At 71.8% G+C, this 56582-nt stretch carries 50 protein-coding genes and 8 pseudogenes; 29 read left to right on the top strand and 29 right to left on the bottom strand.

Going from position 1 to position 56582, the window contains the following annotated elements:
• Positions 1-14 precede the first annotated feature (14 nt).
• A complete protein-coding gene (locus AV521_RS42350; protein WP_076096903.1) occupies positions 15-314 on the bottom strand; it encodes a DUF5133 domain-containing protein in 300 nt (99 codons plus the stop codon).
• 340 nt (positions 315-654) lie between these two features.
• Here AV521_RS42350 and AV521_RS42345 point away from each other — a divergent pair.
• Positions 655-1146, top strand: a pseudogene (locus AV521_RS42345) (pep a2); the annotation flags it as partial.
• Between the two features lie 242 nt (positions 1147-1388).
• On the top strand, positions 1389-3506 hold the full coding sequence (gene glgX / locus AV521_RS42340) for a glycogen debranching protein GlgX (RefSeq protein ID WP_076096922.1): 2118 nt from the start codon (positions 1389-1391) through the stop codon (positions 3504-3506).
• A 185-nt stretch (positions 3507-3691) separates the two neighbouring features.
• Here the strand turns inward: glgX and AV521_RS42335 are convergent, their stop codons facing one another.
• Positions 3692-4501, bottom strand: coding sequence for a VOC family protein (locus tag AV521_RS42335; protein ID WP_076096901.1), 810 nt, complete (start codon positions 4499-4501; stop codon positions 3692-3694).
• Positions 4502-4629: 128 nt separating this feature from the next.
• Here AV521_RS42335 and AV521_RS42330 point away from each other — a divergent pair, with 128 nt between their 5' ends.
• Positions 4630-4944 carry an ANTAR domain-containing protein gene (locus tag AV521_RS42330; protein ID WP_076096899.1) on the top strand — a complete coding sequence of 105 codons (315 nt, stop codon included), beginning with the start codon at positions 4630-4632 and terminating at the stop codon, positions 4942-4944.
• A gap of 71 nt (positions 4945-5015) precedes the next feature.
• Here the strand turns inward: AV521_RS42330 and AV521_RS42325 are convergent, their stop codons facing one another.
• Positions 5016-5807, bottom strand: a complete 792-nt coding sequence (locus tag AV521_RS42325) for an RNA polymerase sigma factor SigF (protein WP_076096920.1) — start codon at positions 5805-5807, stop codon at positions 5016-5018.
• A 245-nt stretch (positions 5808-6052) separates the two neighbouring features.
• On the opposite strand from AV521_RS42325, the gene AV521_RS42320 reads away from it, so the two are divergent.
• The 4 genes from AV521_RS42320 (at position 6053) to AV521_RS42305 (ending at position 9284) form a co-directional block, all read left to right on the top strand.
• Complete coding sequence (locus AV521_RS42320) at positions 6053-6508, top strand: MarR family winged helix-turn-helix transcriptional regulator (protein ID WP_076096897.1); 456 nt, start codon at positions 6053-6055, stop codon at positions 6506-6508.
• 354 nt (positions 6509-6862) lie between these two features.
• A complete protein-coding gene (locus AV521_RS42315) occupies positions 6863-7750 on the top strand; it encodes an ABC transporter ATP-binding protein (protein ID WP_076096895.1) in 888 nt (295 codons plus the stop codon).
• Complete coding sequence (locus tag AV521_RS42310) at positions 7710-8570, top strand: ABC transporter permease (RefSeq protein WP_076096893.1); 861 nt, start codon at positions 7710-7712, stop codon at positions 8568-8570. Before AV521_RS42315 ends, AV521_RS42310 begins: the two co-directional genes overlap by 41 nt.
• Before the next feature lie 189 nt (positions 8571-8759).
• Positions 8760-9284, top strand: a complete 525-nt coding sequence (locus AV521_RS42305) for a hypothetical protein (protein ID WP_076096891.1) — start codon at positions 8760-8762, stop codon at positions 9282-9284.
• Between the two features lie 74 nt (positions 9285-9358).
• Here AV521_RS42305 and hemC read toward each other — a convergent pair whose 3' ends face one another.
• From hemC to AV521_RS42290, 3 genes and pseudogenes are all read right to left on the bottom strand, one after another.
• Complete coding sequence (gene hemC / locus AV521_RS42300; RefSeq protein ID WP_179023810.1) at positions 9359-10300, bottom strand: hydroxymethylbilane synthase; 942 nt, start codon at positions 10298-10300, stop codon at positions 9359-9361.
• A 42-nt stretch (positions 10301-10342) separates the two neighbouring features.
• Positions 10343-11299, bottom strand: a complete 957-nt coding sequence (locus AV521_RS42295) for an ATP-dependent DNA ligase (protein WP_076096918.1) — start codon at positions 11297-11299, stop codon at positions 10343-10345.
• Positions 11300-12090: 791 nt separating this feature from the next.
• Positions 12091-13562 (bottom strand): annotated as a pseudogene (locus AV521_RS42290) (MFS transporter).
• Between the two features lie 221 nt (positions 13563-13783).
• Between AV521_RS42290 and AV521_RS42285 the strand changes: the two are divergent.
• Positions 13784-14434, top strand: a complete 651-nt coding sequence (locus AV521_RS42285) for a TetR/AcrR family transcriptional regulator (protein WP_076096887.1) — start codon at positions 13784-13786, stop codon at positions 14432-14434.
• A 344-nt stretch (positions 14435-14778) separates the two neighbouring features.
• Positions 14779-14937, top strand: coding sequence for a glycoside hydrolase family 30 beta sandwich domain-containing protein (locus AV521_RS48330; protein WP_256725942.1), 159 nt, complete (start codon positions 14779-14781; stop codon positions 14935-14937).
• A gap of 7 nt (positions 14938-14944) precedes the next feature.
• Here the strand turns inward: AV521_RS48330 and AV521_RS42280 are convergent, their stop codons facing one another.
• Positions 14945-15757: a DMT family transporter gene (locus AV521_RS42280; RefSeq protein WP_076096916.1), complete on the bottom strand. Its 813-nt coding sequence runs from the start codon at positions 15755-15757 to the stop codon at positions 14945-14947.
• A 146-nt stretch (positions 15758-15903) separates the two neighbouring features.
• On the opposite strand from AV521_RS42280, the gene AV521_RS42275 reads away from it, so the two are divergent.
• The 5 genes and pseudogenes from AV521_RS42275 to AV521_RS42255 all read left to right on the top strand — a co-directional run.
• Positions 15904-16761, top strand: coding sequence for a LysR family transcriptional regulator (locus tag AV521_RS42275; RefSeq protein WP_076096885.1), 858 nt, complete (start codon positions 15904-15906; stop codon positions 16759-16761).
• A 100-nt stretch (positions 16762-16861) separates the two neighbouring features.
• Positions 16862-17533, top strand: coding sequence for a GntR family transcriptional regulator (locus AV521_RS42270; RefSeq protein WP_076096883.1), 672 nt, complete (start codon positions 16862-16864; stop codon positions 17531-17533).
• A 94-nt stretch (positions 17534-17627) separates the two neighbouring features.
• Positions 17628-18380: a PIG-L deacetylase family protein gene (locus AV521_RS42265; protein WP_076096880.1), complete on the top strand. Its 753-nt coding sequence runs from the start codon at positions 17628-17630 to the stop codon at positions 18378-18380.
• On the top strand, positions 18377-19111 hold the full coding sequence (locus AV521_RS42260) for a 4-carboxy-4-hydroxy-2-oxoadipate aldolase/oxaloacetate decarboxylase (RefSeq protein ID WP_076096878.1): 735 nt from the start codon (positions 18377-18379) through the stop codon (positions 19109-19111). Before AV521_RS42265 ends, AV521_RS42260 begins: the two co-directional genes overlap by 4 nt.
• Positions 19108-19437 (top strand): annotated as a pseudogene (locus tag AV521_RS42255) (PrpF domain-containing protein); the annotation flags it as partial. The gene AV521_RS42260 and the pseudogene AV521_RS42255, both read left to right, overlap by 4 nt.
• 10 nt (positions 19438-19447) lie before the next feature.
• On the opposite strand, the gene AV521_RS42250 reads toward AV521_RS42255, so the two are convergent.
• The 3 genes from AV521_RS42250 to AV521_RS42240 form a co-directional block, all read right to left on the bottom strand.
• On the bottom strand, positions 19448-20233 hold the full coding sequence (locus tag AV521_RS42250) for an XRE family transcriptional regulator (RefSeq protein WP_079249681.1): 786 nt from the start codon (positions 20231-20233) through the stop codon (positions 19448-19450).
• 189 nt (positions 20234-20422) lie between these two features.
• Positions 20423-20989 carry an SH3 domain-containing protein gene (locus tag AV521_RS51865; RefSeq protein ID WP_076096874.1) on the bottom strand — a complete coding sequence of 189 codons (567 nt, stop codon included), beginning with the start codon at positions 20987-20989 and terminating at the stop codon, positions 20423-20425.
• A 208-nt stretch (positions 20990-21197) separates the two neighbouring features.
• Positions 21198-21485 carry a putative quinol monooxygenase gene (locus AV521_RS42240; protein ID WP_076096872.1) on the bottom strand — a complete coding sequence of 96 codons (288 nt, stop codon included), beginning with the start codon at positions 21483-21485 and terminating at the stop codon, positions 21198-21200.
• A 338-nt stretch (positions 21486-21823) separates the two neighbouring features.
• On the opposite strand from AV521_RS42240, the gene AV521_RS42235 reads away from it, so the two are divergent.
• Together AV521_RS42235 and AV521_RS42230 are read left to right on the top strand one after the other, a co-directional pair.
• Positions 21824-22291 (top strand): peroxiredoxin, encoded by a 468-nt coding sequence (locus AV521_RS42235; protein WP_076096870.1) that lies wholly within the window; start codon positions 21824-21826, stop codon positions 22289-22291.
• Positions 22292-22370: 79 nt separating this feature from the next.
• A complete protein-coding gene (locus AV521_RS42230) occupies positions 22371-24698 on the top strand; it encodes a SpoIIE family protein phosphatase (protein ID WP_076096869.1) in 2328 nt (775 codons plus the stop codon).
• A gap of 206 nt (positions 24699-24904) precedes the next feature.
• On the opposite strand, the gene AV521_RS42225 is transcribed toward AV521_RS42230, so the two are convergent.
• Both AV521_RS42225 and AV521_RS42220 read right to left on the bottom strand, forming a co-directional pair.
• On the bottom strand, positions 24905-25510 hold the full coding sequence (locus AV521_RS42225) for a DNA polymerase ligase N-terminal domain-containing protein (protein WP_076096867.1): 606 nt from the start codon (positions 25508-25510) through the stop codon (positions 24905-24907).
• 57 nt (positions 25511-25567) lie between these two features.
• On the bottom strand, positions 25568-26431 hold the full coding sequence (locus AV521_RS42220) for an oxidoreductase (protein WP_076096865.1): 864 nt from the start codon (positions 26429-26431) through the stop codon (positions 25568-25570).
• A 307-nt stretch (positions 26432-26738) separates the two neighbouring features.
• Between AV521_RS42220 and AV521_RS51855 the strand changes: the two genes are divergently transcribed.
• Both AV521_RS51855 and AV521_RS51850 read left to right on the top strand, forming a co-directional pair.
• Positions 26739-26984, top strand: a complete 246-nt coding sequence (locus tag AV521_RS51855) for a hypothetical protein (protein ID WP_076096863.1) — start codon at positions 26739-26741, stop codon at positions 26982-26984.
• Positions 26985-27006: 22 nt separating this feature from the next.
• Positions 27007-27399, top strand: a pseudogene (locus tag AV521_RS51850) (hypothetical protein); the annotation flags it as partial.
• A gap of 106 nt (positions 27400-27505) precedes the next feature.
• On the opposite strand, the gene AV521_RS42205 reads toward AV521_RS51850, so the two are convergent.
• Complete coding sequence (locus AV521_RS42205; RefSeq protein ID WP_076096859.1) at positions 27506-28336, bottom strand: aldo/keto reductase; 831 nt, start codon at positions 28334-28336, stop codon at positions 27506-27508.
• A 93-nt stretch (positions 28337-28429) separates the two neighbouring features.
• Between AV521_RS42205 and AV521_RS42200 the strand changes: the two are divergent.
• The 3 pseudogenes from AV521_RS42200 to AV521_RS42190 form a co-directional block, all read left to right on the top strand.
• Positions 28430-29083 (top strand): annotated as a pseudogene (locus AV521_RS42200) (LacI family DNA-binding transcriptional regulator); the annotation flags it as partial.
• A 1-nt stretch (position 29084) separates the two neighbouring features.
• Positions 29085-29345 (top strand): annotated as a pseudogene (locus AV521_RS42195) (GH32 C-terminal domain-containing protein); the annotation flags it as partial.
• A gap of 55 nt (positions 29346-29400) precedes the next feature.
• Positions 29401-30071 (top strand): annotated as a pseudogene (locus tag AV521_RS42190) (TauD/TfdA dioxygenase family protein).
• A gap of 1 nt (position 30072) precedes the next feature.
• Here the strand turns inward: AV521_RS42190 and AV521_RS42185 are convergent.
• Positions 30073-31101, bottom strand: coding sequence for an LLM class flavin-dependent oxidoreductase (locus AV521_RS42185; protein ID WP_076096857.1), 1029 nt, complete (start codon positions 31099-31101; stop codon positions 30073-30075).
• A gap of 116 nt (positions 31102-31217) precedes the next feature.
• Entirely contained in the window at positions 31218-32720 is a 1503-nt protein-coding gene (locus AV521_RS42180; protein ID WP_107481165.1) for a metallophosphoesterase, read from the bottom strand.
• A gap of 183 nt (positions 32721-32903) precedes the next feature.
• Here AV521_RS42180 and AV521_RS42175 point away from each other — a divergent pair, with 183 nt between their 5' ends.
• Positions 32904-33191, top strand: a complete 288-nt coding sequence (locus tag AV521_RS42175; RefSeq protein ID WP_076096853.1) for a DUF1905 domain-containing protein — start codon at positions 32904-32906, stop codon at positions 33189-33191.
• A 510-nt stretch (positions 33192-33701) separates the two neighbouring features.
• On the opposite strand, the gene AV521_RS42170 is transcribed toward AV521_RS42175, so the two are convergent.
• Positions 33702-34232: a GNAT family N-acetyltransferase gene (locus tag AV521_RS42170; protein ID WP_076096851.1), complete on the bottom strand. Its 531-nt coding sequence runs from the start codon at positions 34230-34232 to the stop codon at positions 33702-33704.
• A 321-nt stretch (positions 34233-34553) separates the two neighbouring features.
• On the opposite strand from AV521_RS42170, the gene AV521_RS42165 reads away from it, so the two are divergent.
• Together AV521_RS42165 and AV521_RS42160 are read left to right on the top strand one after the other, a co-directional pair.
• The gene (locus tag AV521_RS42165) at positions 34554-35078 is read left to right on the top strand and encodes a dihydrofolate reductase family protein (protein ID WP_256725941.1); all 525 of its coding nucleotides are present in this window, start codon (positions 34554-34556) and stop codon (positions 35076-35078) included.
• A 308-nt stretch (positions 35079-35386) separates the two neighbouring features.
• A complete protein-coding gene (locus AV521_RS42160) occupies positions 35387-37783 on the top strand; it encodes a M4 family metallopeptidase (RefSeq protein ID WP_076096849.1) in 2397 nt (798 codons plus the stop codon).
• A 49-nt stretch (positions 37784-37832) separates the two neighbouring features.
• Here the strand turns inward: AV521_RS42160 and AV521_RS42155 are convergent, their stop codons facing one another.
• The 3 genes from AV521_RS42155 to AV521_RS42145 form a co-directional block, all read right to left on the bottom strand.
• Positions 37833-39032 carry a glycoside hydrolase family 64 protein gene (locus tag AV521_RS42155; protein ID WP_076096847.1) on the bottom strand — a complete coding sequence of 400 codons (1200 nt, stop codon included), beginning with the start codon at positions 39030-39032 and terminating at the stop codon, positions 37833-37835.
• Between the two features lie 174 nt (positions 39033-39206).
• Positions 39207-39962: a dienelactone hydrolase family protein gene (locus AV521_RS42150; protein WP_076096912.1), complete on the bottom strand. Its 756-nt coding sequence runs from the start codon at positions 39960-39962 to the stop codon at positions 39207-39209.
• Between the two features lie 132 nt (positions 39963-40094).
• Complete coding sequence (locus AV521_RS42145; protein ID WP_076096845.1) at positions 40095-40715, bottom strand: L-threonylcarbamoyladenylate synthase; 621 nt, start codon at positions 40713-40715, stop codon at positions 40095-40097.
• Positions 40716-41325: 610 nt separating this feature from the next.
• Here AV521_RS42145 and AV521_RS42140 point away from each other — a divergent pair.
• Positions 41326-42890, top strand: a pseudogene (locus AV521_RS42140) (helix-turn-helix domain-containing protein).
• 183 nt (positions 42891-43073) lie between these two features.
• On the opposite strand, the gene AV521_RS42135 reads toward AV521_RS42140, so the two are convergent.
• Complete coding sequence (locus AV521_RS42135) at positions 43074-44324, bottom strand: serine hydrolase (protein ID WP_076096843.1); 1251 nt, start codon at positions 44322-44324, stop codon at positions 43074-43076.
• A gap of 251 nt (positions 44325-44575) precedes the next feature.
• Between AV521_RS42135 and AV521_RS42130 the strand changes: the two genes are divergently transcribed.
• Complete coding sequence (locus AV521_RS42130; protein WP_256725940.1) at positions 44576-44860, top strand: hypothetical protein; 285 nt, start codon at positions 44576-44578, stop codon at positions 44858-44860.
• 4 nt (positions 44861-44864) lie between these two features.
• Here the strand turns inward: AV521_RS42130 and AV521_RS42125 are convergent, their stop codons facing one another.
• Positions 44865-45332 carry a hypothetical protein gene (locus AV521_RS42125; RefSeq protein WP_076096841.1) on the bottom strand — a complete coding sequence of 156 codons (468 nt, stop codon included), beginning with the start codon at positions 45330-45332 and terminating at the stop codon, positions 44865-44867.
• Positions 45333-45627: 295 nt separating this feature from the next.
• On the bottom strand, positions 45628-46734 hold the full coding sequence (locus AV521_RS42120) for a PP2C family protein-serine/threonine phosphatase (RefSeq protein ID WP_076096839.1): 1107 nt from the start codon (positions 46732-46734) through the stop codon (positions 45628-45630).
• A 498-nt stretch (positions 46735-47232) separates the two neighbouring features.
• Between AV521_RS42120 and AV521_RS42115 the strand changes: the two genes are divergently transcribed.
• Positions 47233-48141 carry an N-acetyltransferase gene (locus AV521_RS42115; RefSeq protein WP_076096837.1) on the top strand — a complete coding sequence of 303 codons (909 nt, stop codon included), beginning with the start codon at positions 47233-47235 and terminating at the stop codon, positions 48139-48141.
• An 830-nt stretch (positions 48142-48971) separates the two neighbouring features.
• On the opposite strand, the gene AV521_RS42110 is transcribed toward AV521_RS42115, so the two are convergent.
• The 4 genes from AV521_RS42110 to AV521_RS42095 all read right to left on the bottom strand — a co-directional run bounded on the left by AV521_RS42110 (position 48972) and on the right by AV521_RS42095 (position 52180).
• On the bottom strand, positions 48972-49859 hold the full coding sequence (locus tag AV521_RS42110; protein ID WP_076096835.1) for a Gfo/Idh/MocA family protein: 888 nt from the start codon (positions 49857-49859) through the stop codon (positions 48972-48974).
• Positions 49860-49894: 35 nt separating this feature from the next.
• Complete coding sequence (tgmB, locus tag AV521_RS42105; RefSeq protein WP_076096833.1) at positions 49895-50878, bottom strand: ATP-grasp ribosomal peptide maturase; 984 nt, start codon at positions 50876-50878, stop codon at positions 49895-49897.
• A 17-nt stretch (positions 50879-50895) separates the two neighbouring features.
• On the bottom strand, positions 50896-51087 hold the full coding sequence (gene tgmA / locus AV521_RS42100) for a putative ATP-grasp-modified RiPP (RefSeq protein WP_020938095.1): 192 nt from the start codon (positions 51085-51087) through the stop codon (positions 50896-50898).
• A gap of 256 nt (positions 51088-51343) precedes the next feature.
• Complete coding sequence (locus AV521_RS42095) at positions 51344-52180, bottom strand: fructosamine kinase family protein (RefSeq protein WP_076096908.1); 837 nt, start codon at positions 52178-52180, stop codon at positions 51344-51346.
• A gap of 227 nt (positions 52181-52407) precedes the next feature.
• On the opposite strand from AV521_RS42095, the gene AV521_RS42090 reads away from it, so the two are divergent.
• A complete protein-coding gene (locus AV521_RS42090) occupies positions 52408-53118 on the top strand; it encodes a tRNA-dependent cyclodipeptide synthase (protein ID WP_256725939.1) in 711 nt (236 codons plus the stop codon).
• The gene (locus AV521_RS42085; protein WP_076096831.1) at positions 53115-54326 is read left to right on the top strand and encodes a cytochrome P450; all 1212 of its coding nucleotides are present in this window, start codon (positions 53115-53117) and stop codon (positions 54324-54326) included. The genes AV521_RS42090 and AV521_RS42085 overlap by 4 nt, the downstream gene beginning before the upstream one ends.
• A gap of 115 nt (positions 54327-54441) precedes the next feature.
• On the opposite strand, the gene AV521_RS42080 is transcribed toward AV521_RS42085, so the two are convergent.
• The 3 genes from AV521_RS42080 to AV521_RS49855 all read right to left on the bottom strand — a co-directional run.
• On the bottom strand, positions 54442-55320 hold the full coding sequence (locus tag AV521_RS42080) for a hypothetical protein (RefSeq protein ID WP_076096829.1): 879 nt from the start codon (positions 55318-55320) through the stop codon (positions 54442-54444).
• 85 nt (positions 55321-55405) lie between these two features.
• A complete protein-coding gene (locus AV521_RS42075) occupies positions 55406-55669 on the bottom strand; it encodes a hypothetical protein (protein WP_143658744.1) in 264 nt (87 codons plus the stop codon).
• A gap of 230 nt (positions 55670-55899) precedes the next feature.
• On the bottom strand, positions 55900-56582 hold a 683-nt coding region (locus tag AV521_RS49855), incomplete at its 5' end, for a hypothetical protein (RefSeq protein WP_218639414.1).

Genomic DNA, 56582 nt, shown 5'->3' with positions numbered 1-56582 from the left:
TGTACGGTGCCAGCTCAGGGGCTTGGCGCCGTGGAACGCCGCTCCGACGGCGGCGCTCTTCTGGCCGACCGGCGTGACCGCGGCCGTCCGTCCTGCTCACGCAGGTAGCTGACCAGAGTGGTGCGCAGATAGCGTTCGGCGGCGTCCGCAGCCTCGCGGGCGCAGCGTTTGCCCATCAGCACGCACAGCGTGTAACCCGAGTCCTCGAAGGTGACCCGGACCGTGCGGTCGTGGGGCGAGGCGAGCATCACGCGCTCCCATGCCCGGTAACGCCGCAACGCCCGGGCCACTTCGGCCTTGGCGGGTAGCAGCATTGCCCTCTTCACCTTCCACGCTCTCGACTGGGCGCGTTCCCGACGGTCGGGTGGTGTCCGCGCGCGGGAGGGCGCGGCACCGTTACGGCGATCGAGGCTTTCACTTATGGTGCACGGACGACGACGCAGCGTCTTGTTGGATCTTCAACGACGAATGGTGGCGTCGGGTGGTGTCAGCGGCTCGTGTTGCACGAATGGCGTAGTGGCCGCACCGTAGAGGTGACTCAGACGCGATCAGCGCTCACGCTAAGTGTCCGGGATGTCTTCCGGACAGGCCTCCGGGATCCCTCCCGGACGGGCGAGGGGAGCGAGAGCTTCGCCGGGTGAGGAGCAAGCGACGATGAAGACCGCAGTGCCCTGCTACTTCCACATCGACGTGGAAGTCAGCCCGGAACGGGTGGGACAGGTCAGCCGCATCCTGGCCGCCCACCTCCGCTACTGGGACCTCGAGAACCTCGCGGTCCCCGTCTGCCGCGGCGCCGAACTGCTGCTGCGGGCGATCGACCAGCACGCCACCGACAAAAACACGTCGATCGAGCTGTGGTGGAACGGCCAGCACCTCATCACCGCCTTCGGGGACGACGACCCGGACCTGCGCCCCGACCAGGAGCTGCGTGCCTGTCTCGCCGACATCGCCGCCATGAGCGACGGCTGGGGCTGCTGCGCCTCGGACGGCGGCAGCAAGATCATCTGGTTCTCGCAGCGCGCCCGCGCCGGTGAGCGCGTCCCGCTGGTGCCGACCGCCCCCGCGCCCACGCTGCGGCAGGGCCTGAAGGTGCCGCGCGAGCTGCCGGTGGCGGTGCTGACCGCTCCGGCGGCAGCGGTGGACGAGGCGTTTGCCGCGGCGGCCGCCTTTCCGGACGAGGTGTTTGCCGCACCGGCTGCGGTTCTGGACGAGATGTCCGCCGCGGAGGCCTCGGTTCTGGATGAGGCGTTTGCCGCGGAGGTCGCGGTTCTGGAAGAGGAGTTCGCCGCGCCTGCCACGGTTTTGGACCGGGCGCTCGCCGCGTCGGAGGCTGTTCTGGGCGGTGCCCTGGAAGGCAGCCGGTGACCGCCCGTTCCCCTCAAAAAGGGCTGCCCGTGTGGAGCGGGCAGCCCTACCCTTTGGGCGCCGCGTTCGACGGACAGGGCACGAACTTCGCCCTGTTCAGCGAGGTGGCCGAACGGGTCGACCTGATCCTCGTCGACAACGCGGGCACCGAGACGCCCGTCCGGCTGCACGAGGTCGACGGATTCGTCTGGCACGCCTGTCTGCCCGGCATCGCGCCGGGCCAGCGCTACGGCTACCGGGTCTACGGCCCCTGGCAGCCCTCGCTCGGCCACCGGTGCAATCCGGCGAAGCTGCTGCTCGACCCGTACGCCCGGGCCGTGGACGGCCAGATCGACAACCATCCCTCGCTGTACGAGCGCGCCCCGGACGGCCCCGCCCCTGCCGACAGCGCCGGGCACTCCATGCTGGGCGTGGTCACCGACCCGTACTTCGACTGGGGCGACGACCGCCCGCCCAGAACGCCGTACTCGGACTCGGTGATCTACGAGGCCCACGTACGCGGCCTGACCCGCACCCACCCCGACGTCCCCGAGCGGCTGCGCGGCACCTACGCCGGCCTCGCGCACCCCGCGGTCATCGAGCATCTGACCTCGCTCGGAGTGACCGCGGTGGAGCTGATGCCGGTGCACCAGTTCGTGCAGGACGGGGTGCTCCAGGACCGGGGCCTGTCCAACCACTGGGGCTACAACACCATCGGCTTCTTCGCCCCGCACAACGCCTACGCCGCCTTCGGCACCCTCGGTCAGCAGGTCAACGAGTTCAAGGCGATGGTGAAGGCGCTGCACGCGGCCGGCCTTGAGGTGATCCTCGACGTGGTCTACAACCACACCGCCGAGGGCAACGAGCGGGGCCCGACCCTGTCCTTCCGGGGCATCGACAACGCCTCCTACTACCGGCTGGTGGACGGCGACTGGGCGCACTACTACGACACCACGGGCACCGGCAACAGCCTGCTGATGCGGCATCCGTACGTGCTCCAGCTCATCATGGACTCGCTGCGCTACTGGGTCACCGAGATGCACGTCGACGGCTTCCGTTTCGACCTCGCGGCCACGCTGGCCCGGCAGTTCCACGAGGTGGACCGGCTGTCGGCGTTCTTCGACCTGATCCAGCAGGACCCGGTGATCAGCCGCGTCAAGCTCATCGCCGAACCCTGGGACGTGGGGGAGGGCGGCTACCAGGTGGGCAACTTCCCGCCGCTGTGGTCGGAGTGGAACGGCAAGTACCGGGACGCCGTACGGGACTTCTGGCGGGCCGAGCCGGGCTCGCTGGGGGAGTTCGCCTCGCGGCTGACCGGCTCCTCCGACCTGTACCAGCACAGCCGGCGCCGGCCGCGCGCGAGCGTCAACTTCGTCACCGCGCACGACGGGTTCACGCTGCGCGACCTGGTGTCGTACAACGACAAGCACAACGCGGCCAACGGCGAGGACAACCGGGACGGCGAGAGCCACAACCGGTCCTGGAACTGCGGGACGGAGGGCGACACCAAGGACCCCGCCGTCCTCGAACTGCGCGCCCGCCAGCAGCGCAATCTGCTCGCCACGCTGCTGCTGTCCCAGGGCATCCCGATGCTCTGTCACGGCGACGAACTCGGCCGCACCCAGCGGGGCAACAACAACGCCTACTGCCAGGACAACGCGATCTCCTGGGTCGACTGGGAACTGACGGACGAGCAGCGGTCGTTGAAGGATTTCGCCCGGCACGTGATCGCACTGCGCTCCGCGCACCCGGTGCTGCGCCGGCGCCGCTTCTTCCGCGGCGAGACAGCGACCAACGCCGCACAGCCGCTGCCCGACCTGATGTGGCTCAGGCCCGACGCCCGCGAGATGACCGACCGGGACTGGCAGCGCGGTGACGCGCACTCGGTGGGTGTGTTCCTCAACGGCGACGCCATCGCCGAACGCGACGCCTATGGACGCCGGATGACCGACGACTCCTTCCTCCTCCTCGTCAACGGCTACTGGGAGCCGGTCGAATTCCGCCTCCCCGAAGCCTCCTTCGGCGAGCGCTGGACGACCCTGATCGACACCGCCGATCCGTACGGCGTCCCCGACGAACGCGAACGCAAGGCCGGCACGAGAGTTCGTGCGGAGGCCCGCAGTCTCATCCTGCTGTCGCGTCCGTCGAGGGCGGCGAGCTGAGCATGTATCGAGCTGAGCATGTATCTACGTACCTACATATCTGCGGGTGCGTTGTGGCTGGTCGCGCCCACGCGGCGGGCCGCATATCGATACAGTCGCGCGCCCCCTGGGGGTTGCGGTGCCGTCGGCCTCAGCGGCACCTCCGCACGCGCAGGAGGGCGCCCCTCGGCCGGTCTGCGCCGCCCTCAACGCTCCCGGCGTGATGTCACCGTGAACTGCGCCCCGTCCGGATCCCGCAGGATCGCCTCGTCCTCCTCCTCGCTCAGCACGCTGCCACCATGTTTCTCCGCGGTGCGGGCGCAGTCCAGGACGTCGGCGACGGCGAAGTGGATCTGCCAGTGCGGCCGCACGGAGGGGTCCGGCGCCCCGTCCAGGGCGCCCGAGTCGATGCGCGCCACGATGTCGCCCTGGCTGCGCAGCACCACCTCGCCGCCCTCGTACTCCACCTCGCAGCAGCCCGGCATCCCGGACGCCCAGTCGAGGATCTCGCCGTAGAACAACGCGGCGTCGAAGGCGTCGCGGGTGTGCAGGCGGATGAAGGTCGGCGACGCCCGCCGCCAGGCTTCCCAGTTGCCGACCAGCTCCCCCTGCCAGATCCCGAAGGTGGCTCCGTCCCGGTCGGCGAGCAGCGCGGCCCGGCCCGGCGGGAAGGACAGGGGCCCGACGGCCGCCGTACCGCCGCGCTCGCGGGCCCGGGCCACCGCCACATCGGCGTCCGGCACGGCGAAGTACGGCGTCCACGCCACCGCCATCTGCCACATGGCGGCGACGGCGGCGATCCCCGCCACCGGCACCCCGTCCGCCAGCGCGATGCGGAAGTGCTCGCCGAGCTTGACGCCGCGCCAGCGCCAGCCGAGCACGGCCGTGTAGAACTCCTGGGTGGCCTGAAGGTCACGGCTGGTCAGGCTCACCCAGCACGGGGCGCCGAAGACGGAGTGCGTGGAGACGACGTCTCGCTTGCGCGGTTCACCGCCGGCGGAGGCGTTGTGGTTCATATGAGTCGCGTCCTGCTCTCGGGGCCGGGCGGCCACCGGTCTGGCACCAGTGTCCAACCGGAAGGGGGTCGGATGCCTGTCGAGGACCACCAGTGGCATCGGTGCGGGCCGCCGAGGACGATGGGGGCATGGGAGCGAGCGAGCCCGACCGGATCTCCGAGCTGCAGGCGCAAGTCGACCAGTTGAAGGAGGCCGTGGCCTCTCACGCTGTCGTCGACCAGGCGATCGGGATGATGGTGGCCCTGGGCCGAGTGACCCCGGACGAGGGCTGGGAGGTGCTGAAGGAGGTCTCCCAGCACACCAACATCAAGTTGCGCAACATCGCTGAGCTGATCCTCATCTGGGGCCGCCGCGGCGACATCCCGCCCGAGGTCAGCGCCGCCCTGGAGGACGCCCTGGACCGGTACGGCCCCACACAGGTGCCCGGCGCCCCGGAAGCGTGAGTCGCGGCCGCGGAGCCTGGCGGAGCCGATCGCGCTGCTGGGTCCGGCCGGGGCGCAGGGGGCCGGAAGATTCAGCGGACCTCGGCGAGCAGTTCGTCGCGCAGCCGGTCGAAGCAACCGGTGAGCAGCCGGGAGACGTGCATCTGCGATATGCCGAGTTGCTGGGCGATCCTGCTCTGCGTCATCCCGCCGAAGAACCGCAGATAGAGGATGGTGCGCTCGCGTTCCGGCAGCGCCGCGAGACACGGCCTGACGGCGGCCCGGTCGACCACCAGGTCGTAACCGGGGTCGGAGTCGCCGAGCGAGTCCCCGAGGGCGTAGCCGTCGCTGCCGGCCACCTCGGCGTCCAGGGACAGCGCGGAGAAGCATTCCAGCGCCTCCATGCCGGTGCGCACCTCGTCCTCGCTGAGCCGCGTGTGGGCGGCGATCTCCGCCACGGTGGGTGGGCGCCCCGGGGTGCTCTGGGCCAGTTCCTTCGCGGCGGAGCGGACCCGGTTGCGCAGGTCCTGCACCCGGCGGGGCACGTGCAGGGTCCACATGTGGTCGCGGAAGTGGCGCTTGATCTCACCGGTGACGGTGGGCACGGCGTACGCCTCGAAGGCGCGGCCGCGCTCCGGGTCGTAGTGGTCGACGGCCTTGACCAGACCGAGGGCGGCCACCTGGTACAGGTCCTCCAGTGCCTCCCCGCGGCCGCGGAACCGCACGGCGATCCGCTCGGCCATGGGCAGCCACAGCCGGACCAGTTCGTCCCGCAGTGCCCGCCGCTTTGGGCCGTCGGGCAGCCGTGCGAGCAGCTCGAAGGACTTTTCGGTGTCGGGGGCGTCGTCGTGCGGGTGGGGTTTTGTGCTGCCGGTGACACGCATGGTGCGCACCTCTCTCAACAGGTGCTGGATGAACAGACACCGTGGGAGGTGCGCTCGGACCAGGTACGGGCTTTGGGACGGCCGACGGGGCCGGCTCCCACGGGCGTGCCTCCGGTCCGAAGCACTGCTGTGCGTTTTCCCGCTAACGGACATCACCAAACAAACAGGCGAAATCGGGAAGTGTGCGGCCGCTCTTGACCTGCGCTTGGCGGGCATTACCTCTGTAGCAGAAGTAATCTTCTTGTGTGGAACCCGAGACCCTCTCGGAAGAGCTGGCGGACACGCTGGTACGCATCCAGCGGCTGATCCGGCGGCGGCTGCGCGGCGGGACGACGATGCCCCGCCTGCGCGGTGCCGAGGTCGAGCTGCTGCGGCTGGTCGAGTCCCGGCCCGGCATCGGCATCTCGGACGCGGCGAGGGCGCTGCACCTGGCGAGCAACTCCGTGTCGACCCTGGTCAACCAGCTCGTCCGGGACGGGTTCCTGCTCCGCGAGACCAACCCCGCCGACCGGCGCGCCGCGCGGCTGCGGCTGACCGAGGCCGCCGAGAAGCGGCTCGGCGACTGGCGGCGACGCCGGGCCGAACTGGTCGTCCGGCATGTGTCCCGGCTCGACGAGGCCGACCAGGAGGCCCTGCGCGCGGCCCTGCCGGCCCTGCGCGCGCTGGCCGCCGGCCTGCACGAGGAGGCCGGGGACGGATGACGGAGGCCGACGATCATGCGGAGGTCCACACACCGTGACGGAGGTCCAGACATCATGACGAGGGACACCGCCGACACCCCGGGCGACACCGCCGACCCCACCGACAGGCCCGGCGCACCGCCAGACACCACCGCGACTCCCGACACATCCACCGAGGCCGCGGGCACCGCCTCGACTGTCGATGCATCCGCCGAGCGTGCGGGTACTGTCTCGGCTCCTGATGCATCTGCCGAGCCTGCGGGTACCTTCTCGACTGTCGATGCATCCGCCGAGCGTGCAGGCGCTGTCTCGGCTCCCGGCGCATCCGCCGAGCCCGCAGGTACCGCCTCGCCCCCCGGCGCACCTGCCGAAGTCGTGCGTACGGCCGACACCGTCGGCGTCTCCGTCGCATCCCCTGGCACCACCGATGAGGTCGGAGCCTTCGCCGAGGCCGTCAGCTGTGCCCGGCTTGTCTACGCCTTCGGGGACACTAACGCCGTCGACGGCCTCGACCTCGATGTCCGCGAGGGTGAGGTGTTCGGGCTGCTCGGGCCGAACGGGGCCGGCAAGACCACCGCCATCCGCTGCATCACCACCCTGTTGCCCGTCCCCACCGGCACGGTCCGCGTCTTCGGGCACGACGCCGCCAGGGAACGCATGGCGGTGCGCCGGCTGCTCGGTTACGTCCCGCAGCAGCTGTCCGCCGACAGCGGGCTCACCGGCCGGGAGAACGTCGCCCTGTTCGCTCGCGTCTTCGATGTGCCCCGCCGCGAGCGCGCCGCACGGGTTGCCCAGGCGCTGGCCGCCGTCGATCTCGCCCATGCCGCCGACCGGCTCGCCGGCACCTACTCGGGCGGTATGGTCCGCCGCCTCGAACTCGCCCAGGCCCTGGTCAGCGCCCCCCGGCTGCTGATCCTGGACGAGCCCACCATCGGCCTGGACCCGATCGCCCGCACCGGCGTCTGGGAGCACATCAACGCCATCCGTGCGGCCACCGGCATGACCGTCCTCTTCACCACCCACTACATGGACGAGGCCGACCAGTACTGCGACCGCATCGGCCTGATGCACCGCGGCCGTATCCGCGCCCTCGGCACCCCCGTCGAGCTGCGCCGGAGCCTGGCCGAACGCCAGGGCGCCGACGCCCTGCCCACGCTGGAGGACGTCTTCCGCGACGTCGCCGGCAGCGGCCTCGACGACAACTCCGCAGGAGGTTTCCGCGATGTCCGCAGCACCCGCCGCACCGCGCGCCGCGTCGGCTGACCACACCCCCGGCAGCGGTATCGACCTGCTGCTCAGCCCGCCCGTCCCACGCGCAGGCTGGCGGCTGCTGCCCGCCCGGGTCGTCGCCATGTGCGCCGTGGAACTGCAGAAGCTGCGGCACGACCGGACCGAGCTGTACACCCGCGCGGTCCAGCCCGCCCTGTGGCTGCTGATCTTCGGCCAGACGTTCACCCGGATCCGGGCGATACCCACCGGCGGTGTCCCGTACATCGACTTCATGGCGCCCGGCATCATCGCCCAGTCGGCGATGTTCATCGCGATCTTCTACGGCATCCAGATCATCTGGGAACGCGACGCGGGCATCCTGAACAAGCTCCTCGTCACCCCGACCCCGCGCTCCGCACTGATCACCGGCAAGGCGTTCGCCGCCGGAGTGAAGTCGCTGATCCAGGCGATCGTCGTCATCGTCATCGCCGCCGTCCTCGGCGTGGCCCTCACCTGGAACCCGCTGAAGCTGCTCGGCGTCGCCGTCGCCGTGGTCCTCGCCTCCGTCTTCTTCTCCTGTCTGTCGATGACCACCGCGGGCATCGTCCTCAGCCGCGACCGGCTGATGGGCTTCGGGCAGGCGATCACCATGCCGCTGTTCTTCGGCTCCAACGCCCTGTACCCCGTCTCGGTGATGCCGGGCTGGCTGCAGGCCGTCAGCAAGGTCAACCCGCTGAGCTATCAAGTCGACGCGCTGCGCGGCCTGCTGCTCGGCACGCCCGCGCATCTCGGCACCGACTTCGCCGTCCTGCTGGTGGCCGCCGCGCTCGGCATCACCGCGGCCTCCTCACTGCTCGGCCGCCTGGCCCGCTGATCTTGCCCCGGACGTGATGTGCGGCACGCGCGCGTACCGCGCGCGAAGCGCCGTGCACGCATCCTTCCTGGGCAGCGCTTGATCAGCGATCAAAGCGGGCGAACCCCCTGGCCATAGCGCATTCTGCTCATTTGACAGTGCGCTCGGCGCACAGATAGACAGCAGCTCTCGAAGGTCGAGAGGGGCACTGTGTACGAGCCGAACGTGGTCGGGGACTGGCACGAGTACGACGAGCATGCCGGTCTGCGGGTCCGCGTCCACCGCCTGGAGGCCGCCGAGCCGCCGCGCGGACGCGATGACGCCGCCGTCGGCCTGACGTACTTCAGTGTCCGCGTGACCGTCGAGAACCGCGGCGCGCGGCACTACGGCATCCACCTGGAGGACGGCCAGATCGACGTCCGTGTCGGCCCGGACGGCGAGGGCGCGTTCATCGACTGGCGCAACTCCCAGTTCATCGAGGGCTTCGACGTCTACCCGCTGCGCCGGGCCACCGCCGTGGTCTACGCCGCCGCCCCCGAGGCCGCCCTGAGCCACGTGGATGTGCAGGTGCAGCTGCGGGTGGAGGAGGAGTGGGCCGACCGCCGGCTGTGGACCGGCGGCATCGGCGTCCTGGAGGCGACCCCGGCGGCGGCCCCCACGGCCGCCGGGCAGGGCAGCCTCGCCCACCAGGTCAGCGCCTTCCTGCGGGACCAGACGGAGCCCGGCTCCGCCTGACGCGGTCGTACGGCGCACGCGTCGCGGCTGCGCGCCGTACAACCGGTGCCGGGGCGCCGTACGCGGCCGGCGGGTCAGTGCGGGATGCCGTCGATGATCTCCCGGGCTCCCTGCCGCAGCAGCGCCACCGCGACCGACGTGCCGAGAGTGGCGGGATCGAGCCGGCCCGCCCACTCGTGGGCGTTCAGCCGGGTCTTGCCGTCCGGGGTGAACACACAGGCCCGCAGGGACAGTTCCCCGCCGCGGTCCACGCGCGCGTAGCCGGCGATGGGGCTGTTGCAGTGCCCCTGCAGCACGTGCAGGAACATCCGCTCGGCCATCGCCTCGCGATGGGTGTCCGGGTGGCCGAGCCCGCTGACGGTGTCGATCAGCTCGGTGTCGTCCTCACGGCACTGCAGCGCGAGGATGCCCGCGCCGATCGGCGGCATCATCGTCTCCGTCGACAGCACCTCGCTGATCACGTCCGTCCGGCCGATCCGCTCCAGACCCGACACAGCCAGCAGCAGCGCGTCCGCCTCGCCCTCGGCCAGCTTCTGCAGCCGGCGGTTGGCGTTGCCACGGAACGGCACGCAGTCCAGGTGCGGGTGCGTGGCCGCCAGTTGGGCCACCCGGCGTACCGAGGAGGTGCCGATCCGGGTGCCGGCCGGCAGTTCGTCCAGGGTGAGGCCGTCCGGGTGAATCAGGGCGTCACGGATGTCGTCCCGCTTCAGGAACGCTGCGAACACCGTCCCGGCGGGCAGCGGCCGGTCGGCGGGCACGTCCTTGACGCAGTGCACCGCGAGATCGGCCTCCCCGGCCAGCAGGGCCGCGTCCACCTCCTTGGTGAACGCCCCCTTGCCCTCGACCTTGGACAGATCGCCGAGCCACTTGTCGCCGGTGGTCTTCACCGGAACCACCTCGGTGCGCACCCCCGGGTGCAGTACGGCCAACTCGGCGCGGACCCGCTCGACTTGGGCCAGGGCCATGGGGGAGTCGCGGGAGACGATACGGATCAGTTCGGGAACCGGCATGCGCACACGATAGACCCCGTCACCGGAGCCGGGCTCGACGGCCCGGTCTCACCCGAGGCCCTCGGGCAGGTCGGCCGCCGACTCCTCCGGTGCCAGATCCGGGCGCAGTCGCAGCCAGGACGGCTGGCGCAGCAGTCCGGCCCGGGTACGGGTGCTGTAGCTGACCTCTCCCACCAGCCGGGGCAGCACCCAGCGGGCGTCCGGGATCCGGGGCGCCGGGTCGAAGGGGCACCGGTCGCTCGCGGCGGCCGCCAGCAGCCGGGCCAGTTCGGCCCGCTCCGCCTCGCTCCAGCCGGTGCCCACCCCGCCGACGTACCGCAGCCGGCCACGGGCGTCGCGCTGACCGACCAGGAGAGCGCCGGGCAGCCCGCTCAGCCGTCCCCTGCCCGGCAGCCAGCCGCCGACGACCACGTCCTCGGCACGCATGTTCCGGATCTTGATCCAGGCGCGGGAGCGCACGCCGGGCTCGTACACCGAGTCCAGCCGTTTGCACACCAGGCCCTCCAGTCCGTGCTCCCTGGTCGCGGCGAGCGCCTCGGCGCCGTGCCCGGTCACGGCACCCGGTGTCGACCAGTACGGCCCGGCCAGGCCCAGCTTCGTCAGCAGGGCCCGCCGCCGTACGTACGGCAGCCGTAGCAGGGACTCCTTCAGGTAGGGCACGTCGAACAGCACCAGGTGCACCGGCACCCGGGTGGCCCGGCGCGCCGCCCGTGCGGGGGCGTGCGCGAGGCCCATACGGCTCTGCAGCAACTGGAAGTCGGCCCGGCCCTGTTCGTCCAGAGCCAGCACCTCGCCGTCCAGCACGGCGGGTGTGGTGCCCAGCGCGCCCGCGAGCGGCGCCAGTTCGGGATAGGCCGCGGTGATGTCCTCGCCCGAGCGGGCACGCAGCAGCACGCTGCCGTCGCCCGGCAGATAGACCATCACCCGCTGGCCGTCCTGCTTGGTCTCGTACGCCCACCGCTCGTCCTGGGCGGCGGGCGGCAAGGTGCCGGGAGTGGCGAGCATCGGCGCGATGAGCGGCAGGGGTACGGCGGTCACGGCTGAAGATCTCGACCACACCCGGCACCCTCACGCACCATCGGCCACGGGTTCCCCTGAACGGGCCCGCGCCGCCGCTGCCGGGCGCGGACGGGCGCGCACGGCGGCCGGCTTCGCACACCGAGCGGCGCGCACGGGCTTCCGTCGCGGGGGCGGCGGCGTCCGAACGTCCGGGACCGTGATGAGGGGGTGGCGGATCAAGGCCGTCGTAGCGGCGAGGGTGCCGCTTGGAGCGGGCCAGTGCCGTTGCCCCGGCGGGCGCGCCGCCCGGAGCGGGTCACTGGCGGCCAGGGCGGCCCACGTCGGCCGGCAGCCGGGACGGGGGAGGCCGAGCGGTGCCAGGGCGGTGGTGCGGCGCCCGGGAGCCGCCCGGCCCGGGGCCGCCGCCAGGCAGGGACTGGGCGCCGCGCGACGGGAACCGTGGCCGCCGGGCGCCAGTGCCCCAACAGGCGACGTTCGCCCCGTCGCGACGCCCGGCACGTCCTCTCGCCGCACTAGCCGGAAGCCCACGTACGTCCAGCCCATCGGGTACGGCTTCCGGTCGGCGCAAGGGGAGCACGCACCGGACGCTGCTCCTTGATGGGTACACGTCGTCTGCCGGGGCACTGGCAATCGGAACTGTGGCCGGGGCGTGGCCGCGCGAGCCTTCCCGTGGCAGAGGCGGCGCGCGGAAGCCCGCTTCCCGGACGCCTCCGCCCGGCTTTCCGGAAGCCCGCCTCTCCGGACGGTTCCTCCCGTTCGGCCCCGTCCCGCCCGCTTCAGCCGACCGTCTCCGCCGAAGGCTCTGTGGACGCCGGTGCCGGCGCCGGTGCGGCCGGGCGGGCCCGGGGCAGGAACGAGGCGAGGACGAAGGCCAGAATCGCCGCGCTCGCGCCGATCGCCATGACGACCTTGAAGCCGTTCTCGGACGGCAGCGGGTGCCCGCCGAGGCTGATCGTCATCTGCGCGAGGATCACCCCGGTGACCGCGCTTGCCACCGACGTCCCGATGGACCGCATCAGCGTGTTGAGGCTGTTCGCGGCGGCCGTCTCCGAGGGCGGGACCGCCCCCATGATCAGCGCCGGCATGGCGCCGTAGGCGAAGCCGACGCCCGCGCCGATGACACAGGACACCAGAACCAGCTGCCAGACCTCGCTCATGAGCACGATGTCGAGGCCGTAGCCGGCGGCGACGATCACCGCTCCGGTCATCAGTGTGATCTTCGGGCCCCGGGACTTGGTGATCATGGCGGACACCGGCGCCACGGCCATCATCACCAGACCCTGCGGGGCCATGACCAGCCCCACGGTGAGCATGGACCTGCCGAGGCCGTAGCCCGTCTGGGTGGGCAGCTGGAGCAACTGCGGCAGGACCAGCGACATCGCGAACATCGAGAAGCCGAACGCGATGGACGCCAGGTTGGTGAAGAGCACCTGGCGGCGAATCGTGGTGCGCAGGTCCACCAGCGGTGCCGTCGTGCGCAGTTCGAAGAAGCCCCAGGCCACGAGGGTGACGACGGCGAGCGCGAACAGCCCCAGGGTGGTGCCGCTGCCCCAGCCCCAGTCGGCGCCCTTGGAGACGGCGAGCAGCAGCGAGACGAGTCCGACCGCCATGCCGAGTGCCCCGACGAGGTCGAAGCGGCCACCGGTGCGGACTCCGGACTCCGGTACCAGGGCCAGGACGAGGGCGAAGGCCACGACGCCGAGGGAGGCGGAGGTCCAGAACAGCACGTGCCAGTCGTAGTGGTCCGCGAGGAACGCGGCCGCGGGCAGGCCGAGCGCACCGCCGACACCGAGTGAGGCGCTCATCAGCGCGTCGAGCCGGCCAGCCGCTCCGGCGGAAGCTCGTCGCGCATGATGCTGATGCCGAGCGGCACCACGGCCGCGGCGAGACCCTGCAGAGCACGGCCGACGATCATCGGGACCAGCGCGTCACTCAGCGCGCACACCACCGAGCCGGCCACCAGTAGCACCAGGCTGACCAGCAGCAGGCGGCGTTTGCCGAACATGTCGCCGAGCCTGCCCGCCACCGGAGTGGCGACAGCGGCGGCCAGCAGGGTGGCCGTGACCGCCCAGGCGGCGTCGGATGCCGAGGCGTGCAGATAGGAGGGCAGCTCCGGGACGATCGGGATCACCAGGGTCTGCATCAGCGACACGGTGATTCCGGCCAGGGCCAGTACCGCGACCACGGCACCCGGCCGCGACGGAACGGATCTGCCGGCCTCGGTGGGCCGGGCGGAGGCAACGGACATGAGTGGGGGACCTTTCGGGGAGCGTCTGCCGGATGAGTTTAAGTCAACTGATTGACTTACTTTAGCGGGCTGAACCGGCACGGCACGCGGGGCCTGTCCCCGCCGGGGTGGGCGCGCACCGTAGGCTTCTTCGGTTGGACCTCGCCGCCCCGGTCGAGGGCCCGGGCGGTTGCGGGACGGGCCGTCGCGGGGTGGTGCACAGTCCCGGAGCGGTGGTGAGCATGGCGCGCAGGACGGCGCGGGCCGAGCAGGTGAGCGCGACGCGGGAGGCGATCCTGACCGCGGCGGAGCGGCTGTTCGCCGAACACGGCGTGTACGCCGTCTCCAACCGCCAGGTCAGTGAGGCCGCCGGCCAGGGCAACAACGCGGCGGTCGGCTACCACTTCGGCACCAAGGCCGACCTGGTCCGTGCGGTGGCGCGCCGGCACGCCCAGCGCATCGAGGTGCTCAGGGAACGGGCTCTGGTCGCGGCCGGCGACTCCACCGACGTACGCGACTGGGTCGACTGCCTGGTCCGCCCGGTGACCGAGCATCTCGCCGGGCTCGGCAGCCCCACCTGGTACGCCCGGTTCTGCGCCCAGGTCATGACCGACCCGGTGCTGCACGAGATCATGGTCGAGGAGTCCATGACCTCGCCCGCGCTGCGGCAGGCCGTCGAGGGGCTGAACCGCACTCTCCCGGAGCTGTCGCCCGAGGTCCGCGCCGAACGCGGCCAGATGGTCCGCCTGTTGATCCTGCACACCTGCGCCGAGCGGGAACGGGCCCTCGCCGAGGGCACCCCGACCGCGCGTGCCACCTGGGCGGAGGCGGCCGACGGCCTCGCGGACGCGGTCCTGGGCCTGTGGCTGGCCCCGGTCGGTCCGGCTCGCTAGTGTCCCAACAGGCGACGTTCGCCCCGTCGCGACGTCCGGCACGCCCTCTCGCCGCACCGGCCGAAAGCCCGTGTACACCCAGCCCATCGGGTACGGCCTCCGGCCGGCACTCCCCCAGCCTTCGGCCGGGGGGACTCCCGGAGCACGCACGGGGCGCCGCTCCTTGACGGGCAAAGGTTGCCTGCCGGGGCACTAGTCGCCCGTGCCGGGCGCGTCAGCGGTTCTCCGGTGGTCCTGTCGAGGGGCGGGAGGGGCGGGAGGGGCGGGAGGGGCGGTTCGCCAAGAACCTGTCTCCCGGCGATGCGCGCCTTGAGTCCAGCGGTGCGGAGAACGGCGTCAGCAACGTGGTCCACCGCTCCGCCGACGGCACGTTCGTCGCCGTCCTCGGCAACGGCGCCGGCACCGATCGCACGGTCCGTGTCACCGGCGCCGGGCAGTCGTTCGTCGTGACCGTGCCGGCGGGCTCCTTCCTCGTGAACCTGCGCCGCACGACCGTGGTGTGACTGGGAATCAGGTGCGGGTCGTCGCGATGCTGACCGCGTTCGCGGCGACCACCGCCCCGATCCCCGCCCACTCCGGCACGCCCAGACCCTGTCCGAGGACCACCCAGCCGACCACGGCCGCCAGCACCGGGTTGACGCTCATGAACAGACCGAAGGTCTGGGCCGGCACCGTACGCAGGGTGAGCAGATCGGCCAGGTACGGCACGGCCGACGACAGTACGCCCGCCACCACCGCGCACAGTACGGCCCCGGTCGTCGGTGGATGCCGTACGGCGACGAGGATCCCGATCGGCAGGAAAGTCACCGCGGAGGCACACGCGGCCGCTGCCGAACCCTGCACGCCCGGGACGCGCCGCCCGACGACCCGGTTGAGCAGGATGTACGAGGCCCAGCAGCAGGCGGCCACCAGGCCCAGCACCATCCCCAGGTAGTCCGTGGACGGCTGGGGGCGCATCAGTACCACGACTCCCGCCGCCGCCAGCACGGCGCACCCGGCGTCCAGCCGGCGCCGCGAGCCGGCCAGCGCGATGCTCAGCGGGCCCAGGAACTCCAGGGTCACCGCCAGCCCCAGGCCGATCCGGTCTATCGCGCAGTACAGGGTCAGGTTCATGGTGCCGAAGACCCCGGCGAGCAGCAGCACCGGCCACCACTGCCGCCAGGTGAAGTCGCGCAGGCGCGGCCGGCCGACGGCCACGAGGACCAGCGCGGCGACGTACTGGCGTATCGCCACCACCCCGAGCGGACCGAGGACCGGGAAGGCCAGCGAGCCGATCGCCGCGCCGGTCTGGTTGGAGAGACCGCTGCCGAACATGGTCGCCACGCCGGCCAGCCGCCCCGGTGCGGGGGTACGGACCGCCGGGGACACCGTCACGTCGGGAGAGGGGAGAGTGCGCCGCATGGCAGGAGCGTCCGCTCGCCCGCCGTTTGCGCAAAATGCATGCAATCCACGATCTATACGCTGGACGTATGGATGAGGTCGAACTGCGGCAGCTGCGCTGTCTCGTCGCCATCGTCGACGAGGGCACCTTCACCGACGCGGCGATCGCCCTGGGGGTGTCCCAGGCGGCCGTGTCCCGTACCCTGGCCGGACTCGAACGGGCCCTGGGTGTACGGCTGTTGCGGCGGACCTCGCGAGAGGTGACCCCGACGGCGACCGGGCTGCGGGTGGTGGCGCAGGCCCGGCGGGTACTGGCGGACGTCGCCGCCCTGGTCCAGGAGGCCGCCTCGGGGCACACCCGGCTGCGGATCGGCTACGCATGGTCGGCGGTCGGCCGCCACACCGTCGCCTTCCAGCGGCGCTGGACCGCCGCGCACCCCGGGATCGATCTGCATCTCGTCCGCGTCAACACGGCGTCCGCCGGTCTCGGCGAAGGCGCCTGCGATCTCGCGGTGGTGCGCCGGCCGCTGGAGGACCGGCGCTTCGATACGGCCATCGTGGGTCTGGAGCGGCGCCTGTGCGCGCTGGCCGCCGACGATCCGCTGGCCCGGCGCCGCTCCGTACGGCTCGCCGATCTCACCGGCCGGATCCTCCTGGTCGACCGGCGCACCGGCACCACCACCCCCGAGCTGTGGCCGGCGGAGACCCGCCCCGCTGTCGAGGAGACGCGCGACGTCGACGACTGGCTCACTGTCATCGCCGCCGGACGTGGCATCGGAGTCACCGCCGAGTCGACCGCCAACCAGTACCCGCGGCCCGGCATCGTCTACCGGCCGGTGCGCGACGCCGAACCCGTCGCCGTACGGCTCGCCTGGTGGCGCGACGACCCGCACCCCACCCTCCAGGCCGTCCTCGAACTGCTCAGCGAGCTGTACCGCACGGGCTGACGAGCCCCGGGGTCCGATGGGCCAAAAACGAAAACAAAATTGTTGACAATCTTGTCTGGCCAGATTCACGTTCGCCAGGCACTCACTCAGGGAGGGCACGATGCCGAAGGAAGCCCGGCCGAGCACCAAGGAAGCCCGGCCGAGCACCGGAGAGCAGGCCAAGCAGCATGCGCTCGCGCAGCTGCGGCAGGCGATCCTGCGCGGCGAGACGGCACCGGCTCAGCGGCTGGTGGAGAACGAACTCGCCGAGCAGTTCGGTGTGACGCGGGCCAGCATCCGTGCGGCACTGATCGATCTGGAGGCACAGGGACTGGTCGAGCGGATCCGCAACCGCGGCTCGCGGGTGCGGGTGGTCACCGTGGAGGAAGCGGTCGCGATCACGGAGTGCCGCATGGTTCTGGAAGGGCTGTGCGCGGCCAAGGCCGCCGTCGTCGCCGACGACGAGCAGCTGACCGAACTGGCCGATCTCGGCGCGGCGATGGAGAAGGCCGTCGCCGACGGCGAGCCGGTCACCTATTCCGACCTCAACCACCGACTCCACGACCGCATCCGGGAGATGTCCGGCCAGCGGACCGCGGTCGAGCTGCTGGAGCGGCTCAACGCCCAACTGGTCCGCCACCGCTTCCAGTTGGCGCTCCGGCCGGGGCGCCCCCAGCAATCCCTGACCGAGCACCTGGCGATGATCGAGGCGATCAGGGCCAGGGCCCCGCAGGCGGCCGAAGCGGCCGTCCGCGCCCATCTCACCAGTGTGATCGACGCGCTCAGCGACTGACGATCCGGCGCGCCCCCGGGGCGCGCCCGTGTGCCTGCGCCGTGTGTCCGATCGCTGGGGTGAGTGGGCGTCCACTGTCCAGCAAGGAGATGCCATGACGCGGCCGAACGCGTCGTCCGGCCCGCCCCGGTCGACCCTCGTCGTCACCGCGCACGCCGGGGACTTCGTGTGGCGGGCGGGTGGAGCGATCGCCCTGGCCGCCTCCCGGGGCGAGAAGGTCGCGATCGCCTGCCTGACCTTCGGCGAGCGCGGCGAGTCCGCCAAGGCGAGGCGCGAGGGGAAGACCCTTGAGGAGATCAAGGCGATACGCCGAGGCGAGGCGGAGCAGGCGGCCGCCACGCTCGGCGCCGAGCTCCGCTTCTTCGACGCCGGCGACCACCCCCTCGTCGGTACTCCCGAACTGACCGACCAACTCGTCTCGGTCTACCGCGAGATCCAGCCCGACGTGGTCCTCACCCATCCGGTCGACGACCCGTACAACGGCGACCATCCGGCCGCCAACCGCATGGCGCTCCAGGCCCGCATCCTCGCCCAGGCGATCGGCCATCCCGGCCCCGGCGAGATCATCGGCGCCCCGCCGGTCTTCTACTTCGAGCCGCACCAGCCCGAGATGAGCGGCTTCAAGCCCGAGGTGCTGCTCGACATCACCGCGGTGTGGGACACCAAGCGCAAGGCGATGGAGTGCCTCGCCGCCCAGCAGCACCTGTGGGCCTACTACACCGACCTCGCCGTGCGCCGCGGCGTCCAGCTCAAGCGCAACACCGGCTCCAACCTGGGCCTGGCGCACAACACCATGGCCGAGGCGTACATGCGGCCGTTCCCGCAGATCGCGAAGGAGCTGGCATGAGCGGCGTGATCGTCACCGGCCCGCCGAAGGCCGAGGCGAAGGACGTCGACGCCCTCGCCGGGTACGGCGTCGCCATCGTGCACGAGGCCATGGGCCGCACCGGACTGCTTCCGGCCCGGCTGCGCCCCGTCCAGCAGGGCGTCCGGGTCGCCGGTACGGCGGTCACCGTGCTGTCCTGGCCCGGCGACAACCTCATGATCCACGCGGCCGTGGAGCAGTGCGGCGCGGGCGACATCCTGGTCGTCACCACCACCTCCCCGTCCACCGACGGCATGTTCGGCGAGCTGTTCGCCACCGCGCTGCAGCGGCGCGGGGTGCGCGGCCTGGTCATCGACGCGGGTGTCCGCGACACCCGGGAACTGCGTGAACTCGGCTTCCCCGCCTGGTCGGCGGCCGTCAGCGCGCAAGGCACCGCGAAGGCGACCGGCGGCTCGGTCAACGTCCCTGTCGCCCTCGGCGGCCGGGTCGTCCGCCCCGGCGATGTGATCCTCGCCGACGACGACGGTGTCGTGGTCGTCCCCCGCGAGCGGGCTCGCGCGGCCGTCGAGGCCTCCGAGGTCCACGAGGCCAAGGAAGCCGCCACCCGCGCCGCCTTCCAGGACGGCCAACTCGGCCTGGACCGCTACGGATTGCGGGAGAAACTGACCCGGCTGGGTGTCACATACGTCTCGTACGAGGATCACGTCCGGGGAGAGACCCACAGTCAGGACGGGGCCGGAGCCGGGGCATGACCGCGCCGACGGAGGTGCGCTGCATGCTGATGCGCGGCGGCACCTCCAAGGGCGCGTATCTCCTGGCCGAGGACCTGCCCGCCGACCCGGCCGCCCGGGACGACCTGCTCCTGCGCATCATGGGCAGCCCCGACCCGCGCCATGTCGACGGCCTCGGTGGCGCCCACCCGCTCACCAGCAAGGTGGCGGTGGTCTCCGCCTCCGCCGACCCGGACGCCGACATCGCCTATCTCTTCCTCCAAGTCGCAGTAGACCGAGCTGAAGTGAGTGAGCGTCAGAACTGCGGCAACATCCTCGCCGGAGTCGGCCCGTTCGCCGTCGAACGCCTTCTGTCTCTCACCGCTGCGCGTCCGGCTCCACGTCCAGGCCCGTGCAGGCCAGTTCCCCGTCCACCTCGGCACAGGCCTCCACACCCCGTGGCGAGGGCACCGAGAGCATGGGGCTGCTGTCCCCGTCGGAGTCGGCCGCCGGATAACCCGCCGAGAGCACGTCCTGCCCGGCCCGCACCGACACCTCACGCACCTTGGCCGAGCGCAGCCGCACCTCGGACCAGGCGGTCCCGCAGGCGGGCGAGTAGCGCAGCCGCACGGTGTAGGCGGGGTCGGTGACCTCGCTCACGGTCCGCGCGTCCTTGGCGCACATCGAGGCATCGGGCAACTCGCCCTGGCAGGACCGGCCGTGACAGCGGGGTACCGCCGACACGGGCTGCTCGGCGGGCGCGTTGCCCGGCCGTGTGTACAGGGCGACGGCGGCGGTCACCGCCGTCGCCGCGCCGAACAGCGCGAGCGCGGAAAGCGGCAGCCAGGGCGCCCGCCAGGACGCGATCCGCCGGAACCGCCGCATCCGGCCGGGTTTTTCCGTCCCGGCCGTGGCCGCGGAGGCGTCGGCCGCCTCCCACAGCGCCAGTACGGCCTCGGGGTCGGCGCCCGCGAGCCGGCACAGCGCCTCCACGGCGGCCCTCGGCGGTGGCGTGGCGCCGGACAGATAGCGGTGCCACGCGGACTTGCTGTACGGGGTGCGCGCGGCCAGCGCCGCGAGGCTCAGGCCCGTACGGTCCTTCAGTTCGCGCAGTCCCACCACCAGTGGGTCGTCCGGTGTGGTCGATCCTTGGGGGTGCCGCATCGTGCGTCCTCGACTCCGTTTCCGCTATGGGCGGTTTAGCCCCTGTTGTCGGAATGGCTTCCCAGCAGCGCGGCGACTGCAACGCCCGGTGAGGTATGAGGAGGGTGAGGCACGCGGGCGTGCCGAAGGCCCGTTCGGGGATCGTCGAACGGGCCTTCGGCAGCTAGGTGGTACGGCGGTGTCGTGCCGTCAGCACCAGGGAAGGGCGCGATTGGCGCGGACGTAGTGGGCCGAGACATAGCCCGCGTGGTGCCGCAGCCGGTACCAGACGCGGTTCCCGTGCACCCAGGAGCCGTGCGTCTGGCAGACGAGCGCCAGCTGCCGGCCCGACTGCCGGTGGCCGATCACCCGGTAGCCGGTGCCCGGCCCGGAGCGGACGTTCAGCCATGCGTGACGCGTGGCGACCCGGCCGGTGACGGGCAGGACGCGACGGTGCGACACCGGCCGCGCGATGAGGCGGTGGTCCAGGCGGTACAGGGCCATGTGCGAGGTGAGCCGGTAGGGCATCGCCCGCTCGACGGAGTGGTACACCGCTCCCTGGGTCGTGTAGCGGTGGCCGCGGTACACGCGGTGTGCGTGGTGCCTGCGGAGGTGGTGGCGGTGGTGGGCGCGGTGGTGGGTGCCGTACTGGGCGACGGCGCTGGGTACCGGGTGCTGGGCGGCGGCGCCCGCCGCGGTGGCCCCGGCCGCCGTGGGCAGGAGTGCGAGCACCGTGACCGTGGCCAGCAGACCGCCCTTGAGAGTCCGTGGGATCATGGAAACCTCCGGCTGTCGTTCTCGTGACCACGAGCGGTGATCACGACAGCAAGCGTTTCCGTGACGGGTCATCAGGATGCCGTCCCGCTGTCCCCGGGGACGGCCGGGACGTCCCGTGGGACGTGTGCCGCCCGGTGCGGGCCGTCCGGCCCGCGGCGCAGGAGTGTTCCGCCGTCCCGTCCGTCCCGGCGGACGACCGGGTGACGTGTCAGAGCGTCTCGGCCATGGTGATGGTCCGCTCCTCGAGCAGGGGGAACACCGTGCCCCGGATCAGCTCCGCGAAATGGCCCGTCTCCTTGTGCGCCTCGAAGCCGGCCCGGTCGGTGTAGCGCTCGTACAGTACGAACGCCCCCGGCCGGTCGACGACCTCGTGCGCCTCGTAGGCGAGGTTCGCGGGTTCCGACGGGACGAGTTCGCGCATCTTCCGCAGCGCGTCGCGCACGGTGTCCGCGTCGGCGGGGGCGCACTGGTACTGGGCGACGACGGCGAAGGCCATGGAGTTCCTCCGGGTGTCAGGAAGAGCAGTGGACCCGCTGATTCCAGCACGCTCAAGGCGACGGGCGGCCTGTGCGACACGCAGGGGATACGGGCATGCCCACGGAATCGCCGTCCGACGGCAGATCGCCGACTCCCATCCGCTGCGGCCGGGGAAACCGCGCGGCGCCTGGGCGTGGAGGCCTCGCGTATGACGCGGAGAGTGCAGCACCTGCGGCAAGACGAACGCCCTCGCGCCTACCGTCCAGTAATATCCGGCGCGGCGCCCGCCCGCGCGGCGCGGGGAGTCGCCCGGAACGAGTCGGGCCCGCGAAGGGGCCCGAGCGAGGAGGGACGGTCATGACGGAACGTATCGAGGTCGGGGACAAGGCCGAGGACTTCGCCCTGTCCGACGAGACCGGCGCCACCCGCCGGCTCAGCGAACTGCTGTCCGACGGGCCGGTGGTGCTCTTCTTCTACCCGGCCGCTCTCTCTCCGGGCTGCACCGCCGAGGCCTGCCACTTCCGCGACCTCGCCGCCGAGTTCGCCGCCGTCGGCGCCCGGCCCGTCGGCATCAGCGGCGACGACGTCGACAAGCAGCAGGAGTTCGCCGGCCGGCACGACCTCGGCATGCCGCTGCTCTCCGACCCCGACGGCACGGTCCGTGAGCGGTTCGGCGTCAAGCGCGGTTTCTCCCTCGTCCCCACCAAACGCGTCACTTTCGTGATCGCCCAGGACCGCACGGTCCTGGAGATCGTCCGCAGCGAGCTGCGTATGAACACCCACGCCGACCGGGCTCTGGCCGCCCTGCGCGCCCACAAGGGCTGAACGGCTCCCGCTCCGCGCCGGACGCTTAGGCGCGCACGCGCGCTTGATGTGCCGCGTCAATCGGAACATCCTGGGGCATATGAAGCATGGCGCCGCCGTGGCGGTCATTGACGCCCTGGGCACGGTGACCGGGTGGAGCGAGGGAGCGCGGCGGCTCACCGGCCGTCCGGCCGCGGACGTCGTGGGCCGGCCCGCTGCCGAACTGCTCGCCGAGGACATCCCGGACGACACGCTCGCCGCGCGCGCCGGCAGCGTCGCGCTGCGTCACCGTGACGGCCACCGCGTCGACCTGGCCGTCACCGCCTGCCCCGTCGCCGGGGCCGACGGGCAGTCCACCGGCTTCGTCGTCACGGCCGACCCGCCCGACGCCACTCTGCCGGCCGACGCCTTCGAACAGGCCTCCATGTCCATGTCGGTCTTCGACCTCCAGCAGCGCTATCTCCGGGTCAACGACACCGCCTGCAAGGTGATGGGCGTCCCCGAGTCCGCGCTGACCGGCCGATTCTTCCCGGAGACCGTGGAGGAGACCGCATACAACCAGGGCTTCCTGCGCCACCTCCGAGAGGTCGCCGAGACCGGCCGGCCCGTCCGCTACGAGAGCTTCGCCGGCGCCCCCGCACTGAACCGGGAGCACCTCTGGAGCATCGAGATGTGGCCGTTGCGCGCCGCCTCCGGCGAGCTGGCCGGGGTCGCCATGGCCGCCTTCGACAACACCGAGCAGTACTGGGCCCGCCGTCGCCTCGCCCTGCTCAACGAGGCCACCACCGCCGTCGGCACCACCCTGGACGTGGTGCGCACCGCCGAGGAACTGATCGACATCCTCGTCCCGCGCTATGCCGACTTCGCCAGTGTCGACCTGCTCGACTGGGTGCTGGGCGCGGACGAGCCGCCGATGATGCCGGACGGTGTCGCACTGCACCGCATCGCCCACGGCTCGACCCACGAGGGCAATCCCGGCGCGGCCGTCCGCATCGGCGAGACCGACCTCTATCCGCCGGGCTCACCGCCCGCCCGCGCTCTGCGCGAGGGCCACGCGATGCTCAGCCAGGCCGGCGAGCCGGAGTTCGTCGAATGGCTGGAGGACCGCAACGCGCGCTCGCCGCAGGGCCGCCCCCATCGGCTGGACGCCCACTCCCTGATCGCGGTGCCCCTGCGGGCCCGCGGCACCACGCTGGGCGTCGCGGTCTGCGTCCGCTCGGCCCACCCCGACGCCTACGCCTGCGACGACGCCGTCTTCGCCGAGGAACTCGGCAGCCGCGCCGCCGTCTCCATCGACAACGCCCGCCGCTTCGCCCGGGAGCGCACCACCGCCCTCGCCCTCCAGCACAGCCTGCTGCCCAGGGGCCTGCCCGGACAGGCCGCGGTCGAGGTGGCCCACCGCTATCTGCCGTGCGGATCGCTGGCCGGCATCGGCGGCGACTGGTTCGACGTCATCCCGCTCTCCGGCGGCCGGGTCGGCCTCGTCGTGGGCGACGTCGTCGGCCATGGCATCCAGTCCTCGGCCACCATGGGCCGGCTGCGCACGGCCGTACGCACCCTCGCCGATGTGGACCTGCCGCCCGACGAACTGCTCACGCACCTGGACGACCTGGTCACCCACCTCGCCGCCGAGGACAGCGGCGAGGAGGTGGCCGAACTCGGTGCCACCTGCCTGTACGCCGTCTACGACCCCGTCTCGCGCCGCCTCAACCTGGCCGCCGCCGGCCACCCGGCCCCGGCCGTCGTCCTGCCGGGCGGCACCGCCGAGTCCATCCCCATGAGCGCCGGACCACCCCTCGGTGTCGGCGGGCTGCCGTTCGAGGCGACGGAACTGGAACTCCCCGCGGGCTCCGTTGTCGCTCTCTACACCGACGGCCTGATCGAGGACCGCGACCGGGACCTCGACGGCGCCGCCGACGAACTGCGCAGAGCCCTCAGCGCGCCCGCTTCCTCGCTCGAGGCCCTGTGCGACAGCGTCCTGAAGGCCGTCCTGCCCGACCAGCACAGTGACGACGTCGCCCTGCTGCTCGTACGTACCCGCGCCCTGGGCGCCGACCGGGTCGCCACCTGGGACGTTCCGCCCGACCCCGCCGAGGTCGCCGCCTTCCGGCAGGCGGTCGGCGAGCAACTGGCCACCTGGGGGCTGGACGAGGCCGCCTTCGTCACCGAACTCGTCGTCAGCGAACTCGTCACCAACGCCATCCGCTACGGCGAACCGCCCATCCAGCTCCGGCTGATCCGCGACCGGGCGCTCATCTGCGAGGTCTCCGACGCCAGTTCCACCTCACCGCATCTGCGCCGGGCGCACGCCTACGACGAGGGCGGCCGCGGACTGCTGCTGGTCGCCCAGCTCACCCAGCGCTGGGGCAGCAGACAGACCGGCCGGGGCAAGACGATCTGGGCCGAGCAGGCGCTGCCCGACATCTGACCGGCCCGATCAGTGGACCGGGCAGCCCGGGTTCGGGGCGTCCTCCAAGGGCGGGGAGCCGTGCGGCAGCTCGGACAGCACACCGAGCACGAGCGGGGTGTCGCGGTGAACATGGAGCCGGCGTTGCCTGCCGGGGCACTAGTTGGGGCCGGAACCCGGCGATCCGGATCCGCTCCCGAGCCTGAAACACCTCCCGGCACCGCCGCTCACTCGCCGTCGGCCGCGACCTGGGCGAGGGTGCGACCGGTGCGCACCGAGCGGGCCCGGCGGGGATCGGGGGTGCCGTGGCCGTCCGACCGCGCCGGCCCCTTGCGCACCAGCAGCCAGGCCTCCTCCTCGTCCGCACCGGTGCGGAACCGGGTCAGCGCGTACTCGCCGTGCAGCTTCGTCCCGTGCAGCCGGAACGTGGCGTGCCCGCGTTCCAGGGACTCCGCGAACCCCACCGGACGGCCCCCGCGGTCGTGGCTGAGCGGCTCATAGGTGCCGCGGTCCCACACGATCACCGTGCCGCCGCCGTACTCGTCCTTCGGGATCACGCCCTCGAAATCCTCGTACTCCAGCGGATGGTCCTCCGTCGGCACGGCCAGCCGCTTGTCCCCGGGGTCGGTGGACGGGCCCTTCGGGACCGACCAGGACTTCAGGACGTCGTCGATCTGGAGCCGGAAGTCGAAGTGCATCCGCCGCGCGTCGTGGATCTGCACCACGAAATGAGGCTCCTCGTCCCCCGACCCGCGCGGCTGCCCCGACGGTTCACGGGTCCGCTCGAAGTCGCGCTTGCCGCGGTACGTCCGCAGCCGGTCCTCCGCTGCCACGTGCGGCTCCTTCCGTGCGGCCGCCTCACGGGCCCCGAGTACCCCGGGCTGGGCCGGTCAGCCCGCGATGCGGTCCAGCTCGGCGACCGTGTCGTCCGGCAGCACCAGGCTCGCGGCGGCGATGTTCTCCCGCAAGTGCTCCGGCGAGGACGTGCCGGGGATGAGCGCGATGTTCGGCGACCGGTGCAGCAGCCAGGCCAGCGCCACCTGCTGCGGCGAGGCCTCCAGCCGGGCGGCGACCTTCGCCAGTGTCTCGGACTGCAGCGGGGTGAAACCGCCGAGCGGGAAGTACGGCACGAAGGCGATGTTGTCGGCGGCCGTACGCGCCACGAGGGCGTCGTCCTGCCGGTTGGCCAGGTTGTACAGGTTCTGCACGCTCACCACGGGCGCGATGGCCAGCGCCTCGTCCAGCTGCGCGGCGGTCACCGTGCTCAGCCCCAGGTGCCGGATCAGCCCCCGCTCCCGCAGCCCGGCCAGCGCGCCGAACTGCTCGGCCAGGGAGTCGTCGTTCGGGGCGTCCACGTCGCCCAGCCGCAGATTGACCAGGTCCAGGGCCTCCACGCCGAGGTTGCGCAGGTTGTCGTACACCTGCGCCTTCAGGTCCTCGGGGTGCCGCGACATGATCCAGGTGCCGTCGGCTCCCCGGCGGGCGCCGACCTTGGTGACGATACGGAGGTCCTCGGGGTAGGGGTGCAGGGCCTCCCTGATGATCTCGTTGACGACCACGGGACCGTAGAAGTCGGCGGTGTCGATGTGTGTGATACCCGCCTCCACCACCGCGCGGAGCACCGCGACGGCCCGGTCACGGTCCTTGGGCGGACCGAAGACACCCGGCCCGGCCAGCTGCATGGCGCCGTAGCCGACGCGGGTCAGGGTCAGGCCGTCGGCCGGGGTGATCGTGCCGCCGAGCTGTGCGGTCATGTCGTACCTCTCAGGATGGTGCTCAGGTTGTCCGAGCCACCGCTCTCGCTCCGGCGGCCCCGCTTTCCACCCTGCATCCCGGGCGCCCGCCGTTGCAGTACCCCGGCGATCCTGGGAGTGCCAGGGCCAGGGACGTGGGGCTGCCCGGTGGCGGCCTGCGACGGGCGCCGGGGCTGCACCGCGAGGAGGCCGCGCTGCCGGCCGGCAGCGGCTCCGACTGCTTGCCTGTGGCTGGAGCAGGGCCGGGACCGTAACCCGTCCGTGCAGGTCCCCGAGGCTGTTGCGCGCGTGCTGAAGCTCGTCGCCGATGCCACGGCCCACCTCGTCGGCCTCGCCCAGGACCGGCCAGGCCCGGTGCACGGTCCGGGCGCCGCACGCGGCCGTGCCGGCGAGCCTGCTGCAGCTCATCTACGGCCGACCGCGCAACCCCGCCTGCATCCAGAACCGCAACACCGACTACCTGGCCGCGAACATCCTCGTCACCACGCTCACCCCGAACCGCCGGCCCGGCGTCCAGTGCCCCAGCAGGCGACGTCTGCCCGTCAAGGGGTGACGTCCGGTGCCGTGCTCTCGGTGTGCCGGCTGGAGGCCGTACCCGAGGGGCTGGGGCGTCCGTGGGCTTTCGGCCCGTGGCGAGAGGGCGTACCGGGCGTCGCGACGGGGCGAACGTCGCCTGTTGGGGCACTGGATCCTGCGGGCCGTCCTCCTCAACCCGGCCGAGCGCGCGTTGCGCCGGGGCCGACGCCGACGACCCGCGGCTGCGCGACCTGGCCGGCGAACTGGACCGGTGCAGCGACCGCTTCCGCACCCTGTGGGCCCGGCAAGAGGTACGGCCCCGCCGCGGCCGGGTGAGCCACCTGACCCATCCACAGGCCGGCTACCTCGATCTGCCGTCGAACGAGCAGTCCGTGGACGGCACCGAAGGACTCACCCCGGTCGTCTTCCACGCCGAGCCCGGCAGCCGCAGCGCCGCACTCCTTGACATCCTCGCCAGCCCCGCCGCGCCCCCGGGTGACGGCACCCGGAAAGCGGCACGCTGCAGCGGATCGAGGAGCGGTAGAGCCTCCGGCCGGCTCAGAACTCCTCGTGCCGTTCGGGATCGCCGCCGAGCCGGCGCGGGGCGCGGCGGGCGATCGCCGCCAGCTGGCCGGAGTCCAGGGAGAAGCGGAAGACGTCCAGGTTGGCGCGCTGCCGGCCCGGATCCGCCGACTTCGGAATGGGCAGCGCGCCCATCTGGAGGTGCCAGCGCAGCAGCACCTGGCCCGGAGTCACCCCGTGCAACTCGGCGATCCGCGCGACCGCGGGGTCGTCCAGCACATGGCTGCCCTGGCCCAGCGGACTCCAGCTCTCGGTCACGATGCCCTTGTCCGCGTGGAAGGCGCGCAGCTCTTCCTGCGGGAACAGCGGATGCAACTCGATCTGATTCACCGACGGCAGCACGCCGGTCTCCTTCTCCAGCAGCGTGATGTGCTCCGCGGTGAAGTTCGAGACGCCGATCGAGCGGACCAGCCCGTCCTCGCGCAGCTTGATCATCGCCTTCCAGGAGTCGACGTACTTGCCGACCCGGGGATTGGGCCAGTGGATCAGATACAGGTCCACATACTCCAAGCCCAGCCGCTGCCGGGACTCCTCGAACGAGGCGAGGGTCTCCTCGTAGCCGTGGTGCCGGCCGGGCAGCTTGGTGGTCACGACCAGTTCCTCACGCGGCACGCCACTGCCCGCTATGCCCCGCCCCACACCGGTCTCGTTGCGGTAGTTCGTCGCGGTGTCCACCAGCCGGTAGCCCAGGCCGAGTGCGGAGCCCACGGCCTGCTCGGCCGCCGCGTCGTCGAGCGGCCAGGTGCCGAGGCCGATGGCGGGGATCGCCGTACCGTCGTTGAGGGTGTACGCCGGAATACCGTTCACGATGGGACCTTCCCTCGACTGTGTCGTCCCTCCAGCCTCACGGATAGGGTGAGCGGTGATCAAGCGGACGGGTGGGAGAGGGCAGCGGACAGCATGGGCGGCGGCACGGAGCGGGGCGGTGCGGGCGGCGGACGGCCCACTTCACGCGACGTCGCCCGGCTCGCCGGCGTCTCGCACACGGCCGTCTCCTTCGTCTTCAACGGCCGAGCCGGGGGCAACCTCTCGCCCGCCACCCAGGAACGCATCCGGCAGGTCGCCGCCCAGCTCGGCTACCGGCCCGATCCGGTCGCCCGCGGCCTGCGCCGGCGCCGTACGGCCATGATCGGGCTGGTCACCGACGAGATCGCCTCGTCCCCGTTCGCCGGGCGGCTGCTGCGCGGCGCGGTGGAGACCGCCTGAGACAGCGACCACCTGGTGGTCACGGTGGACTCCGGCGGCGACCCGGCCAAGGAGGACGCGGCCGTCGCCGAACTCCTCGACCGGCGCGTCGACGGCATCATCTACGCGGCCATGTCGCTGCGCCGGGTGCGGGTTCCCGAGGGGCTGCACCGCACCCACTCCGTGCTCGCCAACGGCCTGCCCGAGGACGACTCGCCGCCCGCTGTCGTCCCGGCCGAGCGGGCGGGCGGGCGCACGGCCGCGCGGCTGCTGCTGTAGGCCGGGCACCGCCGGCTCGCCGTGGTCGGCGGGCAGGACGACATCGCGTCCGTGGAGCGGCTGCGCGGCTTCCGGGACGCCCTCCGCGCCCTTCCTCAACCGGCGCGGCACCGTCAACCCCGACTCCAGCGGCAACAGACAGGAGAGTCGCAGCCCCTTCGACCCGGGCGCCGGCCGGGTGCGGCTGCGCATCCCGGTGGACCGCACCTGCGTCGAGATGTTCGTCGACGACGGCCGGTACGCGCACTCCAGCGAGGTGTTCCCATACCTGGTGGACGACCGGCTGGCGCTCTTCGCGGCCGGCGGCACGGCGGTGTTCCGGAACACGGTCATCCGGGAGTTCACCGTGTGAGGGCCGGGATGTCACGATCGGTGGGAAGCCGGTGCAGACGAGCACCGGAGCGCGCATGGCGCCGCACAGGGCCACCGTGGATCACACGGAGCGCGTCGGGGGGGAGGTGAATCCGGTCGCCGGGCACATCGGTGCCGAGATCACCGGCGCCGAACCCGCCGGGCCGCTGGACGACGCCGTGGTGGCCCTGATCCGGCAGGCCGTACTGCGCTGAACGGCGGTGTTCTTCCGCGGGCAGCAGCTGGACCACGCCGGGCATGTCCCCTTCACCCGCCGCTTCGGCGAACCCGTGGTCCCGGTCCGGGGGGAGTGCCTCACCGGCCGGCTTCCCGGAGGTGGAGACCACCGCGGGCCGGCTGGAGCTGGGCGGCCGGTTCGGCATGGAGCACGGGGAGCGGCCGCGGCGGCGCCGGCACACCCTGCTGCGCGGCCGGCAGTGCGACCACGGCACCCGTCGCCGGCCGCGACCGCCCTACGGCGGCGACACGACCCCCGGCAGTCTGGCCGCCGTCCACGCCGGACTCTCGGCGCTGGTCCGCCCCTTCGTGGGACGGGCTGCGCGCCGAGCACCGGCTCGGCGCGGCCACCCTCCCCTCGCCCCAGCGACAACGCCCACCTGGGCCTCCCCGGATCACGCACCGGGTGATGCTCGCGGGCGACGTGCCGGTCGGGGTGGACGGCGGGCGGTCGGCACCGGTCACCGGTACGAGGGTGGGGCGCTGGTGACTCAGCCGGCCGGCCGCCACCCCAGCGCCGGGCCCAGCTTCGTCGCCATGTCCGTGAGGATCTGTATGTAGTCCTCGTGCTCGAAGGTGAACGGCAGCGCGAACGCCACCTCGTCCACCTCACGGAACGCGGCGTGCGCATGCAGCCGTTCGGCGATCTCCTCCGAGGTGCCGACCAGGTCCGGGGCGAACAGCAGCCGGGCCGGACCCTGCGGGGAAGCCGTGCGGGGCAGGCGCCGCGCCGCGTACGCCTCGTACTTGGCGCGCTGCTCCGGGCTGGCGGAGTCGGTGGGAATCACGACCAGCCCCTGCGAGACCCGGGCCGCCTCGCCATCGGGATGACGGTCGCGGAACTCCCGGATGAGGGACAGCTGGATCGCTGCGAAGTCCCAGGGCCCGTCCGGCTGTTCCGCCTTGACCACGCTGCTGGTCAGGAAGTTCATGCCGTGCTCGCCGGCCCAGCGAGCCGAGCCGAGGCTCGCGCCGCCGTACCACAGCCGGCGGCCCAGACCGGGGGAGTGCGGTTGGACCACATCGGAGAAGACCTCGAAGCCCTCGACCCCGCTGAAGTCGCTGGCGGGCTTGCCGCGCACGAAGTCCAGCAGCCGCCGTACCCGCTCGTAGGAGAAGTCCTCGGCATCGGCGGTGTCCGGGTACAGCGCCTCCTTGATCTGCTCGTAGTGCATCGGCGGGCCCACGCTCACGCCCGGGTTCAGCCGGCCGCCGGACAGCAGGTCGACCGTCGCCAGGTCCTCGGCCAGCCGCAGCGGGTTCTCCCAGCCCAGCGGGATCACCGCCGTGCCAAGCTCGATGCGCCGGGTGCGCTGGGAGGCCGCCGCGAGGACAGCTACCGGGGACGAGATGCCGTACTGCAGATGACGGTGGCGGACCCAGGCGCTGTCGAAGCCCAGCCGCTCACCCAACTCGATGATCTGCAGCGTGGACTCATGGCCCCGGGCCGGATCCGCCGCGTCGAACAGGCCGATCGTGAGAAAGCCCAGCTTGCGCAGCGGGCGAGGGGTGGACGGCACGGGCTCCTCCAGCGGTCGTACGACGGCTCTGTCCCGATTCTGGCAGGCCGATGTGACAACCGTGTGATCACTTCTGATCACTGCAACCGATCACTGCAACTGATCAGCGCAGCCGATCACTTCAGCGGGATGACGAACTCGTCCTCGACCGGCGGATCGACCTCCTGCGCGCGGTTGCCGGTGGCGGCGAAGCAGCGCAGCCGCAGCGCCTCAGGAGAGACGTCGAGGCGCAGGAAGCACTTGAAGAACGGCGGGCTGTAGGTGGCCGAGCCGGGCGAGAACAACTGGGTGTAGACCTTGTGCACGGGCAGCCGGAAGCGGGACGTACGGTCCGGGCGGCCACCGGTGCCGAGCAGGCTCGCGACCAGACGGGTGCGCCGGGTGACCTGGGCGTCGGAGCCCGGCTTGCGGCCCGGCTCGATGCCGAGCCGTTCGGCGACGATCGTGGTCGCCTCGGCCTCGGTCAGGTTGAGGAGGCGGGGCAGCCGCAGCCGGCGGCCGTACAGATGGCTGTAGAAGGCGAGCGAGTCACCGCGCAGCGGATAGCAGCGGAAGTCCCGCTCGGTGACCCCGCCGACCGACACGCGCGGGATGGTGTGCGTGGCATGCATGAACGCCCCGCCGCCGCCCGCGACCACGTACTGGATGGTGCGGCCGTCCACGTCGACCGGGTAGCGCTGGTAGTTGTGGATGTCACCACCGATCGCGGCCACGTAGTGGTGGTCCGGGTCCCGCACGATCTCGTCCACCGTCCCGCCGCCCTCGATCGCGCACGGATGGTGCTCGCCGTCGACGTACAGCGGCGACCCGGTGATCAGGATCTTCGGCTTCGGGTCCCGGGACACCTCGCGCAGCCAGGCGCCCTGTTCGGCGTCGATCGTGCCGAGCAGACCGGTGTCGATGCCGACGATCCGCAGCGGGCCCGCGTCGATCGCCCAGTACGGCCCGGGCTGCGCGGCCTGTTGACCGGGAGCCGACCGCAAGGCCCGTGCGGCGGTGAGCCGTTGCTCGTCGGTCGGCCGGGGCCGGTGCCACAGCAGGGCGCGCCACCAGGCGCGGCCGAGCGGGCGCGGCCGGGGCTCGGGGTCGAGCGGCGGGGTGTCGTCGCAGAAGACACGCATGAACGCACCGAGATCCTCGTACCAGTCGTGGTTGCCCGGTATCGCGTAGATCGGCGCTGGATAGTCCTGGTAGGGCCGGAAGAACTTGTCGCCGTAGTCCTCGGCGCTGCCCACCGGATAGATCACATCGCTGGCGATCACCGCGAAGTCGGTGTCCTGACTCACCTTCAAAAAGCCTGGTACGACGGCGTATTGGCAGCCGTCGCCCTCGCCGGTGTCGCCGATGACCATGAAGGAGAACTGGTCGGCGCCGTCCCGCCGGATCACCTTGTCGGCGGGCGCCCCGGCCGCCTCCCGGCGCGCCACCCAGCGGCCGCGGGTACGGCCGGTCGGATCACCGAACCAGGACGCCAGGACGCCGTTGCGGGCGGCCCACAGCGTCCGTGGATTCAGCCACGACAGCTTCTCGACGTGGTCCGGCATCAGCTGCTTGTAGGTGCCGGGCTCGGCCGAGCCCCAGCCGGCGCCCTGTGCGGTATCGCGCGAGGAGTCAGACACGCGGTGCACCGTAACAACGCACCGGCCGACGGCGGTCGGCGGCCCCGACGTCCGGGCGTGTCGCCCACAGGCCGAGAGCCAGCTTCGACCGGAACGCCCAAGTTCCGTACGAGCTGGGCGAACAGAGGGGGCACCCGGGCGGGAGCCGATACGCTGTCGATCTCCTTCAGGACGGGGCAGAGCATGGAACTCGCCTTCGCCGGCCGGGTCGTGGAGTGGCGGGGACCGGCGCCGTACTACTTCGTCGCCGTGCCGGACGCGGAGTCTGCCGACATCCGTGACGTGGCCGCGCTGGCCAGCTACGGCTGGGGCGTGATCCCGGTCGAGGCCAGGATCGGCACCACCGCCTTCACCACGTCCCTCTTCCCCAAGGACGGCGGCTACTTGCTCCCGCTCAGGGCCGCCGTTCGCCGCCCGGAGGGGCTGGCGGCCGGTGACGAGGTGACGGTGGTGATGACCGTACGTTGGTGAGTCCCGCACCTGCCACCGAACGGCCTCTCACGGTCGTTACGCGTAGCCTTGCGCGGCGCTGAGCTGAAGGGCGATGGAGCGCCAGGTGACAGCCGCGCGTGGACCGGCGTTGTGGCGCTGACCCACCGGGACGAGGCGTCCAGCCAGTTGTCCAGGTGCTGTGTGCCCAGGTGTGGCCTTCCCCCGCCCACTCGCCGCGCTCGGCCCGCGCCTGCCGAGCCGGTGCCGGAGTCGGCGAGCCGGCGGTCGTAACCGAGGGGCACGGTGCGTGCGGCACCCACCAGACAGGCCAGTCCCCGCCGGCCGGGCTCACCCGGTGCCCGCTCGGATACCGCGATGCCTCCGCCGCTCCGGGGCCCGAGCAGCCGGACCCAGCTCCACAGGATGCCGTCGACGGTGCAGTCGACGGCGAGGGAGCCCAGGAAGGGGCGCGAGAGCGATTGCGGCAGGCAGCCTCATGCGTACAACCGAAGGTCTGTATGCGCAGCCGGAAGACGACGCAGCGCCGCATCAAACAGAGTGGCCCAACTCCAGGAACATCCGCTCATAGTGGGTGTTGCCCGGTCCGGGACGACGGTGCCCGTCGGGCTTCCATCCGTGCCGGGCGTAAAAGGCCTGTGCTCGGCCGTTGCGCTCCCACGCTTCGAGCACCCCGGTCGTCAGGGACGCATCGCGCAGGAACCGGACGAACGCCGCGTGCAGCCGGCCGCCGATCCCCAGCCCCCAACTCCCAGGCCGGACATGGATCTGATAGAGCTGGCCGACGAACGCGGCGTCCACGTCCGCCTCCAACGGTGGGCCCATCGCCAAGACACCCACTGTCTCGCCCTGCCGCATGGCACACAGCACCGTCTTGGTGTCGTCCTGGAGGGCGCGCGACCACATTTCCCGCCGATCACTGTGTGCCTCGGGAGAGTTGAGTTCCGACTCCGCAATGCCGCCGGCGTGGTAGTACGCGGTGCGCGCAAGGGTGTGCAGGTCGGTGATCGGGTCCAGGTCGTCGAGGTTCGCGGGCCGTAGTGAGATCTGGTGAGTGGTCATGATCGGTTGACGCAGTTACGTTGCTACGAAGTTCCCTTGATGACACCCCAGTTGGCCTGCCCAAGGGATCACGAGGACGTGACGGTCGGCTGCTTTGACCCCGGAGCCGTGGGCGCGACCGGCGCCCATGCCGTCGAAGACGAGGTCGTTCTCCGATGGCGCGGAAGCGATGAGTTTCGAGGGGGAGTCGAGTCGACCAGTGCGAACAGTACGAAGGAGACCGACGAGAGGAACGGCCGTGGACGCCAAGCCCCGTCAGGGCGCTGTCAGCGCGCCCGGCCCGCCGCCGGGACACACGGAACGCCGGCACGCGGGGGAAAAGTGCTCTGGCACTTCACCATGTCGCTGGACGGGTTCGTGGCAGGGCCGAATCATGAGATGGACTGGATGACCGGTTTCTCGTTCGAGCCGGGCCTCATCGACGCATATGTCCAGACGACCGGCGCGGTGCTGGGCGGTCGAGACGGCTGGGACGCCTACCCCGATGCCGGCACCGTCTACGGCGGCGCGTGGCAGGGCCCGCTGTTCGTCCTGACACACCACCCCGAAGGCACACAGCCCGCCGACGGGGTGACGTTCTTGCGCTGCGACGTGGCCGAGGCGGTCCGGATCGGGCTGGACGCGGCCAACGGCAAGAACCTTGAGGTCTTCTCGCCCGCGATCGGCCGGCAACTTCTTGAGCGCGGACTGATCGACCGGATCGATCTGCACATCGCGCCGGTGTTGCTCGGTGAAGGAATCCGGCTGTTCGACAACCCGGGAGGCGCCCCCGTCCGACTTGAGCTGCTCGACGACGACCGTTCGGCGGCGGTGACCCTGCGGTATCGCCCGCTCGCCACGAACTGACGAAAGCCGGGCAATGGCATTTGGATGCAGTCCTGCCTCCGTCGTCTCGCCGATCGGTATAGGGAAAACCCTCGATTGACCGCGATATGACTGACATGTGCGGGTCAAGGCTGGAATCCTTCCTCCACGCACCGTGCACCTTCCCGGTGCGTTCTCGGATCACGGTTCCACATTGCTCAGCTCGCCCGGGCAGCAGACCCGTCTGCCCGTCTGTCACCGGCCGCGTCCCGGCGGCCGCAGCAGGAGGAGTACGAGTGAGACGCCAACCCCACAGATCCCTGCCCCACAGATCCTCTCCCCACAGACCCGTGTCCCACGGAGGGCACACGCGGGCCGCGGTCGGAGCCGCCCTGGTCTCCACCGCGGCCTTGCTCGCCGTCGGTCTCCAGGCCGCCCCGGCGATCGCCACGTCCGTCGCCGCCCACCCCGGTGCACTGCGCACCGGCGGCCTGGAGGCCAAGCTCAGCCCGGCCCAGCACCAGGCGCTGATGCAGAGCGCCCGGCAGCAGACCGCCGCGACCGCCCGCACCCTCGGCCTCGGTGCCCAGGAGAAGCTGGTCGTCAAGGACGTCGTCAAGGACGACGACGGCACCCGGCACACCCGGTACGAGCGCACCTACGCCGGCCTCCCCGTCCTCGGTGGCGACCTCGTCGTGCACACCCCGCCCGCCTCCCTGGCCGCGGGCACGGTGAGCACCACGTACAACAACAAGCACAAGATCCAGGTCGCCTCCACCACCGCGACCTTCACCAAGTCGGCCGCCCAGGACAAGGCTCTGAAGGCCGCCAAGTCCCTCGACGCCAAGAAGCCCGCCGCCGACAGCGCCCGCAAGGTGATCTGGGCCGGTACAGGCACCCCGAAGCTCGCCTGGGAGACGGTGGTCAGCGGCTTCCAGGACGACGGCACGCCCAGCCGGCTGCACGTCATCACCGACGCCATCACCGGCAAGGAGCTGTACCGGTACCAGGCGATCGAGACCGGCGTCGGCAACACCCACTACAGCGGTCAGGTCACGCTGACGACGACCCAGTCGGGTTCGACGTACACGCTGACCGACGGCGCGCGCGGCGGGCACAAGACGTACAACCTCAACCACGGCACCTCGGGCACGGGAACGCTGTTCTCGCAGTCCAACGACACCTGGGGCGACGGCACCAACTCCAACGCCGCCACCGCGGGCGCCGACGCGCACTACGGGGCGCAGGAGACCTGGGACTTCTACAAGAACACGTTCGGCCGCAGCGGCATCAAGAACGACGGTGTCGGCGCCTACTCGCGCGTGCACTACGGCAACGCGTACGTGAACGCGTTCTGGGACGACACCTGCTTCTGCATGACCTACGGCGACGGCTCCGGCAACAACGACCCGCTGACCTCGCTGGACGTGGCCGGCCACGAGATGACCCACGGCGTCACCTCCAACACCGCGGGCCTGGACTACACCGGTGAGTCCGGCGGCCTGAACGAGGCCACCAGCGACATCATGGGCACCGGCGTGGAGTTCTACGCCAACAACTCCTCCGCCCCCGGTGACTACCTCATCGGCGAGCAGATCAACATCAACGGCAACGGCACCCCGCTGCGCTACATGGACAAGCCCAGCAAGGACGGCAGTTCGGCAGACTCCTGGTACTCGGGCGTGGGCGGCCTGGACGTGCACTACTCCTCGGGCCCGGCGAACCACATGTTCTACCTGCTGTCCGAGGGCAGCGGCACCAAGGTCATCAACGGCGTGACCTACGACAGCCCGACCTCCGACGGCGTCGCCGTCACCGGCATCGGCCGGGCCGCCGCGCTGCAGATCTGGTACAAGGCGCTGACGACGTACATGACGTCGAGCACCGACTACGCCGCCGCCCGCACCGCCGCCCTGAACGCGGCGGCCGCCCTGTACGGTGCCAACTCCACACAGTACGCGGGAGTCGGCAACGCTTTCGCGGGCATCAACGTCGGCAGCCACATCACCCCGCCGAGCAGCGGCGTGACGGTCACCAACCCGGGCAGCCAGACCTCGACTGTCGGCACCGCCGTGAGCCTGCAGATCCAGGCGAGCAGCACCAACAGCGGCGCCCTGTCCTACAGCGCCTCAGGTCTGCCCGCGGGCCTGTCGATCAACAGCTCCACCGGCCAGATCACCGGCACGCCCACGACGGCCGGTACCTCCAACACCACGGTGACGGTGACCGACTCCACCGGTGCGACCGGCACCGCGACCTTCAGCTGGACGGTCAACTCCAGTGGTGGCGGCGGTTGCACGTCGGCCCAGCTGCTGAGCAACCCCGGCTTCGAGTCCGGCGGCACCGGCTGGACCGCCACCAGCGGCGTCATCACCACCGACAGTGGTGAGGCCGCACACAGCGGGTCGTACAAGGCCTGGCTCGACGGATACGGCAGCTCGCACACCGACACGCTGTCCCAGTCGGTGACGATTCCCGCGGGTTGCAAGGCGACCCTGACCTTCTACCTGCACATCGACACCGCGGAGACCACCACCAGTACCCAGTACGACAAGCTGACGGTGACCGCGGGTTCGAAGACCCTCGCGACCTACTCGAACCTCAACGCGGCCTCCGGCTACAGCCAGAAGTCGTTCGACCTGTCCTCGCTGGCGGGCTCGACGGTCACGCTGAAGTTCAACGGCGTGGAGGACTCCTCGCTGCAGACCAGCTTCGTCGTGGACGACACCGCCCTGACGACCGGCTGAGTCACCCCGTTCCGCGGCCCCGCACCGAGCGGTGCGGGGCCGTGCCACGTCAGCTCAGCGGATCCAGTGTCAGATACGCCTGCTGCGGGCTGCCGTCGTGGACCAGCGACTCCTGGTTCCCGACGTCGTCGAAGGCGAACGCGTAGGCCTTGCCGTCGGCCATCGCGCCGTGAACGGCACGCGCGTACTGGTTCGTCACGGAGTCCTGGTAGAAGCCGGTCGTTGTGGTGTCCGGCTGATTGGCGTTGATCAGCAGCGTCGAGCGGTTGAAACCGGCGCACAGGGTGCGGGAGATGGGGCCGCGGACTTTGTCATTGGGAGCGTCGAGCAGCTTGTGGCAGCCGAAGACGCTGTCCGCGTCGGGCTTCTGGAAACTGGTGACGACCGCGCCCGACGCGTCGGTGAAGTTCATGACGTCGCCCGAGACCCGGCCGAAGTACTTGGTGTTCGGCTGGTCGGTGAACGGCGTCACGGTCAGCGTCGACGTCGTGTACTTCTGCCAGACCCGGCCCACGTAGTCGTCCATCACGTTCGCCGGCAGGGCGCCGGTCTCCACGCCGTACAGCGGTGAGAGCGCGCGAAGCACCGTGCCGTCGGAGCGGGTCTGGACCAGCCCCGACCAGCCGCCCGACTGGCCGCGCAGCGCGTTGAAGAACCCCGTGTAACCACCGGACTTCAGATGCCCGGTGGTGCTCACACCGCCGTCGGAGCGCTGCACCCCGACCGCGTACGGCGCCGAGAACATGTCCACCTGGGTGCTGTTCAGCCACAGTCCGGCGTCGTTGAGGGTGTACTCGGACCAGTTGAACAGGGTGTTCCGGTTGGGGTCGGAGGGGTTCTGCACGGCCGGCTGGACGAGGCCGCCGGTTGCCAGCCGGAAGTCGAGCTTCTGGCCGTAGGAGAAGTAGATCCGGCCGGAGAACTTCGGTATCCGGATCGTCTTCGACTGTCCGGGGGCCGGGCCGTCGATCGCCGCGTCCGGAGCGGGTGTCGGGGGGTTTCCACCCGCCGGCCAGGCGTGGAAGGCGCCGTTCGCGTCGGCCCAGCCCTGCGTCCCGGAGGACAGCTGGGTGCCGAGGTCGTAGACGTAGACCGGCTCGGAGCGGCCCGAGTTGTTGGTGAGCTGCAGGGGGATGGTGTCCGGTACGGCGGCACCGGCGCGGTCCGGGGTGCCGAACGCGAGCACTCCGCCGACCAGAGCCGCGGCGGCCGCCAGGGGCAGCACCGGGCGTGTGCGTGTCTGAGGCACTCTCTACCTCCGTGTGGGGTCGGGGTCGTACGGATGTTGGTCCGTACCTGAGTGAGAGCGCTCTCAGCCTCGTGCCCAGGGCGCGGGCATGTCAATGAGATGGACAAGGTGGAGCGAGGCGGGTTCGGGCCGGCGCCCGCCGTGAGCCGGACTCGGACGGGCGCCGGGCCGGTGTCAGAAGGTGCGTTCGAGCAGGCCGAGCAGGGCTGCCCAGTGCCGCTCGTACGCCTCCTCGCTGTACGCGGTGGTGTCCGCCTGCGTGTAGCCGTGCTGGGCGCCCTCGTAGACCTCGCACGTGTGCCGGACCCCGGCATCGGTCAGAGCCTTCTCGAAGCGCTCGATCTGCTCAGGCGGCAGCGAAGGGTCGTTGTCGGCGTGTCCGAGGTACAGCTCCGCGGTGATGCGCGGGGCGCCCAGGTGCGGGCTGGTCGGATCGTCGGTGGCGAGCGCGGCGCCGTGGAACCCGGCCGCCGCCGCGACCCGGTCCGGGTGCGCCGCCGCAGTCCACAGGGAGAGCCGGGCGCCCATGCAGTAGCCGGTGACCCCGACCGGCCCGTCGGAGACCAGCGGGCTGTCGGCCATCCAGCGCAGGTAGGCGGCGGAGTCCCGCTCGATCAGATCCTGGGTCAGCGAGAAGACGATCGGGCCGAGCTTCTCCCAGATGGTCGGGTCTGCGGCCGGGTCGATGAACTCGGGCAACTCCAGGACCGGGGCCCGGCCGAGACGGTAGGTCACGTTGGGCACCAGCACCGCGTAGCCGGCGGCGGCCAGGCGGTCGGCCATCTTCTTCAGGTGCGGGCGCAGGCCGTAGGCGTCCTGGTAGAACAGCACACCCGGACGGGGACGCCCGTCCGCGGGGTGGACGAGGTAGGCGTCAGCGATGCCGTCCTCGGTCCGGATGTCGAGGTCGGTTCGCTGGAGATCGGTCATGATGAGCAAGCCTCCCTAGGGGAATGGGCGTCGGACGGCGGTCGCCCCCCGGCGCCGGCTATGCCCATGCTGCCACGCAAGATCGACGGCGCCGCACCTGGTGTGCCGCACGGCAGCTCCGAGTGGCCGGTGTCACTCGAAGCGGCTGGTGTCCCCGGCGCCGCGCCGTACGATCTCCGCCTCGCCGCCGGAGAAGTCCACGACCGTCGTCGGCTCGGTGCCGCACTCGCCCGAGTCGACCACCGCGTCCACCATGTGGTCGAGCCGGTCCTTGATCTCCCAGCCCTGCGTCAGCGGCTCCGCCTCGTCCGGCAGCAACAGCGTGCTGGACAGCAGTGGCTCGCCCAGCTCCGCCAGCAGTGCCTGGGTGACCACGTGATCGGGGATGCGCACACCCACGGTCTTCTTCTTCGGGTGCAGCAGCTTGCGCGGCACCTCACGGGTGGCCGGGAGAATGAAAGTGTAACTGCCGGGTGTGGACGCCTTCACGGCGCGGAACACGTCGTTGTCCACCCGCACGAACTGGCCGAGCTGCGCGAAGTCCCGGCACATCAGCGTGAAGTGGTGCCGGTCGTCCAGATGGCGGATGGAGCGGATCCGGTCCATGCCGTCCCGGCTGCCCAGCCGGCAGCCCAGCGCGTAGCAGGAGTCGGTCGGGTATGCGATGAGCGCTTCCGACCGCACCGCGTCGGCGATCTGGGCGATGCTGCGCGGCTGCGGATTCTCGGGGTGCACGTCGAAGTACTTAGCCACCCGACGAGCTTATGCCGTCCCGGCCGCCACACGCGCCCCCAGGCGCCCATCCACCCCCTGTGTCCACGGCTCCACCGTGGAGACGGCTACGACGCCGGTGCCGGCTTCGATGGGGGTGGCGCCCGTCTCCACCGGCATGCCGGGCACGCTCGGGGCGGCTGTGGTCGAGGGTGGTGGCCGGGCGTTCATGGCCGGCCCGCACGCCTCCGCACTGGTCACCGGGGCGCGTGCCTGCCGGAAGCGGTGCTCGCGGCGGGGCTGCGCGGAGGTACGGCGGCGGAGACCGGCCGTGCCAAGTCCGATCGGCCGCTCCGGACTTGCCGTTTCTACTTCCAGCGAGTGCTGTCCGGATGCGCGTGAGTACTTTCCGGTCTCGTGAGTACTTTCCGGATTCGCGTGAGTTCGGATTCGCATGAGTACTTTCCGGATTCGGGGGCATCCGATCCTGAGCCGTCCTGGGCACCCCCCCCGCTCCGGACGCGAAGGATCCGCCGGCGTCCCACCCCCCGGGGCGCCGGCGGAGCCATGTCCGGCTCCGGGACAGGGTCGCGTCGGGTAACGTGTGCGGATCCTTAAGCCCAGGTCAACACGGAGACGAGGAGAGGGACACGTGGCCGGCCGACCGGACGAGGGCCCGGCGTTCCCGCAGCCGCACGGCGGCGACAGCGCCTGGGCGCAGGAGTTGCTGGACCATCTGCGGCCCGCCGGACGCGATCCCCGCCGGCTCGTCGCCTGGCTCGCCCGGACCGTGGAGGCAGCGGTATGCCTCCTGGACGCGCGCGGCGATCTGCTCGCCGGTGAGCACCTGCCGCTCGACGCCGCCGTGCTCGCCGACGTCGCCACCGGGAGGGTCTCCGCCGCGGCCGTCGACGACGGCCTGCGGCACGTGCGCCTGGTCGGCGTACCGTATCCGGGTCCCGGCCCGGCAGCGGCAGCCGTCCTCGCCGTCGCCCGCCGGGCACCCTTCGACCGGCATACCGCGGACATCCTCGCTCACACCGCCGGAGTGCTCGAACTGCTCCTCAGGGAAAGGGAGTTGGCAGCATCCGGGCGGCGGCTGCGGCGAGCCACGGCCGATCTGCGGCTGGCGATCCTGCAACTGCTCATGGTGGAGGACACCGTCTCCGCCCGCCGGGTCGCCGCCGGGCTGTGGCCGGGCCTGCTGGAGGAGGACACCGCCCGCGTGTACGTCCTTGAGGGCACCGCCGCCGAACGCGACCGGCTCGCCGACGTGTGCGTGGAGACGACCGACGGCGGGGCGCTCGTCGTGCGCTGCCCCGCGGTGGACGAACACGTCATCGTCGTCGGCCCGTCCGCCGACGTGGGGGAGCGGCTGCGGTCCCTTGTCGCCGACCGCCCAGGCACCTTCCTCGGGGGCAGCCCCGCCAGCGCCTCGCCCTGACCGCCACCGCCTACGGACAGGCCGTCACCGCCCTCGCCGTGGCCCGCTTCCGGCCCGACCGGGCCGCCGTCTACGCCGCCCGCACCCGCCCCGTACGGCTCATGGACCCCGCCGCGCTGCGGGCCTGGGCCGGCGCGGTGCTGCGGCCGCTCGACGCGCTGCCGCACCATGTGCGCGCCGAACTGCTCGCCACCACCCGGCTCGGCCTTGAGTTCACCGCCGTGAACGCGGCCAAGGTGCTCGGCGTCAGCCGCAACACGGTCCGCGCCCGGATGGACCGGGTCGCCGCGCTGCTCGGCGCCGACTTCTCCCGGCTGGCCGTCCGCGCCGTCGCCCACGCGGCCCTCAACACCGAGGCCGCACACGGCCCGTACGACCCCCGCTGCGGCGCACCCGATCCGCCGGCCCGCTGTCAGCTCACCGAACTGCTCCGGACGAGCGCGCTCGGCGCCTGGGCCGAAGGGCTCCTCGGCCGGCTCGACGACGACGGCCGGGACCTGCGCCGTACCCTGCGCGCCTGGACCGGCGCAGACGCGCACGCCGAACGCGCCGCCCAGGTGCTCGGCGTACACGCCCAGACCGTGCGCGAACACCTCCGGGCGGCCGAACCCGTGCTGGAACGCCGGCTGACGTCCGGCGGCACCGACTTGTACGAGGTCGTCCTCGCCCAGCTCGTCACCGGCGAACTGCCCGTACCCGACCTCGGCCCGGCGGCCGTACCCGAACCCGGCGCCGCGAACCCGGACCAACCGGACGCGCCTGTGCACCGGTGAGTGCCGTGCGGGCCGCGCCGGGCACCGGTGCACTACCCCGCGTCCGGCGACGCGCGTAGCCTCGGCACTCCGCGGGGCACGACCGGAACGGGGGACCGGTCGCGGCCCCGCGCCCGGCCCGTCGGCGTGCCGAAGCCCTCCCTACGGGCTCCGCCGAGGCAGGAATCCGGGTGCGCCGGTGCCTCAACCGGTGGGCGTGACGGGCAGGTTGTACACGTGCCCGGGAGAGATGATCTTCGTCATCGCGGTGCCGAGTACCGTGCTGGGCTCCCGGGACCGGTAGTCCGTGTCGGTGTTGAGGAGGGCGACGAGCGTCGTCCGGGTCGACGGCAGATAAACGGTCAACGACTCGTAGCCGGGCAGGGAGCCGTTGTGGCCGATCCATCCCCGCACGTCGAAGATGCCCAGGCCGTATCCGGCGCCCTTGATCGAGCCGGTCTGCGGAGTGATCAGCCGCTGCTTCTGGGCAGCGGCACTGACCATCGGCTTCCCGCCCGGGAACCGGCCGGTGGCCACCGTGGGCGCCCAGGTGCGCAGATCCCGCAGGTTCGAGATCATCGCGCCGGCCGCCCAGCCCCAGGACGGATTCCAGTCGGCCGCGTCGGTCTCCTTGCCGTTCGCCGTCTGCTCGGTGTAGCCCTGCGCGTGCGGGGTGGGGAACTCGTTGCCGGCCGGGAAGAGAGTGTGCTTCATACCGGCCGGATCGAGGATGTGCTGCTGGATGTAGTCCCCGAGGTGCTGCCCGCTCGCCTTCTCCACCACCAGACCCAGCAGGATCAGGTTGGTGTTGCAGTAGGAGAACTTGTGCCCCGGCTGGAACAGCACCGGATGCTTGAAGGCGTAGGCGAGCAACTGCTCGGGCGTGAAGCTCCGTTGCGGGTCGGAGGTCAGCGCCTTGAAGAAGTCGGGGTCCTCCGAGTAGTTGAACAGCCCGCTGCGCATCCCGGCCAGTTGGCGCAGCGTGATCCTGTTCTCGTCGGGCACGCCGCCGATGTACTTGCCGATCGGGTCGTCCAGACCGACCTTCTTCTGGTCCACCAGCTGCAGCAGCGCCGTCACGGTGAAGGTCTTCGTCTCGCTGCCGATGCGCATGTACAGGTCCGGCGCCATCTTCTGACCGCTGCTCTTGTCGGCGACCCCGAACGAGCGGACGTAACTCGGCTGTCCCGGCGTCCAGATGCCCACGGTCACACCCGGCACGTTCGCCTCGTGCATCACCTTCCGTACGGCGGCGTCGAGTTGGCGTGCCACCTGCGGAGTGAGCGGACGGACGGCCGGCTCCGAGGGGGAGGGGCTCGGCGAGTCCGCGGTGAGCGCGGCCGTTACGGCGGCGGGTGCCGCTCCCGCCGTCCCGGTGGTGAGCGGTACCACCAGTGTTCCCGCCAGCACGGCGACCGTGGCCCCCCGGCGCAGGCGTGCGGACGACATCGACATGGGCTGACTCCAAGCACGTGAGAGCCGAACGTGCGGTGAGCGGGACGTCGAGGCCCGGACCTCCCCAGCATAGGAGCGCTCATTGCGCCACGCCCGTCGGAACGAGGGCGGGCCCGGCTCATCTCCTGCCGCGGGATGCTTGTCAGACGGTTGGCAGGGCCGTTGGAGGGACGGCCTCACTCGACCCGGTGAGCCGACCGGGTGAGGGCGTAGCCACGGCGGTTCACGGGCGTTGCCCCGGCATAAACCGCTTGGATGACCCGCCGAACCGCCTGGGCCGGCCGGACCGGAGGGACCGGATCGACCGGCTGGATCGGCCGGACCGGATCGATCGGCTGGGTCGGATGCGCCAGACGGCGACGCCGGTTCGGACGGCGCCGGTGGATCGGGTCGAGCGGGCCGGGGAGCCGATCTATGTCCGGCTAGTCGCCGAGTGGCGGGCGCAGGGGCGAACCGTGCCTTCGGAAGCCGATGCGCTGCGGGCCGTCTTCCCCGGGCCCGCGACGGGTACCCGCGCCACGACCGAGCGCGTCTGAACCGTCACCGCCCGCACAGCGGCGCGAGCACGGCGAGCGTGCCGTCGGCCTGCCGCAGCGCCCCCGCAAGCGCGCCGGGCGAGTGCAGCGTGCCGGTGCCGTCGGGCGGCACGAGCCACTCCAGGAAACGCGCGGGGCGGTAGGGCGGCGGTACGGCGACCCAGGCGCCCTTGGTCGCGTAGCGCAGACCGGCGCCCTTCCAGCTCCCGGTCGGGTCCGGCGGCAGGAAGAACCCGACACGACCGGCCGCCGTGTCGATCAGCGTCGGCCCCGCCACGGACAGTCCGGGCCGCCACAGCAGGTCGAGGGTGAGCAGACCCAGCTGGTCGGGGACGCTCAGCACGTCCCATAAGCGCCCCGCCTCCAGCAGCGCGGTGCCCTTGCCGTGATCCCAGTCCCGTGTGCAGGCGCGCGGGTCCGCCGCCGCGGCGGCCAGCCACTCCACGCCCCGCACCCACATCGTGTTCGTCATCCGCTGCTCCGGGTGTCCTCGTTCGCCCACGCTCGCCGCGGGGAACGGCCGCGGCCGGGTACTCCCTGGGCCTGCACGGCAACCCGGCATATGCATGCTCGTAGATATCTCTACGCGGCGGAAAGGGTGGCGAGGCCTGGCGTTTGAGTCGGGACGTTCGAACTCCGGTTGTACATTCGTCATTTGGGGAGCGCGCAACCCGCGCTCGCGCGCGTGCCGTGCGCGGGCCGACCCCCTCTTCGGCCGGGCCTCGATCCACCGCGCCCTGTGGGACGTGGGCTGATCAGCCGGACGGTCAGGTGGCCCTTGGTTCGGGCGTCAGCACCAGCATGGTGACGTCGTCCCGGACCTCGTAGCGCCGCCGTGTGAGGTCCGCCCACACCACCTCGGGCAGCTCGGCGGACGCCGTGCCGGTGAGGGCCGCCAGGCGCGCGGGCAGCGGATAGAAGGCACGGTCGGCGTCCCGCGCCTCCCACACCCCGTCGGAGGCCAGGAAGAGCCGGTCGCCCGCCGCGAGTGGCACGGTGACCTCCTTCGGCGGGTCGACGCCGACCAGCCCGAGCCCCAGCGGTGGTCCCGATGCGACCGTCAGCTCCACGGCGCGCCGCTCGTGCAGCAGGACGGGCACCGGATGACCGCAGGCCACCACGCGCACCGCGCGCCCGTCGGGGGAGAACTCCAGCAGCAACCCCGTGGCGAACAGCTCCCCGTGCCGTACGCCCGTCGAGTCCACCGCCAGCCTGCGGTCCATCCGCGCGGCGACCGACTCCAGGTCCGGCTGGTCCAGTACAGCCTCCCGGAACGCGCCCAGCAGCGACACCACCGTCGCGACCGCCGCGAGCCCGTGCCCCTGTACGTCGCCCATCACCGCGCGCACGCCGTACGGCCCGTCCCGCACGTCGAAGAAGTCCCCGCCCACCAGCGTGCCGTTCTGCGCGGCCCGGTAGAAACCCGCGCATCCCACGCTCCCGACCCGCTTCGGCAGCGGCGGCATCACGGCCCGCTGCACGGCCTCGCCGATCGCCCGCTCGGTGTCCAGCTGGGCGTCCCGGCGACTGCGGACATACGACACGAACACGCTCAGGGTGGCCACGAACACGATGGTGAGCAGATCGGTGTTGCCGGGGCGGTTGAGGTGGGTGGCGGGGACGTTCAGCGCCACGACCACCCCGACGCCCAGGACGGCCGTGGCCAGCGGGCCGTACGACAGCACGGCCAGCGGCGGGATGGCGCCGAGCAGAAATCCCAGGTCGCGGGCGTGAGGGGTGACCAGTGTGGCCCCGGCGACGGCCACGAGCAGCAGCACGGGGAGCACCCGCACCCAGCGCGGTGGCGGCGCGCCCCGCAACCAGCCGCGTTCCTCCCGGTTCCGACGCGACACCCCGCCGCGCACCGATCTCACATCCCCAAGCTACGCCGCCCGCCGTCCCCGGGCCTCCTGCCTGGAGCGCGGCCTCCGGCAGGGCGCGCCGGTCATCGGCGGGCCGGGCCGTGGCCCGGGCGGGGTCTCATGGCGCCCGGGACAGGGCGGCCGGGCCCAGCCGGGGGCGGGGGGTAAGTGGGGGGAGGCAGGGACAGGCGGTGACATTCGGGCGATGGGGCGATGGGGCGATGGGCGATGGGCGTTCCGCGTGCGGCCGGGGCTGAGCGGTGGAAGCCCGGCCGACGGAGGGGGTGGACGCGCCGTCGGCGGAGGGTGATGGACGCGCGGCCGGCGAAATCCGGTGGACGCCCCCGGTTCGGCCCCATAGCCTGGCCCGGCACACCCGCGACGGACGGAAGGAGGCGAGCGTCATGGTCACTGTCATCCCGCGCTCCCACCTCCCCGTCACCCGGGTGTGCCAGGCCTGACCGGGAGCGCATCCTCACCGCCACGCGGCACGCATCCCGAAGGAACCTCATGACCCCCTTGGTCATCCGCACGCTCGACGAGAGCAGCGCGCACCTCTTCGACACCATGCCCGACCCGCTGGCGTTCCGGGACAAGCACCGGCACACCCGCTACCGAGCCGACTGGTGGCGCATCGCCGTACGCGACGGCCGTACCGTGGCCCGCGCCGCCTGGTGGGGCCGGCCCGAGGACCCGGAACCGCTCCTGATCAACTGGTTCGACGTGGCCGAGGGCGAGGAGGAGGCCGGAGCGGCGCTTCTGCGCACGGCACCCTGGCAGACCCACGAACTCGAACTCGATCTGCCCTCCGGCTGGCGCGCCGACGCACGGCTGCGCACCGCCGCGGACATCCGGGCCGCCGCCGCGCGTGCCGCCGGCTACACGCCGCTGGTGGAGCGCTTCCTGTACCGCTGGACCCCGGACCGGGGCCTGCCCGAGCGGCCCGGCCGCCTCGTCTTCGCCCCGGAGCCGGACGACGCGGTCTTCTTCGACCTGCTCCGCCGCATCCACTCCGTCACCCTCGACGCCCACGCCCGCCGGGCCGCCGAGCGTGGCGGACCCGAGATGGCCGCACAGCAGGAACTGGACGTCCTCCACTGGTTTCCGTCCCCGCGCGCGTGGTGGCAGATCGCCCTCACGCCCGAGGGCGAGACCGTCGGTATCCACATCCCGGCGCGCAACCCGTCCGGGCCCTGCGTCGGCTTCATCGGCGTCGTGCCGGAGCAGCGCGGACACGGCTACGCCTACGACCTGCTCGCCGAGTGCACCCACTTCCTTGCAGCCCAGGACGCCGAGTTCATCGCCGCCGCCACCGACCGGGGCAACTTCCCGATGGCCGCACACTTCACCACGGCCGGCTACCCCGTCGTACGGGAGCGCCTCAACTTCTGGGCCGACCCCGCTGTCAGTGGCGGGTGACATGCTGGCGGAGTGGTGATCGGCGGCGGGACGGGGAGGGGCCGTGGGATGCGACGCGGAGGCGTGGCGGGTGTGCGCCGGAGAGGAGATGGTCGGCGAGATCGATGGGGCCGGGAGCAGTGGAAGGCGGCGTACCACGAGATGGAGCGCCGTGTCTCGTTGTCGTCACCCGACCCCGGTCCCAGAGTGACGAGCGTTCCGCTGACCAGGGCGGGGAAGGGCGGCGTGCTGCCCGGAGCCCTGAGGTCACCCTGCCACCAGCGGGTTGCCTGTTGCCGCCCCGGTCCGCGTCGCTCGCCGACCGGCGGATCGCCGCCCCTGCCTGCCGCCCACCGGCCGGCGGATCTCCGACGCCGCCCACTGATCCGCAGTTCGTCGACCCACCCGCCGCGTCTGCCCGTGCCACCACCGGAGCGCCGAACCGGAGCCGGAGTGCTCGCAGGGGCAGGGGCGGTCGGGGGTCTGCGGGCCAGGGCCTGTCCGGCGGGGGCTGGCACGCTTTCCCCCACTGCCTTGAGGGCGCGGGGCACCCCCATCGCCGACTCCCGCCTCCGCCTTGCAGCTGGACGCACCAGCCCTCGGCTCATCTGCGCTGATGAGGCGCGGTTGATTTCCAGCGACCTGCTCCGCCGGACAGGAGGCACTAGTGCCCCAACAGGCAGCGTTCGCCCCGTCGCGACGCCGGGCACGCCCTCTCGCCGCACCGGCCGAAAGCCCACGTACGTCCAGTACGAGGCCTTCCGTCCGGCACTCCCCCAGCCTTCGGCCGGGGCCCCCAGAGCACGCACCGGACGCCGCTCCTTGGCGGGCAGGCGTTGCCTGCCGGGGCACTAGTCGTCCTCGGCTGCCAGCCGGGCCTGGGCTGTGGCCAGGATTTCGGTGACGCGGAGGCCGAACGCGGCGTCGCAGGCGTGCGGGCGGCCCGTGCGGGCGGCCGTCAGCAGGGCGTCGACCGCGCGCGTCAGCGCCGGGACCGCTCCCTCGGAACTGCCCGGCAGCAGTGCCACGCCCGCCTCGCCCCGCAGCTCCACATCGGCCCCGGCAGCCGCGGGCGGAGCCGTCAGGCTCAGCGTGAGGGTGCTCGACGCACCGGTGGCGTGGTCGAGGACCAGGTGCACGGTGTCCGCGGGACCGTGCGCCGCAGCCACCATCTGCCGTACGTCACCGAGGACCGGCAGCAGCACCGACAGGGCGTGCGGGCCGACGTCCCACAGCGCACCCTTCTCCCGCCGCCAAGGCGAGCCCGCGAACGGGCTGTCGGAGGTGAACACGGCCCCCAGCCACTGCGCCCGGGCCGTGAACCAGCCCGCCACGGCAGCCTGTTCCTCGATCCAGGCCTCCGGCTCCTTCTGGAAGCGGGCCGTGAAGAACACCACCGAGGCCACCCCGGCCCGTTCCGCCGCGGCCACCACGGCCCGGCCCTCGGCGACCGCCACCCCGAGCGGCTTGTCCAGCAGCAGATGACGGCCCGCCCGTGCCGCCCGTACCGCCAACTCGGCCTGCACGGACGGCGGCAGGGCCACGGCCACCGCGTCCACATCGGCCAGCAGCGCGTCCACGTCGTCGTACGTGGGGACGCCGTACCCCGTGGCCAGCGCTGTGGCCGCCTCGGGCCTGCGGCCCCACACTCCGGCGAACTCCACGCCGGGGTGGCCGGAGAGGGCGGGAGCGTATGCCGTTTGGGCCCACGGGCCCGTTCCCAGCAATCCGATGCGCATGAGGCGTTCCTTTCTCCGAGCCGATCCCCGCACCCTCAAGAGGCTGCGCCCCGGCTGCCCTCCGCACACCTGCCGTCCGGATCCCCGTCCCCGGCAAGCCAGTCTGCGATCGTCGCGGCGATGGGCTGACCTGTGTCCATCTCGACGAACCCGAACTGTCCCGACTGGTTGCACTCCAGGAACCACCAGATCCCGTCGGCGTCCTCGGCGAAGTCGAATGCGCCGTAGGCCAGTTCGGCGCCCCTCATGTACCGCCGTACGCCCTCGGCGACGCGCGCCGGCACGTCCGCGGGCAGCCAGGGAGAGACCGAGGGGGCGAAACGGACGTCCACGTCGTCCGGGTGGGCGTCGGGGTCGGCGGGCTTGCGCGCGGCCAGCAGGGTGTCGCCGACGACGGTGAGCCGGATGTCCGCCCGCTTGCCGACCCGCCGCTGCAGCAGCGTCGGACCGAAGGCCACCGCCGAGAAGTCGGCGTCCGGCGCGACCCGGCTGGTCGGTACCGCGCGCGGGGGCTCCTGCGGATGCGCACCGGACACCGGCTTGACCACCAGATCCGGGAAACGCTCCGCGAACTCCCGCGCCGCCTGCGGGAACGTCGTGATCAGCGTGGCCGGCACCGCGAGGCCGCTGCGCTGTGCGAGATGCAGCTGCCAGGGCTTGTGCCGGGCGCGGCGGGCCGCGTCCGGATGGTTCATCCAGCGCGTGTCGGTGGTGCGCAGCATGCCGTACAGCGCCTGTGACGACTCCTCCGTCAGCCAGGCGGACGGCTGGGCGGCGCGAGCGGCCGCCTCCCCGGGCCTGCGCACCCAGACGGAGCGCAGGCCGCTCATGGTCACCAGGCGCCCGCCGACGGACAGATGCCCCCGGTAGGCGCCCTGCACGTACTCGCCCGACAGCGCCACCCCGTTGGTCAGATCGGCGGGATCGAGCCGGACGACGGGCACTCCGGCTTCGCCCAGCCGGAGGACCACCATGTCCGCCGTCACGTCTTCTTGTCTGGTCAGGATGAGCACGGTCATATCTCTGGGTCCGCGGTTCAGTCGTCGAAGTGGGTCTTGGAACCGGCGGTCGACGTGGTGGTCCCCAGAGCTCTCAGGGTCGCGTGGTCGGTGGCGGCTATCCGCCCGTCCGGGAGGACGTTCAACTGCAGTCCGGAGTCGTACGCATACGGAGTGGTGACGTCCAACTGCACAGCGGGGCGCGCGTAGTTGAGCGTGAACGGTTGCATGGTCTCTCCCTGATTCGGCTTTCACGTCCTTATACGAATCGAACGGGTGATTGGTTTCCTCACTCTGCGTAATCGCAGGTCGGAGGGGTGCCGGAAGGGCCCGCATGGCTCAGGACGCCGATGGCGCCCAGTACGTTGCCCACTGCGGACCGCCATTTCGCGGCCGCACTCCGCCTGGTCGAGGGACCCGTCGTCAACTGGACCGGCCGGAGAGCCCGGTGGCCGGGGACGCAAGTAGCCGTCCGCCGGATCCGCGTCACACCGCGAGTGCGTCCCGGGCCGCGGTCAGGGCCTGTTCCGCATATCCGCGTCCGAACAGCACCGCGTGCACCAGCAGCGGGAACAACTGGTGTACGCCCACGCGGTCCTGCCGGCCTGGCGCGAGCGGCGCCGCCTCCTCGTACCCGGCGAGCACGCGGTCCAGATGAGGGCAGCCGAACAGCTGGAGCATCGCCAGGTCGGTCTCCCGGTGTCCGCCGTGCGCGGCCGGGTCGATGAGCCGGACCTCGCCGTCGGCGCCCCACAGCACGTTCCCGTTCCACAGGTCGCCGTGCAGCCGCGCGGGCGGCTCGGCGGGACCCGCCAGGTCGGGCAGCCGCGCACAGACCTGCTCGAAGACGGCCGCCTCGTCCGGGCGGAGCGTGCCGCGGTCGACCGCGCCGCGCACATACGGCAGTACGCGGTGCTCGGCGTACCAGCTGGGCCAGTTCGTGCCGGGCGTGTTGCGCATGGGAGCGAGGCCGATGAACGCGTCCTCGGGGCCGTCAGGCGGCGCCGCCCCGAGATGCGGTGCACCGGCCGCGTGAAGAGCGGCCAGGGATCGACCGAAACGCAGTGCCGCCGTGGGGTCCGGCCGCCCGGTCGGCACCCGCTCCGTCACCATCCAGCGTTCGTCGTGACCGAGCACCGCCGGCACCCGGACCGCGTCCGCGGCGGCCAGCCAGCGCAGTCCGGCCACCTCGGCCCGTATGGCCCCGGGTGTGTCGCCGCGCTTGACCATCACCCGGGCGCCGTCGTCCAGGGTGACCTCGGCAGGTGATCCGGACCCCGTGCGCGCCCCGGTGGCCGGGCGTCCGGTGAGCCGGGACGCCACCCGGCCCGGATCCTCGTAGGCCTCGTCTCGGTTGAACACGACCTCAGCGTACGGCTCGCAACAGATGCACGTTGCATGGAACTTCGAGCATTGCTACGACTGTTTTCAGCCAAAACCAGGCAGTAACTGCCCGTGCTGATCCACTACGGTTAGCGTGAGGGCGCCGCGCAGCCACACCAGGGGCACAGGGCCCCGCCGGGACTAGCGCGCGGCGGAGGCTTTCCCCTTTGACCACAGCATCCGTGCTGATGGCCGACGTCTTCGAAGTCCAGCCGTACACCTCCCACTGCGAAGTCATTCTGGGCGAGGGCGCGCACGCCGTGATCGGTGTGTCCCCGGGCAACAGCTACTTCTCCGCCCGCCGCCTGCACGACCTCGCCCGCTGGGGACTGGACCACTTCGACAGGGTCGACTTCGTCTATACCGACCTGTACGTCGCCGAGATGTACGAGGCGTCCGGCTATCCGCCGGACGAGGCCCGGCGCAAGGCGGTGAAGAACCTGCGTGGTGTACGCGCCAAGGTCCGGGACGCCGTGTCGGCGGCGGACCCGGAGGGACTGCGGCTGGACTGGCACCCGATGTCGGAGTTCCGCACCAACCCCGCCTATCAGGACATCCATCGGCAGCTCAAGGACCGCCTGTCCTCCGACGGCGCCTTCCGGGCCGTTTGCGATGCCTTGGTAAATCGTTTCCTTAGCGCGCGGGGCGAGACACCGACCGAACGTCAGCGCGCCGTGTGCCTGGAGTACGTGTGTGCCGAGGCCCCGCTGTTCCTGGACACCCCCGCCATCCTCAAGGTGCCCTCCTCGCTCAACTGCTACCACCAACTGCTGCCGATGGCCGAGCTGTTGTACTCCCGCGGCGCCGGTCTGCGCGCCTCCCGCAACCAGGGCCACGCCATCGTCACCCCCACCGCCCTGGAAGGAGCCGTGGCATGACCGCCGCCCCCGGCACCCGCACCGACGCCCCGCACCTGCTCGACTTCCCGTTCTCCTGGGACGGCACCCAGGTCCCCGCCGAGGTCGAGGAGATACGCGCCGCCACCCCCGTACGGCGCGTGCGGACCATCGCCGGTGCCGAAGCCTGGCTCGTGTCGTCGTACGACCTGTGCGCGCAGGTACTGAAGGACGACCGGTTCTCCCTGAAGGACACCTCCGCTCCCGGAGTTCCCCGGCAGTACGCGCTCACGATCCCGCCCGAGGTCGTGAACAACATGGGCAACATCACCGGCGCCGGGTTGCGGCGGGCGGTGATGAAGGCGCTCAATCCGAAGTCACCCGGCCTGATGGAGTGGCTGCGCGAGGAGGCGCACCGGCTGGCGGACCAGATGGTGGCCGAAGGCCCGACGGCCGATCTGCGCGCCGCGTTCTGCGACCCGTACTCGGCGGGCATGCACTGCCGCATCCTCGGCATCCCGCAGACCGAGGCCCCGGCCTTCCTGCGCAGCCTGGACATCGCCTTCATGAACGCGCCGTGCCCCATCACCGGCGCGAAGATCAACTGGGACCGGGACATCGCCCGGATGACGGCCCTGCTCGACGACCCCGCGACGCACGGCCTGATGGGTGAACTCGCCGCGCTGCGCGACGACCCCGAGTACGCCCATCTCAGCGACGAGATGCTGGCCACCGTCGGGGTCACCATGTTCGGCGCCGGTGTGATCTCCACCTCCGGCTTCCTCGCCATGGCCCTGGTCCACCTGCTCACCCATCCCATCGCCCGCGACCTCCTCCGGGACCGCCCCGACCTGATCGGTCCGGGCGTGGAGGAACTGCTGCGGGTCAACCTCTCCATCGGCGACGCCCTGCCGCGCCTGGCGCTGGAGGACGTCCGGCTCGGTGACGTCGACGTGAAGCAGGGCGAACTCGTCCTCGTGCTGGTCGAGGGTGCGAACCTCGACCCGGAGAAGTTTCCCGACCCGCACCGTTTCGACGTCCACCGCGACAACACCGCCGACCACCTCTCCTTCGGCGGCGGCGCCCACTACTGCCCCGCGACCGCGCTCGGCCGCGCCCACGCCCGGATCGCCCTGGAGGTCCTCCTCGACCGGCTCCCGGACCTCGCGCTCGCCGTACCGCCCGGCCAACTGGTCTGGCGTACCGGCTTCATGAAACGGATGCCCGAGCGGCTGCCGGTGACCTGGTAACCAGCGACCCGCAGCCGTCCGTACGGCGCCCCCGCCCACTGTGGCGGGCGGGGGCGCCGTACGGACTCGACCGGAGCACGGCGGGCGGTCGACAACGCACTCGCCCGAAGGCCGCTCAGTCGGCGACGGGATGAGAGCCCCGGATCAGTCCCACCGGATTGCCCGGAGGCAGCAGCCCCGAGCTCTCGACCAGGCGGGACAGCGGCTCCAGCAGGCCGGCCAGCCGGGTGGTGCGGTCGGCGCCGAGCGCGGTCCAGGGGCCTTCGGCCGCCGCGTCCGTCAGTGCCTCCACCTCCGCGCGCACGACCGCCCCGGCCGGGGTGAGGGAGCCGTCGGCCATGAGCAGCCCACGCTCACGCAACCGCGCTGTGGCCGTGTCCCAGTCCGCCGGGTCCCACTTGCGGGTCTCCCGCAGCATCGCCCCGTCGGACTCGCCGGACGCGGCCTTGAGCACCATGGCCTCCACCGGCCCGAGCCCCTGACCCACCAGCACCGCGACATGCGAGTCGCCCCGGTGCTCGCGCAGCGTCGTCAGGCCCTGCCACAGCCGGGCGGTGGGACGGTCCGGGCGCTCCAGCGCCTGGTTGGCGGCGGCCAGCACCCGACCCGCGGTGTCCGCCGCCGCGGCTGCCTCCCAGGCGAGGTCGGCGGCCTCGGCGAAGTCGCCCGAGCCGACGACATCCGGTCCGAACACACTGGTCATCGCCGTGTCAAGCGCATCGAGGCGGGCGGCCAGCACATCGGCCGGGGCCGCATACGCCCACGCGTCTGGGAGGGCCCGGGCCACCCGGGCGGGATGGAAGACATAGAAACAACTCGTCACGACCGACGGCGGGACCGCGCCGAGCGGTGCCGCACGCAGCGCGAAGTACCCCATCCAATACCCCCGCATCCCGAGCGCGTCCGCCGCCCGGCGGACCTCCGGTGCGAAGTACACGAGATCGTGCACCGGCTCGTACCGCTCCCACAGCTCCCGCGCCCTTCCGTCCGCCACCGCTTCCTCCATCGCATCGGACTGCCGTGCTGTCGGCACCAGCCTGCGTTATGACGGCGGTCATAACAAGAGGGGCGACTGGGTGTCAGGAAGCGGACGCCACCTGCTCCACGACCGGCGTCGAGACCGACCGGGTGGCCTTACTCCGCCGGGTCCGGCCCACCGCGGGCGGAGCGAGCAGTCCTGTCACCGCGAACAGACCGCCCACCACGTACCAGCCGGGCCGGTCCCAGCCGACGCACAGCGCCATCGGCAGTCCGGGGCCGAACTCCACGGCCACCACGGCGACGACGAGCACCATCGCCGCCACCGACCCGGATACACCCGCCGAGACCCCGACGTACGTCACCAAGCGGAGGTGGTCGCGGAACTCCGGCGGCCGGGGACCGGGCTCCGCTGAGCGGGCATATGACACCCGGCCGGTGTGGGGCGTGCGCCACGCCCGGGGATTCGCCCGGATGATGGCATATGGGGCGCGATCACTGGGGCAGACGGGTGGCTCAGTGACCCGGCTGGGTGGCTCGGATGGTGGGAGCTTGCGCACTCACTGACGGTGGTTCATGTCGAGGACGGGTCCATTCAGCTGATGAGGTATCCGCTGCCCGGCCACGACGGAAGGACATCGCTATGCGATCTGCCCGCATGCTTTTGGCCTCGGCGGCAGTAACAGCCGCTCTCGCCTTCGCGGTTCCCAGCGCGGCTCTCGCCGTGCCCGCGGGTGACGACGGAGGCCGTGACGACTCCTCTTTCAGCCGGGACCACAATCGTGGTTCCGACGACGACCACGGCCGCGGCGACTCGGGTCGCGACCACGACAATGATCACGGTGAAAACCACGGCAAGGGCCGCGGACACGACGAGCCGCGCGGTGGAATCCACACGGGTGGCGGAGCGCTGACCCTGGTGCGCGGCAACGACCGGGGTGACGACGAGCACGGCCGGGGCGACGACCACGGTGGTGGGGACGAGCACGGGCGTGGTGATGACCACGGTGGTGGGGACGAGCACGGCGGTGGGGACGAGCACGGCGGCGGTGATGACCGCGGGCGTGGGGGTGACCGGGACAAGCCGCGTGGTGGTGTGCACACCGGTGGTGGTGCGCTCGCCCTGGTGCGCGGCAACGACCGGGGTGACGACGAACACGGCCGGGGCGACGACCACGGTGGTGGGGACGAGCACGGGCGTGGTGATGACCACGGCGGTGGGGACGAGCACGGCGGTGGGGACGAGCACGGCGGTGGGGACGAGCACGGCGGCGGTGA

This window comes from Streptomyces sp. IMTB 2501 (assembly GCF_001953885.1).
Classification (GTDB): domain Bacteria; phylum Actinomycetota; class Actinomycetes; order Streptomycetales; family Streptomycetaceae; genus Streptomyces.
This window is presented reverse-complemented; position numbering and strand designations above follow the sequence as displayed.

What these genes read in the sequence shown, in the direction of transcription:
- AV521_RS42350 (WP_076096903.1), bottom strand. Translation starts at nt 314, where the DNA reads ATGCTGCTACCCGCCAAGGCCGAAGTGGCCCGGGCGTTGCGGCGTTAC.
- AV521_RS42335 (WP_076096901.1), bottom strand. Translation starts at nt 4,501, where the DNA reads ATGAACCACAACGCCTCCGCCGGCGGTGAACCGCGCAAGCGAGACGTC.
- AV521_RS42330 (WP_076096899.1), top strand. Translation starts at nt 4,630, where the DNA reads ATGGGAGCGAGCGAGCCCGACCGGATCTCCGAGCTGCAGGCGCAAGTC.
- AV521_RS42325 (WP_076096920.1), bottom strand. Translation starts at nt 5,807, where the DNA reads ATGCGTGTCACCGGCAGCACAAAACCCCACCCGCACGACGACGCCCCC.
- AV521_RS42310 (WP_076096893.1), top strand. Translation starts at nt 7,710, where the DNA reads ATGTCCGCAGCACCCGCCGCACCGCGCGCCGCGTCGGCTGACCACACC.
- AV521_RS42295 (WP_076096918.1), bottom strand. Translation starts at nt 11,299, where the DNA reads ATGCTCGCCACTCCCGGCACCTTGCCGCCCGCCGCCCAGGACGAGCGG.
- AV521_RS42285 (WP_076096887.1), top strand. Translation starts at nt 13,784, where the DNA reads ATGGCGCGCAGGACGGCGCGGGCCGAGCAGGTGAGCGCGACGCGGGAG.
- AV521_RS42275 (WP_076096885.1), top strand. Translation starts at nt 15,904, where the DNA reads ATGGATGAGGTCGAACTGCGGCAGCTGCGCTGTCTCGTCGCCATCGTC.
- AV521_RS42270 (WP_076096883.1), top strand. Translation starts at nt 16,862, where the DNA reads ATGCCGAAGGAAGCCCGGCCGAGCACCAAGGAAGCCCGGCCGAGCACC.
- AV521_RS42265 (WP_076096880.1), top strand. Translation starts at nt 17,628, where the DNA reads ATGACGCGGCCGAACGCGTCGTCCGGCCCGCCCCGGTCGACCCTCGTC.
- AV521_RS42260 (WP_076096878.1), top strand. Translation starts at nt 18,377, where the DNA reads ATGAGCGGCGTGATCGTCACCGGCCCGCCGAAGGCCGAGGCGAAGGAC.
- AV521_RS42250 (WP_079249681.1), bottom strand. Translation starts at nt 20,233, where the DNA reads ATGCGGCACCCCCAAGGATCGACCACACCGGACGACCCACTGGTGGTG.
- AV521_RS51865 (WP_076096874.1), bottom strand. Translation starts at nt 20,989, where the DNA reads ATGATCCCACGGACTCTCAAGGGCGGTCTGCTGGCCACGGTCACGGTG.
- AV521_RS42240 (WP_076096872.1), bottom strand. Translation starts at nt 21,485, where the DNA reads ATGGCCTTCGCCGTCGTCGCCCAGTACCAGTGCGCCCCCGCCGACGCG.
- AV521_RS42235 (WP_076096870.1), top strand. Translation starts at nt 21,824, where the DNA reads ATGACGGAACGTATCGAGGTCGGGGACAAGGCCGAGGACTTCGCCCTG.
- AV521_RS42230 (WP_076096869.1), top strand. Translation starts at nt 22,371, where the DNA reads ATGAAGCATGGCGCCGCCGTGGCGGTCATTGACGCCCTGGGCACGGTG.
- AV521_RS42220 (WP_076096865.1), bottom strand. Translation starts at nt 26,431, where the DNA reads ATGACCGCACAGCTCGGCGGCACGATCACCCCGGCCGACGGCCTGACC.
- AV521_RS51855 (WP_076096863.1), top strand. Translation starts at nt 26,739, where the DNA reads ATGCCACGGCCCACCTCGTCGGCCTCGCCCAGGACCGGCCAGGCCCGG.
- AV521_RS42175 (WP_076096853.1), top strand. Translation starts at nt 32,904, where the DNA reads ATGGAACTCGCCTTCGCCGGCCGGGTCGTGGAGTGGCGGGGACCGGCG.
- AV521_RS42170 (WP_076096851.1), bottom strand. Translation starts at nt 34,232, where the DNA reads ATGACCACTCACCAGATCTCACTACGGCCCGCGAACCTCGACGACCTG.
- AV521_RS42150 (WP_076096912.1), bottom strand. Translation starts at nt 39,962, where the DNA reads ATGACCGATCTCCAGCGAACCGACCTCGACATCCGGACCGAGGACGGC.
- AV521_RS42135 (WP_076096843.1), bottom strand. Translation starts at nt 44,324, where the DNA reads ATGTCGATGTCGTCCGCACGCCTGCGCCGGGGGGCCACGGTCGCCGTG.
- AV521_RS42125 (WP_076096841.1), bottom strand. Translation starts at nt 45,332, where the DNA reads ATGACGAACACGATGTGGGTGCGGGGCGTGGAGTGGCTGGCCGCCGCG.
- AV521_RS42115 (WP_076096837.1), top strand. Translation starts at nt 47,233, where the DNA reads ATGACCCCCTTGGTCATCCGCACGCTCGACGAGAGCAGCGCGCACCTC.
- AV521_RS42110 (WP_076096835.1), bottom strand. Translation starts at nt 49,859, where the DNA reads ATGCGCATCGGATTGCTGGGAACGGGCCCGTGGGCCCAAACGGCATAC.
- tgmB (WP_076096833.1), bottom strand. Translation starts at nt 50,878, where the DNA reads ATGACCGTGCTCATCCTGACCAGACAAGAAGACGTGACGGCGGACATG.
- tgmA (WP_020938095.1), bottom strand. Translation starts at nt 51,087, where the DNA reads ATGCAACCGTTCACGCTCAACTACGCGCGCCCCGCTGTGCAGTTGGAC.
- AV521_RS42085 (WP_076096831.1), top strand. Translation starts at nt 53,115, where the DNA reads ATGACCGCCGCCCCCGGCACCCGCACCGACGCCCCGCACCTGCTCGAC.